The organism is Candidatus Hikarchaeum yamanae, from assembly GCF_009889665.1.
GTDB classification, from domain to species: Archaea; Halobacteriota; Halobacteria; order Halobacteriales; family Hikarchaeaceae; genus Hikarchaeum; species Hikarchaeum yamanae.
The window spans coordinates 57,672-114,065 of the sequence record NZ_WTZR01000003.1 but is presented as its reverse complement, the minus strand read 5'-3'; the positions used below and the strand labels follow the sequence as shown (position 1 = coordinate 114,065).

Sequence of the window (56,394 nt, the reverse complement as noted above, 5' to 3'; positions counted from 1 at the left end):
GTGGATAAAGGGGAACGAGTGTATTTCCACCTAGAGTGGAAATTCCCGCACCCCAAAGTCCAAGTAAAAACAGCCAGGTTGCGTTTGAGCCTGCAATGGGACCCAATATCTGAGCTGCTTTCACAGCAGTAAGGTCACTGGGATCAATGGTGGGAGAATGAAGAACACTAGCCGCAACAAGAAAAATTGCCACACTATAGATGCCAAATGCAACCAGCATAGATGCCCCGATATCGAATGAAGCTAGAGAGTAATCATTTTTAGTCCAGTTTCTAGCCATCATTACATAGGAATGAACAGTGATCAGGGAAACATGGACGGCACCGCCCAAGATTCCAGCGGCCACTAAAGCTCCGCCGACTCCGGTTGGGAAAGAGGGGATGATACCACTCACAGCATCCGATAGATTGATAGGTACGATGAAGAGGGAAAATATAAAAATTAGTACAATAGTACAAACGAGAATTTTCGCTACTAATTCTATGAAACGATACCCTTTTCCTGCGAGTCCAACCGCAAGTATAATTGCCCACATGATGCCCCATAACCGAGAGTCGACACCGGTGATTATTTCGCTTATATCAGCGACTCCTTTCATAATGATAATTTGTGCTATACCTGCGCAAAATACTACATCGATTACTAGAAGCCAGGCCCAATTCCCACCTAAATTTTTTTCAACCGTTTGGATGATGCCGGCCTCGGTTAATAATCCCAGCCGCATGGAAAGATATTGTGCTAGAGAACCTAGAACTGCAGATAGAATTACTATCCAAAGAAAAACATGACCGAATGTTGCTCCTGCAGTTATGACTGCAGCCATGGTCGCAGGTCCCGCGGCGATGGCCCCTACTATCCAGGAAGGTCCTATTTGAGAGAGGTGGGATTTCCAGGAATTGGCAAATGATAAATTTAGGGACATAGTTTTACGCGGAATTAGGCATATAGTCTATTTCTTTTTAGTAGTGGAGGGGTCGTGTAGGTCTTTAATCTCTGTGGTTAACCGTTCGAAATCAAAATCCTCATGTGAAAATATCTTTGGAGGGAGATAGTATTTCCCGTAAGAAAAGATGACGGTTAGAGAGGTCGAAATGAATGCTGCCCCGAAGAAAGCCAAGAGGAAATTAGGAGTGGGATGTATGGATCCATAATAAGGGATGGAACCAAGAAACGAAGAAATGGTTTGGTTTGGGAAGTAAATAATTCCAACCACCAAACCACTTATAGAAGAAATTAAAAATCCAGACCCTGTCGTCTTTTTTGAGTAAAGTCCATATAAAAATGGGCCTGCTACCGCGGCACAAAGTAAATCTGCTAGTAAGAATAATCCAAGAACGCTTCGTGCTTGAAGACTAATATAAATTGCGACGAAGGCTACTATAACAGTGAGAATTCGGGCGCTGAAGCGCAAGGAATTGTCCGAAGGTGTATTGAAATATTTAGGAAGGTCTGCCGTGATAAGGCTCGAAAGAGCGTTTAATAAAGAATCGGCAGATCCAATTGTCAATAGAATTGCTAAGATGAGAACGCCCACTAGTATGGGTTCTGGGGAAACGGTTTGGAATAGTAGAAAGAGGGAAGAACTAGCATTATACCCGGGGTTGGATGGGTCAGTTATGAGGTCCACATGACCTCGTGCTATGACTCCGAATAAACCCGCGAGTATGACGATGAACATATTGATCAATGCCGCTGCGATAAAAGAGGTTTGGAGATTCGAATCGTCTTGAGATGCATAGATTCTTTGCCACCAAGTTTGGTTCATCAATTCTGCAGACAATATTGCGATCGCCACCCAGAACCCGAAAAAGAGTCCGGTCTTAAATCCGGGATTGAGCAGATTGGGGTCGACAGAAAAGACGTTTGTATAGATAGTGGTAGTTCCACCTAGAGTGTAAACAATGAAAAGGGCAAATGCGATCATCAAAGGTAAAATTAAAAGTGTCTGGATTGTATCGGTGAAGATACTAGCTCGGATTCCACCGTACCCCGTATATAAGAGTACAAAAAAGATGATCATAAGAGCAGATTGCCATCGTGGTATTTCCATAATTAATTCTAGAACCCCGGTCATTCCGGTGAGTTCTGCGGAGAGGAAGAGGAGCATATAACAAATACTAACAACTAAGACTAGGAAGTACGCAGTTGGGCCATATCGAACGTATGCGTATTCGGTGAGGCTGTGTCCGTTTGGAATAAGTTTTCGAATTCTTGGGCCGAGTTTTGCATAAGTTAAGAGAGGCAATGCTTCACCTATACCATAACCAATTATTGCAGAAACGCCTCCAAAAACTGCTCCTGCTTCTGCAGGGATGAATAGGATCCACACACCCATAACAGAAGAGATGAGTGTTGCAGTAATTGCACCCCTACCAATAGAATTTCTTGCAGTTATCAGATCTTCAACTGATTTGACTCGCCCTCGAGAATGCCAAAATCCAAGTGCGGTAAAACTTGCTAGCAGTAAAAATAAAATTGAGAGGAAAACTACGGATTGCATGGTATCCCATCAAGAGTTAGTAGTACAAAAGTATATGGGATCGGGCAGAAAATTAATAGGTAAAGGAATTATGGATAAAAAGTCCAATAAAAGAAAAATTGCCCCTATTTATCCACCAGTAGTTTTGAGCATAGCAGGGAGTGATTCGGGTGGTGGTGCAGGTATTCAGGCGGATCTTAAAACTATGGAGTCATTAGGTGTGTTTGGAACTTGTGCCATTACTTCAATTACGGCACAAAATACAAGGAGAGTAGATTCCGTTATGGTAATACCGGTTGCAGAAGTGGGAGCTCAAATAGATTCTATTTTGTCTGATTTTGAAGTGAGTGCGGCGAAGACCGGTATGCTAGCTAACACTCAAAACATAGAGATGATTGCGAGACGTTCGAAAAGTTTTGAATTCCCACTTATAGTAGACCCTGTTATGGTGGCTACCTCCGGGGATGCATTGCTAGAAAGTGGGGCAGAAGAGGCGTACAAAGAGTTAATTAAAAATTCTCAAATTGTAACTCCAAATGCCGATGAAGCAGGAGTATTGGCAGCGATGGAGATAAGGAACATATCGGATGCTATTGATGCGGGTGAGAAGATACTCAAAATGGGTACCGAAAATGTGTTGGTAAAGGGCGGACATATCAAAGGAGATACGGTTGTAGATATTTTGGTGACAAAAGAGGGGAATATTCAGATAGAACATGAATGGATAGATTCGGACATAACGCATGGGTCGGGATGCACGTTGTCAAGTGCGATTACTGCGAATGTAGCGAAAGGAGAAACTATCGAAGATGCAGTCTGTGAAAGTATAGCGTTTGTCGAACGTGCGCTGCGATATCCTATAGATGTGGGAAGAGGACCAGGAACCATTCACCATCTCGTCGAGTTAAGGGAGAAGGGGGAGAGACAGGCGACGATAGAGACCATTAGGTCCATCGTGTCGGAATTGGTTCGACTGGAAATACGGCCACTAGTTCCTGAAGTCGGGATGAATATTGTGGGGTCTACCCCATATGCAGAAAGTATCGAAGAAATGGCAGGAGTGGAAGGGAGAATTACAAAAACATCTAGGGGGGTAAATATAGGAGATGGGGTTGTTTTTGGGGCGTCTAGTCATGTTGCGAGGTTTCTAAAGGAGGCTAGAGAATACCACCCTTATTTGAGGTTTGCCATGAATTGTAAATTTAATGAAAAAATTGAATTAGGAATTGAAAAAATTGGTTGGGAAACAAAAGAATATAATCGGATGGATCAAGAAAAATCTATCAGAGAAAATGAAGGCAACACTATGGAATGGGGTGCGAGAGAGGTGTTTAGTGATCAGGGGCCACTCGTAGCGAAGGTAATTGACAGAGGTGCAGATGGTAAAGAACCGATGTTGAAGTTGGTTTTTGTAGACTCAGAAACGCTTATATCAGATGTGAAAATGCTCCTAAAGGAAATTTAGATTTCCCGGATGGTCACCGGTTTTGATCCATGCTCAAGTGATGAGAGTTCCAATTCTATTAGTTCTTTTCGAGAGGCGTCAAGAGTGGCTATGTGGTTACCTGCCAATTCTCCTGCGGTACTTTTGAAACACGTTGGTCCACAAGATATCAGTATTTCTTTCACACTGCGAAATCCAGGATACAGCAATACATCCCCAATAGAGGGATAAACTGTATGATTTTCACGAGGTAAATTTGGAAGTTCTATATCGTCTATGTCAATCCAAACAGCAAATCCGCTCCACCTAACGTGGAAAAGTTTTGATTCCAGGGGGAGGAGAGAACGGAATGCTTTGGTAGACTCTGGAGCGTCTTTTTCAAGGAGTTGGGCTGTGAAAATATCTCCATCTATGTCGAATTCAATTGCCATATACTCGCAATACTAGACAGAAGTGATATATCAATTTCGGTGGGGAGTTTGAAGTAGAAAAGGTATTGGAAATTTAAGTAGGAGAGATGGAAAAAATCCAATGGTGGTATCCACCTATAAGATTCAAAATTTCAGTTTCTTGGGGAACGGCGCTATAAGAATTTAATAAACGTATAGCTTGTAGAGAACTTTCGCCTATTGCACAAACAACTACGATACTAGGTTCAAAAGTTATAGTAGAAATGTCTCTCGCAAAATGAGAAAGAGGCAGATTAATCGATCCAGGTATATGGCCAGATATATAATCCTGTTCGGGTCGAACATCGATTATTTGCACGTTTTCACCTGCTTCTATTTTGTCATTTAGCTCCATGGAGGTGATACTCCCAGTCTTTGACATAGTATTGAGTAACAGAGAGGGGGACTTAAAAGCATTTATCGAGGGTATAAAACTTAGATAAAATTAGCTGTGTATTTATCCCAAAAGCGGTCTAAGTAACTAGATGGATGGTCCAAACCTCGATCGAGAAAGGCTAGAGAGATATTCTAGGCAAATTATAATGGAAGAGATCGGACCAGAAGGGCAGGATGCCATATTAAGAAGTAAGATATTAGTCATAGGTGCAGGAGGACTGGGGGCACCTGTGATCCAATATCTGGCTGCTGCAGGTGTTGGAACCATGGGGATAGCAGATGGAGATTCCGTGGAAATTTCCAATCTCCATAGACAAATTATCTATGGGGTAAAGGACATAGGAAGGCCAAAGGTTGAATGTGCAAGTAGATTTGTAAATGGCATAAATCCAGATGTAAAGGTGAAAGTGCACCATACAGAAGTAAATCCCAACAACATTCTAGATTTGATTGAAGGGTATGATTTCATAGTCGATGGTACTGATAATTTTGAGAGTTGTTTTTTAATAAATGACGCTTGTACTTTATCCAAAAAACCATATAGTTATGGGGCAGTTCTCAGGTTTTCAGGGAGGGTAATGACATTCCCAGAAACGGACAGTTCTCCATGTTATAGATGTTTGTTTAAAACCGCCCCACCTCCGGGGACTGTTCTTGATTGTGCGACTGCAGGAGTTTTGGGTAGTGTTGCAGGGGTGATAGGGAGCATACAAGCGACAGAGGCCATAAAAAATGTTGCAAAAATAGGAGAATTGGTGCAAGGAAGAATCATAGAATACAATGCGTTGAATATGTCGTTTGAAGAGACGAACATCAGGAAGAATCCAAATTGTCCTATTTGTGGGAAGGAACCAATTATAAAAAATATTAAAGATGTGGAATACACGGGATCGTGTACGTTGAAATGAAAATGGGGTGCAAAAATTAGGTGCGTACGCTTACAACTAGTCCATCTCCAATGGGTATGACGAATGTTGTGAGGGAGGGATCTTTTTTCAGTTCAAGTAGGTAATTTGCAGTTCCCATGGTATTTTCATTGAGTGGCGGGTCGTCGGAATCCGGGTCGAAAAAGGAGATCAAACCTTCGAAACTCACTGTCAACCCCGACATAGCATTGTCGGCGATTATAACACCTCCAGGAAGAAGTTTATGCTTTACAGCATGGAAGTCTAGTAGATAGTCTTGGTTATAATGGTCAAATAAAATTAGATCGAATTGTTCAGAATAGTTATCAAAAATTTTGCGGGCTTCGCCTATTTCAAATATTGCTTTGTCGGAAAGGTTTGCCCGAGTGAGAAAATCGCGGGCTAGATCTAATTCGGCTTGGTCCCGGTCCGTTAATACAACAGATCCGTCAGAGGGGAGTCCGCGTGCGATCCAATATGCAGAGTAGCCGAATCCTGAACCAAATTCAAATGCTCTTGTTGCACCAGACATAGTAGTGATGAGCTCTATTGCCCTTCCAGCTTGGAGACCAACGGTGGGGAAATTCCTCTCTTGTGCTAGGAGTTCCATTTCTAGTAAAATTTCAGTGGGTTTGGGAGATATCAAATCTAAAAATTTAAGTGCGCTATCGGAGAGAATTGAATTCATTTTATTGTATGGACAGAAGAGGGAAAGGTATTAGTATATTTTCCTGGTTGTAAAAATTATAACAAACATCTGCATTTAAACGCAGTTCCAATGAGTGGGGGTTTAGTCAATCACATTGATTGTTAAGAGACCAGTGAGTGGGTGAGTCTCTATAGAAACATTTGTGTCAAATGCCTCCTGAATATTTCTACGAGTTAGAACAGATTTGGGAGCCCCCATGGATAAAATTTCACCTTCAGATAGTAAGAGGAGTTGGTCGCAAAAATTAGCTGCCAATTCCAAATCATGTAAAACTACGATGGCGGTTTTTTTAAAAGTATCAACCTGATCTTTAATGAGAGAAAGAATACGCGCAGTATGACGAAAATCAAGACTTGCTATTGGTTCATCAAGTAAGAGGATTGGAGTTTCTTGGGCGAGTGTTCTGGCTATGAAGACACGTGCTTTTTCGCCACCGCTTAATGAATTTATAGTTCGTTCAGAAAGTGTTGATAGGTCAGTTTGTTTGATTGCCCAAGTAACGATATCAGTGTGCGAATCGAATCCTCCGAAACGTGGACTATGAGGATAACGACCCATTTCTACAATTTCTCGTACAGTGAAATCAAAAGAAACCATCGTGTTTTGAGGAACTACAGCAATTTTTTTACTTATCTGATGTGCGGAAAGCTGGGTTATCGATTCAGACCCCACATAGACATTTCCTTGGGCAGGAGTAATATGTCCATTCAATACTCTCAAAAGTGTAGTTTTTCCAGACCCATTAGGACCCACGATCCCAATGAATTTGGATTCATCAAAGTTTGTACTTATATTTTTTAATATAGGCATATTGTCGATATGAACAGAAACATTTTCCACTTTTATAGAAGTCATCATACAGACCCCCCTCTATTGCGCAATAAATAAATAAAAAATGGAGCCCCTACTAGTGCTGTGACAACTCCAACTGGTACTTCTGCGACACCAGATCTAGCTACGGTATCGGCTATAACTAGAAATATAGCCCCAGATAGTGCGCTTGTGGGGAGTAGTATACGATGGTCTGGTCCAACTATAATACGCATTATATGAGGAATGATGAGTCCAACAAACCCGATTATTCCAGATACGGAAACCGCGACTGCAGTTAGGAGACTTGCCACTCCTAAGAGTAGTCTCTTCGTTTGTTCTACGTTTATACCTAAACTGTGCGCACTTTCTTCCCCAAGGTAAAGGGCATTCAAATCTCGGGTGAACAAAAATAAGAATGAAAATCCAAGTAAGACGAGGGGTAAAGTGAAAGAAATATCAATCCAATTTGCGGTGTGGAGATGTCCCATCAACCAAAAGATTGCTTGCCGAAGATTTTCTCCACTGAGAAGGAGTAAAAGGGATACTACAGCTCCGAGAAATGTTTGGACTGCAATTCCAGCAAGTAAAAGTGTTGCAACGGGTGTGTGTCCTTTTTCGGTGGAAACATAGAAAACAAAAAACGCAGCTACAAGTGCTCCAATGATAGCTGCAATTTCAATACCAAATGGAATAGAAAGTCCAAAGGCTATCACTGCTACTGCTCCAGTTGCAGCTCCTGCGGACACACCGATAATAGACGGGTCGGCCATGGGATTTCTAAAAAACCCTTGCATAACGGTTCCGGCTGCTGCTAGTGCGAATCCCACTATAGCAGCGAGAATTATACGGGGTAATCTCAGAGTTACCAAAATGGTCATATCAGTAGGAGTGAGAAGATTGGTTTCACCGAAGAAAATAGTGAGCATAACTTTGAGAAATAAATTAGAAGACAACTTGACGGGGCCAATTCCAGAACTAACTAAAGAGACTATAATCAATAGAGTGGAAAGAGTTAAGCACCAAGCAGTTACGCGGTGAATGTAACGCATTGATACACAATTAAATTTGGATTAAATAAATAAGTGTTGTATTAGCGGCTATAAAATTAAGATAGTTGAGAAAAGAAGAAGTATAAATTCAGAGGGAAACCAGATCAGAGTATGGTGGACAAGCTCATCTACCCAGCATATTTAGATTCTCAAAAAACTAGAGCGGGGGGTAGGCGTGTTCCAGAGAATCTTGCAGTTGAAAGTCCAACAGTAGAGGAGATAGAGCTGGCATTGAAAAAGATAGGATATTCTTCGGAAATCGAACAGGAGAAATCATATTCACGACAGCCATGGGTAATGACAGGTCGAGTAAGGGTAAAGAACTCAAGTGATTCGGCGAAGAATGATATAATTCAAGCTGTTGCGGCATACGTAAAGGCGATTAGAAATGAAGAGAATAGGTGAGGTCAAAACAATTACAGGTTCGATAGCAATAGTACAAGGAGAGGATCAAACACGTCCAAAAATAGGGACGAAAGTTATCGATGAAAAATTAGAGAATGTGGGACGTATTGTCGACGTGATTGGACCAGTTTCCAGACCATACATGGTTATTAAAATTAAAGAGGGTGCGAAGAGCATACTGAAAAAACGTTTGTATTCTCGTTGAAGGCATATCCAGAAATCGAGGGAAAATGAAAATAGAACACAAGAAAATAATTGCGGTGGGAGTAATACTAGCTTTTGTATTGATAGTTCAAATGGGGGCAATATCACTTATCAATCCATTTTTAGAAGAAGGTTATCAGTCAGTTGAGAATCCAGACGACCCTCTGAATGGAGTACTCTACTTGGCAGTGGTTCTTGTGGCTACTGGGATTTTGTTATACACAATGAGACAAGAGATGGATCTCCTGATTCGTCTTGTGATAATATCGATGTGTGGGTTTATATCGTGGTACGCCTTTGTGGTTGTGGCAGAGTGGATAGTGCCGAGAGGGCCCACAGAAATGATTGCTTTGATATTGGCAGGAGGCCTCTGCATTGCGTTGTTTGTATATCCAGAATGGTATGTTATCGATGGAGCAGGAATAATAGTAAGTGCCAGTGCGGCAGGTTTATTCGGAATTAGTTTTGGCCCATTGCCTGCGTTAATTTTATTGATATTTTTGATTATTTATGATGTCATAAGTGTGTACAAGACTAAGCATATGTTAACGTTAGCAGAGGAGATTAGCAGGTTGAAATTGCCATTAATATTGATAGTACCGTTTTCACTTGAGTATTCATTTTTCAAAGATGGTATGGAGGCAGATAGGAAAAAGGAAAGGGAGGCTTTTTACATAGGTCTGGGGGATTTGATACTGCCTACGATAATGGTAGCAAGCGCAGCGTGTTTTTCAGAAGCACCTTACATCTTTTTGAGGATACCAATAAGTATGCCAGTAGTGGGAAGCATGGTTGGGACGATAGGAGGGTTAATTATACTGCTATGGTTGGTGAACAAGGGAAGAGCTCACGCAGGACTTCCGTTTCTTAATGGCGGTGCAATCATAGGATACCTAGTAGGGTCGATCGTGGCTGGCATTTCGCTGACATCCGCAATAGGATTGTGAAATGGGAATTAATTCATTGCAGTGCTAGAAGGTTCAATTTTCAAGGTGGTCCCGATTCCCTCTTGTAAAGCTTTTTGATACAGCATATAAGCAGAAGAAATGGTTTCTATTGCAGTCCCTCCACTGTCAAAAATCGTGATTTCAGAATCAGTAGTTCTTCCGGGTGAAACTTCATTAAGGACTTCACTGAGTTCTGCATGTATGTGAGTTTCATCTACTAGACCCATGTTGAATGCGGCTAAAAAGGATCCAGCATCAGTGAAAACTCTGGAGCGTAAGTCAGGGACATAGAGAGATCTTTGTATAATATTTTCGTCTAATTCTCTCTTTCGAGGATGATATTGTCCAATTGCAGTTATGTGAGTCCCATCAGATACGTTGTGGCCATCAAAAACGGGAATACTAGAATTGGTTGCGGTTATGATGACATCTGCATTGGAGATAGCTAGTTTGCTTGAACTAACAGGTTTGATAGGGATATCAAGTTCTTCGGTGAGTTCTTTTGCAAACGATTCCCGGTGGTGTTTAGTAGAGGAATAGACATGTATGCTATCGAATTTTCGGACAGTTACTGCTGCTCTTAGTTGTCCTTTTGCTTGAGGTCCAGATCCGATAACTGCTAAATTGGATACACTTTTTCGAGCTAGTGTATCGATGCCTAATGCACCTACTGCTCCTGTTTTATAGGGATTGAAAGAAGCCCCATCTAGTATAGCTAGTGGTTCCCCAGTTTTTGCATCGAAAATTGTTGTGATAAACCAAGCATCTTGGGAAGTGAAACCTGCAGAATAGAGGTAGCCCCCCATTACACCGTCTTCAGGGAGGATAGCAGAATACCCGGTGAGTTTTCCAGGAGGGTCTTTACAGAATAGAGATGCCCTAGGAACAAGAGGCGCGCCGTCTCCATGTTGTTGATACCCTCTCTTCACTGCATCTACATATTCTTTGGGGGAAGCTAGATCGGAGATGTCTTCGCTAGTGAGCAATAGTGTAGCCACCATAGGTTATATTCAGGGGCGATTATGATAAAAATGATGGGGTTGAAATGGTGAAAGATTTTGGGTGAAAAAATTAAATTTAATACCCTGGGGGATGGGGAAGGGGGACCCCCGATATTTCTTGAGAGAGATAAATTTAGTTATGCAGGGAAATTCATTGGGAAGGATACAGGTAAAATTTTAGCGAAAAATGGAGAAAGGATAATTGCAGCTCTTTCATTTAGTGGAGATAGAAATGATAAAGATATTGTTTGGATCAGATACGTGGTGGTAGAAAAAAATCTTAGAGGTAAAGGAATTGGTCCAAAATTATTATCATATGCGGTGGAGAGTTTGATGGGGCGAGTGAAATTGGTCAAAATAGCAACGAATAATGTTTTTGCATATAGGGCTTTGTATAAATCTGGTTTTGAGTACACAGGAAAGAAAACGGGCATATTAGAATTGGTATTAGAGTGTCCAAGTGCCCAAACGCGGGAGAGATATCTAGAGGGAATAGAGGCATTTCGGTCGGTGAAATCTCTCACGGATGAAGAAGTTGAATTCGTGTCTAAAGAGGATATAAAAAATATGCCTACTAAGACTTTATTCAGTTTCTGATGATTCGGAATCGTCCGCTTCTATGCGTTTTACATTAGTTGCGCGGGGGCCCTTGGGGGCGGTCTCGATCTCAAACTCTACTACTTCTCCTTCGGTTAGATCGGGCCCTTCTACATCGTCCATGTGAACGAAAACGTCGGTAGAGGAGTCCTCTTGTTTTATGAATCCATAGCCTTTTCTCGAATGAAAGAATACAATTGTACCAGTCGGCATATTAACAGCTCAAAACAGATAAAGAGGGAAGGTAGAAATACCCACCGATGTGAGAATGAGAAGGTAGACTTCAAATTTAGAGAGGTTTAAGAGTAGATAATGGGAAACGCTGCACTACGTTCTTTGGCTGCTTTACAATCGGCAAAACCAGAGGACTTCATGGGTAGAACGGTGGCGATAGATGCTCATAATTGGCTTTATAAATATCTAACTACGACAGTTAGGTTTACAGAAAGGGGAGCATACACAACAGAGGATGGAGTGGAAGTTGCAAACTTAATAGGAATTGTGAGAGGGATATCAAAACTACTCCAATCACAAGTTCAACCTGTGATGGTTTTTGATGGAATTCCAACGGAATTGAAAAATGAGGTAATTGAAGAAAGGAGGAGAGGAAGAGAGATGAGAGAAATTCGACTTGAAGAGGCTATAAAATCAGAGGACAAGGCAGAGATTTCTCGATTGGAATCTCAAACCCAAAGATTGACTCCAACGATACACAAAACCACAAGGGAATTATTCGAATTATTAGATATTTCATACGTTGAAGCTCCTGCAGAAGGGGAGGGGCAATGTTCGTATATGGCTCGGCATGATGAAAGGGTAGATTGCGCGGGTAGCGATGATTATGATACTCTTTTGTTTGGATCCCCAGTAACTTTGAGGAGACTCACAGGGTCTGGAGACGTAGAGATAATGAAATTGCAAGAGACTCTGGATCGTAATAACATTACATGGGAACAATTGGTCGATGTTGGGATTCTTTCGGGGACAGATTTCAATGAGGGATTAATGGGTGTGGGACCCAAAACAGCCCTTAAAGAAATAATAAAATATGGAGATATATGGGAAGTGCTCAATGCGAGATCGGAATCCATAGAATACGTTGATCGAATTAGAGAAATATTCCTACAGCCTACAGTGACAGACAAATATGAATTGGATGTTTCTATGAATCCAGATATAGAAGGGGCAAGAAATTACATAGTAAAAGAATGGGGCATTCCGAAAGAAAAGGTGGATCGTGGTTTGAATCAAATAGGAGAATTAACCAAACAAACGGGATTGAATAGGTGGTTTTAGGTGGGGGACAGTTAGGTGCAGACCCAAGTATTTTAGGTCATTGCTCGCAAAGAATGAGTTGTAATGACAGATTATCGTATTGAAAAAGATAGTCTTGGGGAAGTAAAAGTTCCAAAAGATGTATACTGGGGGGCACAGACCCAGCGGGCGATTGAGAACTTTCCAATTAGTGGAGAGGTATTTGAGTCAGGATTCATAAGAGCTCTAGGGATTATTAAAAAGTCTGCAGCGAAAGCAAATGGAGAACTAGGATTTCTGGAACAAAAAGTGGTGGAAGCAATTGTTTTGGCTGCTGATGAGGTTATTTCAGGAGAACTTGTAGATCAATTTCAAGTAGATGTATTTCAGACAGGATCGGGGACGTCTTCGAATATGAATGCGAATGAAGTGATAGCGAACCGTGCTTGTGAGATTGTGGGGGAAGATATTGGATCAAAAGTGATACACCCCAATGATCATGTCAACTTTGGGCAATCATCTAATGATATAATTCCTACTGCGATGCATGTTTCTGCCCTAGAGTCAATTGACAAAGAAGTAGTACCAGCATTGGAGATATTGAAAAGCGCATTGGAGAAAAAAGAAAAGGAATTTTCAGGGGTTGTAAAGACAGGGAGGACTCACTTACAGGATGCAACTCCAATAACGTTGGGGCAAGAGTTTGGAGGATACAAAACACAAATAGAAAAGGGGATTAAAAGATTGGAAAATGTGAGAAGTAGTCTTGCCGAACTCCCAATTGGAGGAACTGCTGTTGGGACTGGACTGAACATGCATCCTGAATTTCCAAAGATAGCCAGTAAATACATATCTGAAGAAACAGGGATTTCATTTAGGGAAGCTATAGATCATTTTGAAGCTCAAGCTGCGCATGATGCCATGTCGGAAGCGCATGCGGCCCTACGAGTTGTGGCAGGGTCAATGAACAAAATAGCAAATGATTTGAGACTATTGGCGTCGGGGCCTAGAAATGGATTGGGCGAGATCAAGCAGCCAGAAAATCAACCGGGATCTTCAATAATGCCAGGGAAAATAAATCCAGTTATGGCAGAAGCAGTTAACCAAGTTCATAAACGAGTTATTGGGAACGACATGACAATAGCATATGGAGCGGCGGAGGGGCAGTTAGAATTAAACTTATACAAACCAATCCTAGCAAATGACTTCTTAAATTCAACAAAAATAATTTCTAATGTTGCAGTGGTCTTTGCAGAAAAATTCATCGACCTGTTGAATGCAAATAAAGAAAAGTGTGAAAATCAAGTTGAATGGAGTATGGCTCTTGCCACATCGCTAAGCCCCCATATAGGGTATGATAAAGCTGCTAAAATCGCAAAAGAAGCATATGTGAATGAAAAGACAGTTAGAGAAGTTGCGATTGAGATGGGGGAAATTTCTGAAGCGGATGCAGATGATATGTTGGATGCTAGGAGGATGACAAAACCAGGGATACTTGAATCGGAAGAGTAGTCGGCAAATAGGCATTATACGGATTTCTTTTTATCTGTTCAAGACCCATTCAGTTCAATGGAGGAACATGAGTATGCAGAATTGGGATTGGTGGCAGGTTTAGAAATACACCAGCAACTCAACACGAAACATAAACTATTTTGTAAATGCCCAACTGTATTTCGAGACCCAGAAGAGCATGTTAAATCATTTTCACGGAGTTTGCATGCCACCATGTCAGAGATGGGAGAAATAGATAGAGCCGCGTTGGAGGAAAGTCAGACGGGGAAAAAATTTAGATATCTTTCATTCGAGAGTACTTGTCTTGTTGAAGAAGATGAGGAACCACCAGGAAATCTTAATAAAGAGGCGTTAGAAATCGCGTTAGAAGTGGCACTGTTATTGGGAATGGAACCGGTAGATCAGATTCAAATAATGAGGAAACTAGTGATAGATGGGTCGAATACTTCTGGATTTCAGCGGACGGCTTTGATTGCAAGAGGTGGCCAGATTGAAACTGAAGAGGGTGTGGTTCGATTGGGAGAGTTAATGTTAGAAGAGGAAAGTGCAAAAAGAATAGAAGAACAGAAGGGAGAAGTAATCTATAGTTTAGATAGAATTGGAATTCCACTTGTTGAGATTAGTACGCTTCCGGATATCAAGACGCCTAAACAAGCACGAAACGTGGCTGCTAAAATTGGGATGTTACTTCGATCTACAGGAAAGGTGAAGCGAGGAATTGGAACGATACGACAAGATATCAATATCTCAATAAATTCGGGTGCTCGTGTCGAATTGAAAGGTGTTCAAAATTTAGATGATATTGAAAAAATCATACAGATTGAAATTGATCGTCAGAAGAATCTTATTGAGATTAAGGAAAGATTGGGTTCAAAGGAAGTAGAAATAAAACCCTCCATGGAAGTCACGGAAGTATTCAAAGAAACAGGTAGTGAAGTAATTCAGAAGGAAGTGGATCGAGGAGGGATTGTAGTCGCACTTCCTATGAAGGGGTTTCAGGGAGTATTGGGGGAAATGATAGCACCAGATAGGAGGCTTGGTACAGAACTATCGGACTATGCAAAAAAGTATGGAGCAGGGGGAATATTCCACACTGATGAATTGCCGAATTACGGGATTATGCAGGAAGAGGTCGACGAGATCAGAAGAAGAATAGGGATACAAAATGAATCGGCTTTTGTTATTGTTGCGGCAGAAAAAAAAGTGGCAAACGAAGCTATTGTTTCAGTTGCGGATAGGGCTGAGGGATGCTTAGAAAAAGTTCCAGAAGAGACTAGAGGGGTAAAAGAAGATGGTACCTCAAGATACTTGCGTCCGTTGCCAGGAGAAGCTAGAATGTATCCAGAGACGGATGTGTTTCCGGTTGAAGTTGAGACTGCAGGGATAAGAGTGGTAGAAACGTTAGAAAAAAGGGCTGAAAGGTATAACAAGGATTTGGGAATTGGAGAAGATCTTTCGAAACAAATGGCTTATTCAGAGAGAATGCCATTGTTTGAAAAGGCGATAGATACGGGAATTAAACCAACTTTAGCAATAGAGATTCTTGAAAATAAATATACAGAACTACGCAGAGAAGGGGTTCAAGTGGGAAATGTATCAGATGAAAATTTTGAGGAAATATTCCAACTCATAACAGAGAAGAAACTTATGAGAGAGGGGATAGCAGATGTGCTAAAGTTGATATCTGCAAAGAAATTTGCTACCGTCAATGAAGCGCTAGAAAAGATGGGATTGGTGGTTGTAAAAGAAGAGGGTGTGAGAAAAATAATTGAAAAGGTAGTGAAAGCTAATGAAGAAAAAATAAAAATGGAAGGAAAAGGGTCTTTTTCCGCGCTTATGGGGGAATGTATGGTAGAACTAAGGGGGAAAACAAAGGGATCTGTAGTGAGTTCCATACTACAACAAGAAATTGAAAAAAGGTTATAACTAGGGAGAATCCTTTTCTTCGGGGGGAGAGGCAGTATGACTTGCATTTCTAATTGTTCGTCGAAATACTCCACGGAGGGTGTTGAGTTCACGAGAAGTTGGATGGGTTCGCCCCAAAACGCGGCGAATTAATCTCAGAGTCTTTCCGTGTTTTTGAGAAGGATAGTCCAATGCCGAGAGTAAAGAAGAAAAATGGGCATAGAAATCTTCCAATTCAGAAGGAGTTGCTAGATCAGATTCAAGATCTGGGTGATGAAATTCAGAAAGAGATAACGGACTCAGCTCATATAACGCTACAGTTACAGCTTGCCCTAGATTAAGAGTTGGATAATCAGAGGATGCGGGTATAGAACATATTCGGTCTAATTTTGCTATTTCTACATTAGTAAGTCCAATTCTTTCTCGACCGAAAACTAAAGCAATAGATCCAGATAACTGAGAAGTTTCGTCCAGGATATCCCGGGTCGTAAGGAATGGGAATCGCATGTGTTTTGACCCACTTTGGTTTGTTATTGCCGTGAAAGCAATGGTATGGTAATTCTCCACTACATAATCAAAGGATACGATTTTGTGGTTGGGGAGAATATCATCCCGGGCACGTCCAGCAAATCCATAGGCATCACCATCTCGGGAAAGGTGAGGAGGGTCGACTAAAAGAAGTTTTGAAAATCCAAAATTTTTCATTGCCCTTGCGGCAGTACCTATATTTCCAGGGGTTTGTGCACCTACAAGGACGATAGAGATGTCAAGAACCATTGTGTTAAATTGGAAAGGTATCTCTAAAAGGGTATAGGAAAAATAATCTACATAGAAAGAAAGGAGATACTAGTAGAAAAATAAGGAATTTCACATGGAAAAAGATCAGAATAGTAGATTTCGAACGGTTGACGTGAAGGGATTGTCAATTGGTAAATTGCACCCACCACGAATCATGGGGATACTGAATTTGAGTCCAGAATCACCATATGAACCGAGCATATATGTTGATCCAGAAAAAGCAATAGAGAGAATTGAAAATATGACAGAGAGTGGGGCGGACATAATAGATGTGGGGTTATCATCTGCAAATCGTAAGATTGGTCCATTAACAGAAGAAGAGGAGATGGAAAGATTAGGACTGGCGATGGATATCAGAAATGGTGTTCGTAAGGAAGTTATTTTTTCAATTGAAACTCGGTATGCAAGTGTTGCGGAAAGGGCATTGAAAGGAGGGTGGGATATAGTGAATGATATTTGTGGGTTTGCAGACATAGAAATGCCAAAGATTTGTACAAAATATGATGCTGCGGTCGTGAAGATGGCAGGGCCTCAAGATTTGGGACGTCCGGGTGCGCTAGAAAATATAGAAGACATTTATGCAGAATTGAGTCGGAATTTGACAAATAAAACAATAATAGATCCCGCATTTGGTGGGTGGAGTGAGGGGAAAACATTAGAATTAGACAGGGAAACATTTCGTGGATTGAGGAGTTTTTGTGAATTGGGGCCCCCTGTTTTAATATCAGTGAATAGGAAAAATTTTATTAAGGAGATAGTTAACAAATCCACAGAAGATGCACTTTCAGCGAGTCTTGCTGCAACTGCTATGGCGGTTGGAATGGGAGTTAGGGTGATAAGAACGCATGATATTTCAGAAACTCGAGATGCTGCCATGGTTGGATACGCGTTTTCAGAGGAGAAATAGATGGAATTTGAAGCATGGGAGGGGATCTATGAAAAGATAAGAATGGAATTTGGTTTCCAGAAAGAAAATGATGAACATGCTAGAGATGTGTTGAACAATATTGAGCCAGAATATAGGATTGAAGAATTAACTAAGTTTGAAAGTGCGAAGGTGATGATTGCAGGTGGTTCGAAATGTATAGAACAGGAACTAGACTTGGTTGAAAAAGTAGATAGAGTTATTGCAGTTTCAACTGCAGCAGATGTGTTATTAGAAAAGGATATAAAAATTGATATGATGGTAACAGATTTGGATAAAAACCCAGGTACAGCAGTTAGATTAAGTAAAATGAAAATTCCGGTTGCTGTGGCGGCTCACGGAGATAATATAGGAGATTTAAAAGAGTGGGTACCAAGATGTGATTTAAACTATGTGATGGGAACCACCCAGGTGGAACCAATTGGAAATATTGTGAATTATGGAGGATTTACAGATGGTGATAGAGCGGCTTTTTTGGGAGATGCAATGGGGGCAAGTGAAATGATTTTTATAGGATGGGATTTTGATGATGAGTCAGTAGGAATTGAAAAAAGACATAAGTTAAAATGGGCAGAGTTTTTGTTACTATTGCTCGAGGGACAACGGGGACAAAAATTTAATGTGTTGGAGGGAAGAAGAGAGAAAATTAGAGAGATGATTTAATAAAAGGAACGTATAAAAGATAAGAAGATATACTAAATAAGGGTAGAACATAGAGGATAAACAATAATGAGAGTAAAATTATTAGAAGGAACCCCTAATCCGGAGGAACTTGTGTGTCGCTGTGCAAGGGGAGATTATTCTGATGAGTGGGTTGGCAAAAGTAGATCATTCGAAGAAATTATGGAGCGGGTAAAGGGGGAGACCATCGAAGAAAAGAAAAGAACTTTGCTTGACCACTTAATGAGATCTGGCCACTGGGGACCATTTGAACATCCTCAAGCGACCTTTGCTATACAAGGTATGAGTCGGGCTTGTATGGCACAATTGACTCGGCACCGACATGCTTCTTTTGATGTTATGTCCCTACGGTACGTAGATTTATCAGAAGGGATGGACTTGAAACAGAGATTTATTTATCCAGATACATTTGAGCAAGAAGAAGTGGTTTCACGGGAGGGGGTTGAAAATGTCGACATGCCAGTCCAAGAGCGTCAAAAATTAGTTGATGAAATCTATAAAAATTGCGCGGCTGCATATTGTAAATTGGTGGATGCAGGAATACCAAAAGAAGATGCAAGAATGCTACTTCCAATTGGGACAAAGGTAAATTTGACGTTTAGCATGAATGCGAGGTCGTTGATGCACCTTTTAGATATGCGTATGAAAGCAGATGCCCAATGGGAGATTCGGGAAATGTCCCGGATGTTGCTTGAAGAAGCGAAAGAGTGGATGCCTCAGACTTTTGCATATTATGAGGAAAAACATCCGTTTAGATTGACTCCGTAGAAAGGGAGTATTAAAACAGAACTGTTATACAAAAAAGAAATCAAATGGCCATAGGTCCATTGGTGTAGTCCGGCCAATCATTTTACCCTCTCACGGTAAAGACTCGGGTTCAAATCCCGGATGGACCATATCTGCGAAATTGTCGAGACCATCCTATTTCAACTTAATCATAATCAAAGTCGCTAATTAGATTCGTTGGGATGTCAAGCGCCCAGAAACATGGAGGCAAATGTACAATGATACGGAGAAAGAACATATTTGGCTCATAATAGGAGCTCAGGCTATTGAAAATGATGGAATTCATTAAACATCGTGGAAAATAGTTGCCCCCTTCCCCCAGTGGGGTGGACCATTATAGAAAATTGACCGACGTCGTTTTTACCAGAGGGGGTTTAGTAACAAGCATGGCAAGAATAGTTATAAAAGAAGCCCAAGCTTCACATAAACTTCAAGTAGTTGATGAGGAAGGAAACATCAGATTGAGGGGGATTTGCATGTGTGGGTTATCATCTAACCTCCCATTCTGCAATGGGTCGCACCGAAAGGCCGAAGATGAAGAAGAAGGGGTACTGTATACGTATAAGGAGAATGGAACTAGAGAGGAATGTTCGATTCAGATGGGACTATAGGAATAAATTGTTAAGTGGTTAGAAACCATAGGGTAGTCTGTAATGAGTAATGCTGAAGAAGAGTATCTGCGTAAAACGGATACAAGTGCACGTTTTGACTTCAAAAAAGAAGAAAAATCTGCATTTAAAGCGGAAAAAGGACTTACAGAAGATACCATCAGGGTAATTTCAGAAGACAAGGGAGAGCCAGAATGGATGCTGAACCGCAGATTGCGGGCATTGAAGTTTTGGAACTCGTTTCCAATGCCAACTGACTGGCCGGGGCAACCTGATTTATCAGAGGTAGATGTTAATGAGATAATCCCATACATTAGACCAGATGTAGAGGTTAGAGGGGGTGTCAAAGATTGGAACGATTTACCTGATGAGATAAAAGATACATTTGATAAATTAGGCATTCCAGAAGCTGAACGAACATCTCTTGCAGGTGTTGGTGCACAATATGAATCTGAAATTGTATATCAAAACATGAGTACAGAATGGGAAGAGAAAGGAGTCATATTCATGGATATGGACAGGGCAGTTCGAGAACATCCTGACATAGTGCAAGAATACTTTATGACCAAATGTGTTCCTCCAAGCGATAATAAATTTGCAGCATTGCATGGGGCGATTTGGTCAGGAGGTTCATTCGTATATGTCCCAGAAGGCGTCCAAGTCCAGATGCCAGTTCAAGCTTACTTCCGAATGAACTCTGCAGGTATGGGTCAATTTGAACATACTTTGATAATAGCAGAAGAAGGTTCAGAGGTACACTACATAGAGGGATGTTCTGCTCCAAGGTATTCGGCTTTTAATCTGCACTCCGGTTGTGTAGAAGTCTTTGTTAAAGATCGTGCCCATGTTCAATATTCAACTGTACAAAACTGGTCGAAGAACACATACAATTTGAATACCAAACGTGCAATAGTAGAAACGGAAGGTCGTATGGAGTGGATTTCGGGATCAATGGGATCGAAAGCCACTATGCTGTACCCATGTACGGTTCTTAAAGGAAGAGGGGCAACAGACACACATATGACGATAGCTTTTGCTAGCTCTGGTCAAAATATCGATACTGGTGCGAAGGTGTACCATAATGCACCAGATACTAAATCCAGTATAGAGTCCAAATCTATCTCTAAAGATGGGGGAAGGACAAATTACAGGGGACTAGTTCATATTGCAAAAGGGGCAATAGGATCTTCTTCTACTGTGGAATGTGATGCATTGATGTTTGACAATGGTTCTACGTCAGATACAATGCCTCATGTAGAAATTCACGAGAATAATGTAGACGTTGCTCACGAAGCCACAGTAGGTAAAATTGGAGATGAGGATATATTCTACTTGCAATCCAGAGGTCTTTCAGAGACAGATGCAAAGAAGATGATTGTTGCAGGGTTTATTGAGCCAATAACGGAATCACTGCCTATAGAATATGCTGTGGAACTTAATCGATTGGTAGAATTAGAAATGGAAGGAAGTCTCGGATAATAATTTCTCTATTTATTAAATATTTTTTTAGTGTAAGATTACACGTGTTCAAAGGGATCGTCTTCCATATCCCCAGGGCCCTTGGCTAGATTTCCAGCTGCAATAATATCGTCAATCCGAAGGACCAGATCTGTTGCTTCTTGGGCACTAGAAATTGCTTGGGTTTTGACACGGAGAGGTTCTACAACACCTTCTGCCAGCATATCCGCAACTCCGCCTTCAATAACAGATAGCCCAGCATAGGTACTACCAGCGGTGTGTTGTGCTCGTAAATCAACTATAGAATCTATGGGATCCAATCCACTATTGATGGCTAGAGTTCGAGGAATGACTTCAACTGCGTCTGCAAAGGCTTCAATTGCGAGTTGTTCCCTACCACCAACGGAATCTGCATAGCTCCTTAACGATAAAGAAACTTCAACTTCGGGAGAGCCACCCCCCGCAAGAACTTTCCCATCTTGAATGGTTACTCTAACGACTTCGAGTGCGTCATTGAGGGCCCGTTCTACTTCTTCTACAACGTGTTCAGTCCCCCCGCGCAAGACGAGAGATACGCTTTTTGGATTGTCACATTCAACAACAAATATCATTTCATCTTCCCCAATTTTTCTTTGTTCTACCAACCCAACAGATCCCAAATCCTCTTTGGAGATATCAGTGATTTTAGAGACTACTTTTGCTCCGGTCGCCCTAGATAATTTTGTTAAATCACTTTTCTTAGTTCGTCGGACTGCAAGGACTCCTGCTTTAGCGAGATAATGTTGTGCGAGATCGTCGATGCCTTTCTGAACGAATACAACGTTTGCCCCTGCATCTACAACTGCATTAACTAGATCCCTCATATGCTGTTCTTCTGCGTCTAAGAACTGCTGTAATTGGCTGGGATCGGAAACACTTATTTCTGCATCAGTTTCAGTCTCAGCGATTTCAATTGCAGTCCCTAGCAAGGCTATTTTCGCTTTTTTGACCTTAGTTGGCATGTTTTCATGGACAGGCTCTTTGTCTATCAAAACGCCTTCGATCAATTCAGATTCTTCGATAGATCCAGTGGAAACCGTCTCTATTTTGACATTGTCTAGATCAATTCTACCATCTTCTTCGATTGCCTGTATTGTTCGGACGGCAAGATCGGCCAAATGGTCGTGCGAATCACCAACTCCTTTTCCAGTCATAGAAGTTTTTGCTATTTTTAGCAGAGTTTCTGTTTCGGTGGGTGCGGCATCGATAGCAAGTTTATCGAGAACTCCGCGGGCATGTCTGGCAGCAAGTCGGTACCCGGATACAATTATGGTGGGGTGTACATCCTCATCTAACAGACCTTCTGCTTTAAGAAGTAATTCCCCTGTCAAAACAACTGCAGAGGTAGTACCATCTCCAGTTTCTTCTTCTTGAGAATCTGCAACTTCAACTATCATTTGTGCGGTAGGGTGTTCGATATCCATTTCAGAAAGAATTGTGGCGCCGTCGTTTGTTATCACGACATCTCCGAGAGAATCTACAAGCATTTTGTCCATTCCTTTGGGGCCCAATGTAGACCTCACAGCTTCAGCAACTGCTTTCCCTGCAGCAATGTTCATTCTCTGTGCATCTCGACCGCTTGTTTGTTGACTGCCCTCACTCAGGACAATTATAGGTTGATAAGCCATTTTATTTAACTCCGAAAATCTTCAATATATTCACTATTTATGGAGTTAAGGTTCTAAATAAAACTTTCGTTAGAGAAAATAACCATTTAAGACCCAGTGCATCGAATACTGAATCGATATGAAAGAGTTTAAATGGGGTGATAATCCAGCACTTTTGGTTATCGATGTGACCCGGGCATTGGCAGACGAGGAGGTGAAAAATTCATACCCTCCATGCATTGAAGCTGCAGTTTCCATACAAAAATTGCTAGCAAAAGCAAGGATAGCAGGCATACCAATAATATTTACAAAGGGTGGAAAACTTTCCCACACGAGTGGCGGAATACCCATGACAGATACTGAGAGAGGTGGTTGGGCGAAGAAAAATGGCATTCGAGTCGAGAGTGAAGAAGAAGCGATACCATATATGGAAATTTTATCAGAGATAGCCCCAATGGAGAATGAAATAGTTTTGGAAAAAAGTAGATCTAGTGCCTTCTTTAAAACTATGTTAGATACATACCTTTCCTCGATGAAAATTGATACGGTGATTGTAACGGGAATGATGACGTCTGGTTGCATTCGCGCCACCGTGACAGATGCATTTTCAAATGACCTCAATATAATACTTCCCAAAGAATGTGTGGCAGATAAGCGAGTTGAAGCTCATGAATACCACATGGAAGAAATGGGTTTAAAATACGGTAGGGTAGAAAAAATGCAAGATGTAATGGACTACATCAATCGGAAATATTAATTTAACTCGTTTTCGATTAACTTCTCAATCCGATCTAATCCTAGTTTGAGTTGATCCATACTGGTTGCAGTACTGAGTCTGAGGAAAGACCCTTCTGCCCCAAACCCACTTCCGGGGACGGTGACTACACCATAATCCATAAGCAGTCGTTTTGCGATATCAGAATCAGACCCATCCAAGGGGCTCACGTCAAGAAAAGCGTATATAGCCCCACCTGGTTTTGGGCAAGAAACTGATCGCATTTCTTTGATCCGGTCCACCACATAATCTCGACGAGACTGGAATTCTTTTTTCATTGAATCGATGGGGCCTTGATCCCCGGTTATGGCTTCCAATGCTGCCATTTGAGATACACTTGAAGCGGAAGAAGTAGTGCTTTGGTGGAGTTTTGTTGCAGCCTCAATGATATCCTTATTCCCAGCTAACCAACCTAGCCTCCATCCAGTCATGGCGTATTTTTTAGAACAGGAATTTACGACTAAAATATTTTCTGGATGATCAACATAGGAGACTATACTATCCGCATTTCCTTCGTAGATCAGTCCTTCGTAGACATCATCCGCGATGACATATGCATTATTATCTGCAGCGGCAGTTACTACTTCGTTGATGGCTTTTCGATCGTAAACAACACCTGTAGGATTGTTGGGAGAGTTCAACACAATTGCTGCCGTATCCTTAGTTATTGATTTGATTAGCAAATCGGGGTCTAATTGAAAACCATTTGATTGGGGAAGTTTGACGAGAATTGACTTTCCTTCCGCTAGTTTGACCTGGGAGAAATAATTTGGCCAGCACGGAGTGGGGAATATAACTTCAGATCCGGGGTTGACTATTGCGAGTAATGCGAAACAAAGAGCTTGCATTGCTCCGTTGGTCACGACTATCTCAGAAGTGGGATCAAAATCGGCTTTGTTTTCAGATCGCATTTTTTCAGAGATTGCTTCTCTTAACTCGAGAATTCCAGCATTTTGAGTATAGTGTGTTGACCCATTTTTAGCTGCTTTCGCAGCAGCTTCGATTATATGGGAAGGTGTAGTAAAGTCGGGTTCGCCGATTGCCAGACTCACCAGATCGTCTCCCTCATACTGAGAGGCTAGATTGGCCATTTCTCGAATGGGAGATGCTTCGGCAGATAATGCACGTCTGGAGAGAGGAAAGTTGTTAGAGGAATTCATAGTATAGATTGTTATTTTTCATTGCAACTAAAAAGGGTTTCCTAGGTCAGAAGCAAAAAAAATTTATGGAATAAGAATGGAGAGAGTTATTCTTTAACGGTTTCTTTTTCTTTCGATTCGACGCCAGTAATTACTTCACGCCATTTGTCGATTATTTCCTCAGTATATTCGCGAGGGGCCTCTGCAACTTTGGGGAAGTTGTGCATACGTTCGTAAGGAATGGTTGCGTCAATCAAAGCACGAGAGTTGAAAGTCAGATTCTTTAAACCGGGTTCAGTGCCATGGAATTCAACGAGAGGGTCCAGAGGAGTACTCCAGGTTCTTCGTTGGATATCAATATCGGTTGCTGGATCGCACCTCGTACTCATGGCCCATGCAACTTCATTCCAGCTTGTTGGGTCGATATCGTCGTCGACGACGACGGTGAACCTGTTTGCATAGCCACCTTCACGTACGTGTTGGGCTATAAATCCAGCTTGGCGTGCGTGGCCAGGGTACCTTTGTTCTATGCAAATAATATTGAATAGTCTCGACCCACCAGCTTCAGTTCTCCATACACCTTTGATACCAGGGACACCTGCAGTATCTAGGTAATCCCAAGTGGTTGCAGATCTTGCTAGTGCTTTGTGGTAAGAGTAATCATAGGGAGGTCTGGCTGGGACCGCGCATGTCATGATGGGATCATTCCGGTGATAAACAGCTTCGACTTTTATCAAAGGTTCTTCATCTGCATCTCTTCCATAATACCCTTGCCATTCTCCGAATGGACCTTCTAAGTGGGTAGAATGTGGCTCGATGAATCCTTCCATTACAATTTCTGCGTGGGCAGGAAGTGGGAGTCCAGTTACAGGACCTTCGACAACGGGGAATGGGTGCCCTTTAAGTCCTCCTGTGTGGGCGTATTCACCGTATGGGTGGGTGTGCTCAATTCCGACAGATGTGTAGTAAAATAGAATGGGGTCTTGACCGAAAGATGCGGCCACCGGGACCCTCTCATCACGTTGCCAATAATCATCTATATCGAGTGCACCGTGTTTTCCAGGAGAAATGTAAACTCCCGCTTCGTTTGCACTATGTACCTGAACACGGTATGCACCAAGATTGGCTTTTCTTCCCATTCCAGGGTTGTCAGTTATAAAACTAGTTGCAGTTCCAATATATCGGCCCCCATCGTATTCGTGGTGTTTGGGTACAGGGAATTTCAAAAGATCAACATCTTTACCGCGATCCACATTTTCCATTACGGGTGCGTCGGATTTCTCGACGAATACAGGATCTATGGCATCTACGTCTGCCATTTCTTTGGCTTTTTCACGATAGTCTTGTAAGAACTTCATCTCGTGGTGATAATTGGGCTCCATTCCAAGGGCGATTGCCAGACGGTTCATGGAATTGGTCATTGCATACATGGTTCGGAAACCAGGTTTGTAATCAGGTATGTTATCAAAGATAGGAGCTGGTACGGGTCGAGGGTGATGTCGACAGAGCTCATGAGATATTGTACTCATTTCACGATCCCAATGTGCGTTGTCTATGTGAACGATCTCACCGGGGACTTGTTCTGCTCTGCTAATGAATTCTCTCAAACCTATCCAATCAATAGTATTTCTACTCATTATATGACTCGAAATTGGAATAGTGGAGATTTATAACTTATTAAATGAAATTAGAATGTCAATCACTATCACGCATCACTTCCAAGACGCGTTCTGGCGTTATGGGAATTACATCTAAATCAATCCCGATTGCGTCGTAGATAGCATTTCCTATTGCAGGGAATGCTGCCATTACTTCCATCTCTCCTATTCTTTTTCCCCATAGGGACCAGAGTGATTTTCCCACATAGTGGATTTTTTTAGGGGAACGTTCCGCATGTTTGAGACTATAGCTCAGTGGTTTTCCTCTAAGGTGGCCAGATAGAAGGATATATCTATAAATGAAAGTTTTTGTATGCTATGGCGACAGGAGATTCAGAAAAACTTAAAGGGGATGTTGCGGTGATAACGGGTGCGGGCAGAAACATTGGGCGCAAGACTGCGGAATTATTTGCTAGAGAAGGTGCCAAAGTTGCAGTGGTGGATGTTGATGAAGAGCGTGCATCTGGTACGGTAGAATTAATAAAAAAGGAGGGTGGTGAAGCTATATCGGTGATAACGGATGTTACGGATGAAAACCAAGTAAAGCAGATGGTTGAATCAGTTGAAAATGAATGGGGTCCAATAAGCATTCTTGTAAATAACGTTGCTATTAGTGATCATGATGGTCTCTTTGATCTCTCGGTGGAAACATTTGATCGTATTTTTGCTGTGAATGTCAGAGGGGCATTTTTATGCACAAGAGAGGTGGCTAAGTCAATGAAAAAAGGGGAAGGTGGGAGAATAGTAAATGTTTCTTCAACCTCTGCCCATCGTAGTAGGACAGATGCCCCAGCATATGCTGCTTCAAAGGCGGCGATAGTTAATTTTTCTCGGTCTATGGCAAAAATACTTGCTCCAGAAATACGCGTTAATACACTATCGCCAACTAGAACCGGTTCTCCAGTGGGAGAAGAAGAAGAAAGATCGGGGAAAGTCGTAGATGCTATATTAGTAGGTAGGTGGGGTAAACCAGAAGATCAGGCTAACGCAGCATTGTTCCTAGTGGATCCAGAAAATGGATTCATTACGGGTTCTGAGCTTGCAGTTGATGGTGGAAGTTTAGTATAGTTACAGTACACAATCTGATTTGATCGAATTATAAGCGGATTGCAATTCTATTTTTTCCTCTTTGGAAAGGTCCCATTCTACTATTTTCGTGACGGTTCTATTGGAGAATAAAACAGGGACTATTAAACAAACGTCGTTGAAACCATATTCACCTTCGAGAGGTACAGATAGAGGTATAGGGGAAGAAATGTTATCAGACAATAGAGCCAAAGCTAACAGAGAAACGCCCCTTCCAGTTACCCATCTTGAAGAATCTTCAGTTCCTCTTAGACGTATTACTTCGTACGCCGCATCTCGAACTTGTTCAGTGAGATTTTGGCGTTCCTGTGGAGAGAATTCTATAGGCATATTTTGAACTTTTGCTCTAGAAAATATAGGAACGACATAATCCCCGTGTTCCCCGAGTACGGGGCAATATACATCGGAGGGGGCCACTTGCTTAAGTTGGGAAATATAATATGCCATTCTAGCTTGTTCAGACAGAGAATATCCAACGAAAAATTTTCTTGGCCAATTGGAACTTTTCCAAAGGTGATAGGTTATCCTATCAAGAGGGTTTGTTACAACGATAACAGGGATGGGCGTCATTGATTCCAAATACGTTCCTATCGATGTGATTAATGGTTTGTTTAATTTTAGAAATTCAAGCCTCCAGCCTTTGGTTGAAGATTTAGAGGATGAATTTACAGGACGGGGAAGACTTGCGGTTATGATCAAAAGATCAGGATTTAGATCGTGTAGAGATGGGAGAGGCAATGTTTTAATGACATTTGAATCGACGAGAGGGGTTGACGTGCCTACAGGATTGCACAAATGTGAAGAAGAATAAGATAAATCTAACGCATGGCCTTCCGCAGAGTCCTGGTCGATATCAACTAAAAAAATCTCGAGTTCTGGATCCATTATAGATAGAGAATATGCTACAGTTGAGCCGATAGTTCCTGCACCGCCAATGATCGCTATTTGCATGAGGTTGTTTGTTTTATTGAAAGCAAGGGTAATAATCTTATGGGAGTATAGAAATATATTGATGTGAAAACAAACTTGGTAAAATACAACAAAATCACCATCAAATAGGGAAATTATGTCAGAGATAAATGCCATTTTGTTTGCTGTTTTGGCTGCGTTGATTGTTGCGATGACATCGGTAGCAGTCCGGATAGGAACGGAAAAGAGCAGATCTTCCGACATTTTGGCAGTTGTTGTTATTGTGAATTTAATTGTGTTCATTCCACTGGCATTTTTGATTCACCATCCCAATTATGGGTTGACATCTCGGTCAGTGGGGGCATTCATTGCTGCGGGTATTGCGGGAACGGTGTTTGCAAGATCACTATATTATGAGGGAATTAGACATATTGGTGCTAGTAGAGCGGAACCAATAAAAGCATCAAATCCAGTGCTTGCTGCCATTGCTGCAGTTATATTGCTAGGTGAAACGTTGTCCATAGAAATTATCATAGGTATATTGATGATAGTCGCAGGTGTCGCGTTGGTCTCGGTGGAAATTGCGACGCACAAGGAAAGGTTGAAAGGGTCATGGAGGGGTGTGTTAATTACATTGTTTGCTTCCTTTTTTTACGCCCTTGATCCGGTATTTAATAAGATGGGATTGGAAGAAGGCACACCGATATTAGTTGGGTTGGCACTCAAGGCTACGGCGGGAGGGATTGTTTTCTTTGCTTATCTTTGGTGGAGCGGGAAATTACCAAAACTAGGCGGGGTGGATGGTTCACAGTGGAAATGGATATTGATTGCTGCAATATGTAACACGGGATTTTTGGTAGCATATTTTGTTGCGATATCTTCAGGACCTGTGACGATTGTTTTTCCAATAATGCAAACCAGCCCATTGTTGGTTGCAGGGATATCATTTTTGTTCTTGCAGAAGTTGGAAAAGGTTACTTTTAGGTTGGTGATGGGGGCGGTTGTTGTAGTTATGGGGGCAGTGTTGTTGACACTGTTATCTTTTGCTTGAAGAAAACCAACATAAGGAAAATTAATCTTAAGAGGAAGTTGACTGATTTTTCCAGAGAGAGGCATATAGAGGGCTATTTTTCAATAAATCTTCATGAGAACCATTTGCAATTATTCTCCCATCGTCTAACATTATGATTTTAGTCGATTTATAAACGGAAGCGAGACGGTGGGAAATTATAATAGTGATTCGATTGGAAGAAGAAGTGGATAGGCTTTCTCGAATATCAGATTCAGTTTCTGTGTCAAGATACCGTGTTGCCTCGTCAATTACAAAAATTGGAGATTGTTTTATCAATGCCCGGGCTAACGCCACTCTTTGTCTTTGTCCACCGGATAGAGTTACTCCACGTTCTCCTATTATAGTGTCATACCCATCTGGCAAGGTGGAAATAAATTCATGGATTCGTGCGGTTTTTGTTGCTTCAATTATCTGTTGTTCAGTGACATTTTGTTGCCCGTATTCTATATTTTCACGGAGAGTTCCAGAGAATAGGTAGCTATCTTGGCTAACATATGCGATAGATTTTCGGAGACTATAGAGAGTTATTTCTTGAATATTTTTATCTTCTATACATATTGATCCTTCATTGACATCGTATAGACGTGCGAGGAGCTTTACAAGAGTAGTTTTTCCGCTTCCAGACGGCCCAACAACACCTAATGTTTCTCCTTTTTCTAATCGGAAAGAGATGTCTTTTAGCACATAGTTTTCAAGAGATGGATATCGGAAAGAAACCTGATTGAAGTTTAGATTCACATTCAGTGGTGAGAAATCAATTGCTTCGGGCGAGTCTACGATAGAAGGAGATTGTTTTAACAAACCAAATATACGAGAATTCGATGCTTTGGCACGCTGGTAAGTATTAACTATTTGTCCAAATTGGGCAATTGGCCAAACAAATTGTTGGACATAAATGACGAAAGTTACAAAAGTTCCAGGAGTGAGGGGGCGACTGAAACCTAGAGGGGGACCAGAAAGGACCCAGAGTCCACCAACAGTGAAAGTTAACACAAATCCAATTCCTGTAATGATGGTCACCATAGGAAAGAATTTTATCCGGGTTGAGATTGCCTCCCAATTGGTATTGTAATACTCAGAAGAAGAATCAGAAACCCTACCTTTCTCATATGGTTTGGTAGATTCTGTGTTGATTACTTCAATCCCACTAAGATTGTCTTCTAGTCTCGATGACAATCCCCCAACACTAGACCTCATTGCGACGTATTTTGGATGAATATTCCTAACAAATAAATAGGCCAAAATTGCAATTATAGGAACTGGGAACATTGCAATAATAGTGAGTTCGGGGTTAAGTAAAAAAAGAATTAAACCTACTCCAATGACCATTACTACAAGTCGGAGTGCATCGCTGAAACTAGTACTAAGGAAATCTTCTAATTGATTTACATCATTGTTGATTATACTCAATAGCTCCCCAGTTCTAGAATCCTCGAAAAAATTCATTGATAAAGCCTGCAAAGCGTCGTATGCATCTGTTCGAAGTTCGTGTTGAATTTCTTGGGCGAACGCATTCCAACCCCGATCTCCAAGCCACATGGAAACTGCTCCGAGAAAAAATGACAGTGTAATTATTACAGAAAAAAGTATGAGAATTGAAGAAGAGGAAAATGATTCAAGTTGGGATGAAAATACATAGGAGGGGGGGAGACTCTGGTCGAAGAAGATTAGATCGATTGCTAGACCTAAGAAAAATGCAGGGAGTAGACCAGAAAAGCGTCCGAGAAGGGTTCCGAGTACCCCACAAAAAATATGGAAACGATGATTCCTACCATAATGAGTGTATAAATCCAACATAGAATTGGAAGAATTAGCAGGTATTTTTTTAGGAGGAATGTTCATGTTAAGGAGACATCAGAGGGGTTGATAATCTGATTCAGCTATTTGCACATAACGCCCATTCCGAAGTGTGAACTTTTCTTTTTTGTAAGCACTTAGAAGTTTGAAACCCCCAAAACCCGCTCTCCTGAGTGCAGATAGGATAGAGCTAGTGTCATCACCAGCTAGAACCCTGTTAGTAATTTGGAATACATTGTCCCAATCACTTGGACTGAATCCGCGAACGAGATTGGCAAACGCAACGTTTCTTCGGATTTCAGTTCCGATTGCACTTTTCCATTGAGTATTATATTGTTCCAATTGGCCACGGGCTGCAAGGGTTCCAGCGATTTTCCCAGTTCGAATAGCAACATGAGCACCGCCTTCATGGAAGGCGGATGTGGCCCCCATCGCACCGCCGGTGATGGCTATATTGGCGTGGCCGGGGGAGTCTATTGGGCGAGTGGAAGAAATAGGATATGTTTCAGTTCCTTTTCGTTTTCCTTTCTGCGATACAAGGGGAAAATCAGATAAATCCAAATCGGGATAAACAAATGAAAGAAGACGTTCGATATAATCACTGCATCGTGGTATTTGAGTATCTTCGGGGCGAAGTAACAGGTAAGAATCTCGATTTTTGAAAGAATCGATATCCATCCCAATTGGCATGGTGATGCCGATTCTAGCTGTGTTACCTTCATTTGGGAATATCCAAGGGTACGCTGTGTGGCCGGGTATGTGCCCCCACCAAAATTTAATCTTATTTGGTTCGAATAAATCTGAGGGAAGTTCTCGATACTCTTGATAAGCAATATGATTTGCAGTCGTAGTTCCAAGTGCTTTTGTCGCCACTCCAGGGGGGAGAAGCTGATCCAATACGCCTAGAGTGATGCTTCGTTGCGGTCCATCGGCCAAAATAAGATTGGATGCTAAGAGGGACTCTCCACTTCTTAAGATTAATTCATGGGGGCCTGTTTTTGAAACTACTACTTCGTGGACAGTATCCCCAATTCGGCAATCTGCCCCTGCGGAAATGGCATTTTCGAGCATCCAATCATCAAACATCGCTCGATTATAAGTATATCCAAAATGGGGATATGAAGATTTAATTCCAGTTTTGTACAAACAAACACTTTCTGAGGGTGAGATGAATTCGGCACAATCGAGATGCCGAAGAAGGATGCCTTCGGGAAATGTCGACGGGTCAAGTTGCATTAAATCGACCCAATAATCTAGAATTCCAGCTGCATCGGTAGAATCGGGGCCAATATTTTTTCTATCCTCACGAGGGACGCCTTTTTCAAATAAAATCGTCTTGGCGCCATTTGATGCTGCTGATTTTGCTGCGATTGCTCCAGCAGGTCCACCTCCAATGACAGCTACATCTACACGCTCCATAATCGAACGCCGATGTCTGTACTATTAAATCCACCTTCCTGGAACTGTGAATAAATAACTATGCTATTTTTGTCCAAAGTGCGAGGAGAGGGGGAAGAACAATGATAGAGGACAGATATGCATAAAAGACACTTAGTGCGGTGAGAAGTCCGAAAGAACCAATAGCAGGAAAGACTGCGAGATAGAGTGCACCAATACCGAATACTGTTGTAAGCATACTTCCAGTGAGGGCACCTCCAGTTCCTTGCAAGGTCCGATTGAGAGACTCAAAAAGAGCTTTGCTTGTGCCATATTCATCCACGAACCTGTGTACTATATGTACGGAATAATCAACTCCAAGTCCAACAGTTAAAGCCAAAACTGTTGCTGTAAAAGCATCGAATGAGAGTCCCGCCAAGCGCATGCTTCCACCTACTAAGGCCACGGTGACTATAATGGGAAATACATTGATCAAACCTAGCAAGGGGCGCCGATCTATCAGCCAATATAGGAAAACCAAGAAAACTGCAGTGAGAGATAACGCAACTAAAAGACTTTTTATAGCGGACTGAAGCAGCAACTCTACAACATCTTCTAGAACCACAGTTTCGCCGGTAGAAATTGCAGAATATCTTTGTTCTTCTGCCAGTATTTTACCGTCTGAAGCGGCGTCTCCAGTGTTGGCGCCAGCCTTTAGCGAATATATGATTAGAGTGCTGCGGCGATCCTCAGATAAATATTTAAGTGCATCTCCACGTGCAGAGGAGGAGAATAAAGCATCATATATGTCATCGAGGTTTTTGTCAGGTACTCCATTTCCATTTCTATCGTTTTTAGAGACTAGTGTAGCGAATTCGGGGGAATTTGCTGCAGTGTCTTGGATGACTGTCAAAATACTGTTGGAGACAGCAATCCTATTTTCAGTCGCAAAAGTATCAGGAGGGTTCTGACTAAGTTTGTAGATGGATTCTAAAGCACTATCATCACGCATGGGTGCCTCCACAAACAACGTTACAGAACCTCCTTGGGATGTTCCGAAATTGTCGGTTAGGTAATTAAGAGTGCCAATTGAAGAGTATTCACTTGGTTTGAAAGGTTCAGGAAGGACCATCAAATAAGAAGCAGATTTTTCAGGGGGTAAGAAATTTTCAACTGTAAACGTGGTATCAATTCCAGTGGCGTAGTTGAGCGAGAATCCAGAGAGAATGATAACGAAAATTAAAAAGATAACAGGGATTTTTTTAGCGATCCATACTCCTATTTTTAAGGAGTGACCTAAAAACGACCCCTCCACTCCAAGGGGTTTTTTAGGGCGTTGTTTTTGGCCTCGGAATTGATCTAGGTGTATTTTTGCCGCAGGTAGGAATATCCCAAAAATTAAAAATGTAAATACTATACCAATACTAGCAACTACTCCGAAATCCTTGATCGGGGCGAGGGCACTAGTCAGATTTGATAAAAATCCAATTATGGTGGTTGCGGTGACTATGAAAAATGCGATGAGGATTTGCCGAAGCATACGTGATGCTGCTTCTTTTACACTAGTTTCATCATTTTTTTCTTCGCGGTAACGATTGATAGCATGGATACCAAAATCGACACCCAGAGCGAGGAGAATAGGAGGAACTGCAATGAGCATTTGACTGAATGGTATATTTGCAATTCCCATGAATCCAAACGTCCAGATAATTGCCATAAATAAGGACAAAACTCCCAGTAGTAGATCAACTAAATCTCGATATGCATATATCAAAAATAGAATTATAAACAGAATTGCTGCAGGAGTTACGATGATCATTGTATCGCCAATAACGTTTCCAAATTCACTTGAGAATATACCAGATCCAAACACCTTTACATCGCCGCCAATGGAAGCAACTTCTTGTATGCTAACTTGCATGTCCGTTAAAGGATCAGTGCCACTAGTTCCAGAACTCTGTTGAGCAGACTGTGCAGAAGAAGGCAAGGAATGGACTACGACACCTATCGTGGAACTAGCAGTCATAGACCCTTCATTGTAGTCGTTGCTGAGAAGGCCAGATAGGGGGAAGTTCTCATTGATAGATCGGAGCGTGGATTTGATTTTCGAGGGGGGAGTTTGTTCGATTACATAGATTTGTTTTCTGAGTGTTTGTGCGGATGGGTCGATGGATGTGGCAACTATTTGGGCTACGCTAGAGGTGCTAACTACGCGGAGATCGTCGTTTTGGTCCAATTCATAGAGAAGTTCTAACATCCGCAAGAGCGATTGTTTGGACAAGACATTCGTACTTACTTGAATTAGTTGAGTACTTCCAGTATTAGTCGTTTTATCAACAGTGAAGCGCGGGGTGAATTCTTGGTTTATTTCTTGCAGAGCTTTTTCAGAGGGCAAATCGGTTGTGAATTGTTCTGTTCCCGATTCTGTGGAAATATTTCCCAAACCTGCCGTGAAAATTACAGATAGGACCAAAAATAAAACGATTATTGTCTTCGTACGAGACGTGATTAGATCGACTATGGGTTCTACATATGGTTGGAGATCCATTTTAGGTCACTTATTTTTCTACTTGTGAATTCTGACGTCTTCGATAGAAATAGACCCCTCCAGCTACTATAACTATGAGAATCCCCACAGGAAGTAAGAAGGTGGATATAGCGCTTTGGCCACCATTCGTAGCGGAATCGACTTCGACGGGTACTTGATAAGTGTCAGATAGTAGAGTTTCTCCAGAGTTTGTGTCATATTGGAAATCCAAATCTAGTGGATAGATTTTATCTAAAGCCGCGGGTGAGAGGGAGATATCAAATACTATTTCAGTGCTTTCTCCAGCAGATAGTTTTGGTATAAATGCAGTATCGTCTCCTGCAGTTATGGGACTCTCGGGGAAGACCTTTGCAGAGATATCAGTGAGGGTTTCATCATCGACGTTGGTGACTTGCAATACCAATAATCCATTTCCTCCAGGGGAGAAAGTTGAACTGACGGGTGAGACTTCGAATACATCTAATTCAGGAGATACAGTGAGGATAACATCGATTGGGTCGGAAACATGAGATTTTCCATCAGAATCCCTATAACGTATCGAAAGTGAGATTTGTCTTTGACCTTCGTCTGCAGATTCACTTACATCTAATGAAAATTTAAAAGACTTAGAATCCCCAGTAGAAAGACTTCCAACAGCATATTCTTCTTCGAGAGAAGAAATGGTCTGAAGATCAGATGTGAAAACAATCACAGCATTTTCAACGGATTGTGGACCGTCATTGACTAAGGTTGCGCTTAGATCGCCTTCGCTTCCAACAGATAGCTTGGTGGAAACATCAGTGATTGAGAAAGATTGCTCTCCAAGGGGCGTTACTCCAACGGTTACCGGGTAAGAGGTCCTATCAGAATTGTTGCTGGATTTATAGATGACCTCAACAATAACCGGGTATGGTCGTACATTAGAATCTTCTGCAAGGCTACTTTTGAAAGAAACTATTTTAGAGGCAGAAGAGGGCCAATTTCCAACCACATATTCGGCAGTGTGAGAGCCACCAAATGAGAGTTTTGGATCTGTTGATTGTATGAACACTCTTGCGTCAAATATGGCATCTTCACCGTCGTTGTTTATGGTAAAAGAGATATCAGCAGCTTGGTCCAAGGATAGATTGGTGGGATTAGATATTACAGAAAATCTTCCAGAATCGGACACAGGGGAGACTCCTGATTTAATCGATTTTGATTGTTGAGTTTCCCCAAACTCATCCGTATAAGATATGGAGAGGGAGACAGGGTGCACTATACCCATTGATCCTTTGGCTAATTGGGCCTCGAATTGGATGGACTGAGAACCTCCAGAAGGTATATCTCCAACAAAGGCACTTACACTTTGAGAACCATGGGCACCACTGAAGGTGAGTTGAGATGATTCAGAGGTCAGAGTTATAGTTGCAGCTGTAGCAGTCTCACTGCCATCATTGCTTAGAACAATATCGAGGGGGCCATATCCATCGAGGACGGGGCCCAGAGTGATTTGATCTATTTCGAAAGAGGGTTGAGGTTCAACTATCAAATTGACATTCTGAGTTACAGTTTTTGTTCTCTGGTAATGTCCAGGGCTGTCCACATCCCCCGTTGCGATTATGAAAGTATAGACATATTCTATTTCTACAGGGAGTGAATAAGTCCCGGGGGCGGCATTCTCATTAACAGAAATTTTGACAGGAACGGGATCGCTTTCACCTTCTGCCACGTTTCCAATAGGTACAGTTCCGGTTAGAACTTGAATGGGTGCTTCCCCAGGGAACAAGGTCAGTTTTACGTCTCTGGCGGTTGTGACTCGGGCTTCGGCGCTTGCACCACCACCAACGCTTATTTCACCAGCGTTAAGGATAGAAAAAGAAAGGGTTGTTTCATCCCCAGGTGAAACTCGATCTTCGGGCAAGAATACACTTATGCTGGGGTTCCCTTGCGCAGATGCGAGTACAGGAGCAGGGATGATTAACATTATAGTTATTAAGAGGATTAAAGATGTACGAATCCAATTATTAGGTCTCATATTATAGATAGGTACGCGGTCCATTTGTTAAAAAGGTAATCAAATATGAAATAGAGCATATTTGTTTCGATAAATATAACCTGTCACAAAAGGAATTTATTGTGTATATGCAAGCAGATCTTGTAATTAAGAATTGTACGATAGTAACTCCAGATGGATTGATGGAGAATGCGGGAGTAGCTGCAAAAGACGGAAAAATAGTAGCGGTAGGTTCGTCTGATGCACTGCCAAGTGGCAGTAGAGAAATTGATGCTACGGGGAAATACCTGACCTCGGGGATCATAGACTGTCACATTCACAATCGCGAACCTGGACTCGAATATAAAGAAGATTGGGGAACCGCGACCCAAGCTGCAGCAGCAGGGGGCGTGACCACAGTCATAGGAATGCCCAACTGCATACCGGTTATCGATGCACCGGAGCATCTTAAACTTAAATTTGAAAAGGGAGAAGAGAAGGCGTATGTCGATTTCCAATCCTATGTTGTAATAACATCAGATAATGCTACAGAAGAAAGTGTAAATGCTCTAAATGAAGCAGGGTGTGTTGGATACAAAGTGTTTTTAGGAACCACCATTGGTGCGATTCCACCTCCAAATGATGGGGAACTACTTGATGCGATGCATGCAATTGCAAAGACTGGAAAGAGACTAGGATTCCATGAAGAAGATGATGAGATTCTGAAACATTATGAGGCTCAGTTCATTGAACAAGGGTTGAATGATCCTATCTACCACTCGTGGTCGAGACCTCCTGTTTGTGAAAGGGAAGCAGTAGGAAGAACCATATTGTTCTCAGAACATACGGGATGTCCAATTCACGAGTTCCACTTGGCCTCGGGGTCTGGTGCTCAGATGGTTCTTGATGCTAAAAAGAAAGGAATAAATGTAACTGCAGAAACTATGCCTCACTACTTGTGGTTCAACGAAGAAGTGATGCGTGATAAGGGCAATGTTGCTCGAATTCAACCGCCAATTAGAGATCAGATTGAGCAAGATATGCTTTGGGATATCGGAATTCATGGTGGTGGGATTGATTGTATAGCGACTGATCACTCACCTCACACAGATGAAGAGAAAGGAATGGACGATCCGTTCCAGAATACATGGAATGTCATCTCGGGATTTGTCGGATTAGAATCAGAAGTTGCAGCAATGCTTACTTTTGTAAATGATGGAAAACTCACATTGGAAAAGTGGGTTGACATGCACAGTAAAAGACCCGCAGAGATTTGGGGAATGTACCCAGAGAAAGGATCTCTTCGAATTGGAACTGATGCAGATTTCACCGTTTTTGATCTAAACGAAACTTGGACTATGGACAGGAAGAATCTCCATTCTAAAAATACAGCGACACCATTCCATGGGGAAACATTCAAAGGTAGGGCTACGATGACGGTTGTTCGAGGAAAAGTGGTATACGAAGATGGAAAGGTAGTTGGAGAAAGAGGGTTTGGAACATTAGTAGATGTGGACAAAATGCCTTGGAACTCTCCTAGGAAATTAACAGAACCGCGCGCAGAATATAAACAGTATACATAAACGGAATAATATTTTAAAATGTCAGATGGTATGAATCGGAGAGAAGCTGTAAAGAAAGGAGAAAAAAGGGGAGAAATGCTCAAATGGGCCATTGGGCAAAATCTGAAGAATTTCTGGGTTTCTGCAAGAGACAGAGAGATTTACAGAGAAGATATATATGCCGCGGTTCGGGAAAATTCCCACAGGTTGCCAGACCTAACCAAGATGGAAATTAAAAGTATGGCAAGGTCAGCTTCAGTTCCGTATATGGATCTGTTGGCATTCAACTTGTTTGAGGAGAACATCACTCCAGATGGATGTACTGTTGCTATTGCTGCAGGAAACGCCTCGGCGACTGGAGAAACCATTTTCTTTAAGCAATCTGATAAAAAGGGTTCCAGTGAGTTTACTGGAGAAAACTGCTATGAGAATCAGCAAGTGAATGTGATCAGAGTAGAAGAACACGAAGAGGGAAATAATGTGTTGATGGTTGCTGCTGCAGGTTCGACTGCTGTAAAAATGGGAATAAATGACAAAGGTGTTGCAATCGGATCAAACATATCACGCACCATTACATTTGACGAAGAGGGGAAAAGTGCGAAAGAGTGGGCGGCTGCATCGAGGGGTGAATTTATGAGACAGGGATTGATTCAAGGAAGTACGGCAATAGAGGCGGCACAAGTTATTACCCCATTGCTATTTTCAGACCCTATGTCTTCCCCAGGTAGTATTGATATTGCTGATGCGAAGAGAGCAGTCATACTTGAAGGTGAGTTTACGCATCTTGCTGCAGAATGGATTGAAAATGGAGTAACAGGTCGAGCAAATAAATTTGAAATTTTAAGTCACTTGGCACGTCCTAGATCGGAAATACCTTCGAGCTATTGCAGGTATGAGAGAGTTATGGAAATGCTGGAGAAAAATGAGGGCAACGTCACGGTGGAAACTATGAGGGATTTGTCAATAGATCATAAAAATGGTCCGGGATTGAATTCTATCTGCAGGTACCAAGAGAACGATTATAATGATGAAACTACACTGTCGGCGGCCATATTCCAACTTAGAGAATCCAAACCAGAGAAAAGTGAAGTATACATAGCTCTTGGGAAAACTTCGTATTCATGGAGATCAGAGGAGGGTGAAGGTTGGGTAAAGATAAGCGCGGATTCTCTAGAAGAAGATATTCCAGAGAACTTCCTTAATGGAGAAGCTTGGTTGAAATATTACACAGAAGAGCATTACCAGGGAGATAAAAATCCAACTCCTTTGATCTAATTAAGTGAAAGAAGTTTATTGTTTGTGAGAAATTAGACGATTTATATTATAGATTTAGAAGTACCAAAAAATATATGTTTAGATAGGTCTAATAAATATAAGTAATGCGGGAAGAAGCTAGCGAATCGATGCAAGATTATTTAAAAAGTATTTATCTAATTAATCGGGAAAGTGGAGAATCTGTATCGACTTCGGAGGTTGCCGAGAAAATGAGAGTGAGTGCACCAACTGTAACAAGTATGCTGGTCAAACTGGGGGAAAAGAAATTTATAAAATATGAAAAATATAAAGGTGCAACTCTTACCAAGAAAGGGGAAGCGATTGCACTAGAAATATTACGCCACCATAGACTGATAGAAACATACCTTGTGGAGTTTCTAGGTTATGATTGGTCAGAGGTGCATGAAGAAGCAGATGTATTGGAACATCACATCTCGGAGGAATTGGAGCGCAGGATTGCGAATGCGCTTGGGAATCCAAAATACGGCCTTTATGGTGCGCCAATACCAAGTGCAGATCTGGCATCAATTGCCAAAGATGAGACTACAAAATTGGGAGAACACATTTCTGGAGACCTGGTAATGATAGAGAGGGTGAAGGAGAACTACATCGGATCTGAGAATTCTCCACGCACTAGAGATAGTGAAGAATTGCAATATCTAGCAGAGATAGGGATAAAACCAGGAGAAAAAGTGAAAGTTGAATCAGTGGCCCCGTTTGGAATGATTACGGTGAGCAATGAGAAAGGGAGCCATAGCTTACCAAAAGAGGTATCAATGTCCATACACGTTAAAAAAATTTGAAGAAGGTGGGAGAGGATGATAGGGGGAATAATAGTAGGAATATTATTTGGATTAGTTCTAGCTGCGCCCCCGGGTCCAATGAACGCAATAATTGCTGATGAAAGTATAAACAAAGGGTGGAATGCAGGAGTTCAGACTGGTTTTGGCGCAATGGTGTCAGATATGGTTCTACTTTTGTTGGCTTACATGGGGGTGATTACAATTATAACTTCGAGAGAGTGGTTGCAAGGAGCACTGATAGGGATCGGAGGAGTGGTTATGCTAGTTTTTGCATATAGGCTATTTCGAGATGGTAGGAATAAAATCGAATGGGAAGTGAAGACGAATGATAGAAATGGGTTTTTAAAGGCACTAGGATTGGGAATAACAAATCCATGGCAAGTGGCTTTCTGGGCAGGAATGTCTGCGGCATTATTCCAGAATGAAGGGATAGAAACAGTGGCAGGAATGGTCGTGGGAATTACAGGGTGGGAGATCCAATTACAGAGTATAGAGGTAATTATAGGAATATTTGTTGGCATATCCATATGGATTTTGGTGTTTCCAACTGTATTGATAATAGCCGGGGAGAAAAATGAACAGATTTTCCGAGTGATTTCGTTGGCTAGCTCAGGGATACTAGCCGTGTTTGGCGGAGTATTTTTAGCGAAATCGATGTCAATGTTATTTATTGGATAGCTCAAATGCCCCAGGGGTTTCTTCATCGATCCATTCTTTTAACCATGTCGCCCGTTGGACTCGTTGGTATGCGATGGAGTATGCAGTGTCACTTGTGATTTTAGATAATGTATCTTTTCCGCGGGTGATGACTTTTTGTAGTGTATCGGAAGTATGAGAAGAGGGGCGAGAATCATAACCCATTCTTAGGATTAGAAGTGCAGATCCATTAGCACCAATTTTATCAATCATATCGGCTTCGATCAAGCATCTTTCTTCGAGGGATAGAGTGGATAAGTCGCCTTCGTAAATGTGATTGGAAATTATTTTGTGAATGTCATCGAGAAAAAAATCAGGATAATCAAAATTATTTTGTAGATAATCTCTGGCGAGATCTGCACCATCTTGGGCATGAGTCTTTTGAGGCGAAGAGAATTTTGCAATATCGTGGAACAGAGCAGAAATCCGAACACGATCTATGTTTGCACCTTCTTTTTGTGCTATTTTTGTAGAGATTGAAACGACATTTAGAGTATGGATGAAACGATAATCTGCAGAGTGCCAAGGATACCACCTCATTCTATTTCCATCGGCATCGTGTTCGGTACTGGAGATTAACTGTTTATAAACGAACTCCTTCATTTGTTCAAAATCGTGTGAAGAAACCTCTATTTGTTCAAACTTAACGCTCATGTGCCCTCCTGAGATCAATAGGTTCGTTGGTCATATGTCAGTACGATGGGATGTTTGGATCTTTAGACTTCCGGAGATCGAATCTATAAATAAAAAGGAACGTCCCAAAATATGTTCAATAAGAATTGAAGATTCGTTGTAGTTCCTGAGGGTCATTAGTTTTCATCAATGCTAATGCCAATAGTATACGTGCTTTTTGAGGCCGGAGAGTTCCACCATTTAAGAAGGGTTCTTTTACTGGTTTAAAACCAGAAGTTCCACGATTGCATAGTACAACTGGTATATCTTTTTTTGTAGCTTCGATTAGGGCATCTCCTTGAGTAGGGTGGTTGTCAGGCCAGGCAGGGCTGCAAGTGGGAAATGCAGCACAAACAATGCCTTTTGCTCCTGAATCTACTGCTGCTCGAACCATCGTTCCATCGTCCGAAAAGGATGAATAAACTATCTGGACATCCAACAAAGGGAAATCTGACGTAGTGTAATCGGAAATATCGAATTCGGTTTTTACTGTGGAGGCTCGAGTGGAGGTGCGATAGAAACGAACTTCGTCGAAAATATCACCTAGACGGCCGAAATTGGGAGATCTCCATGCATCGGGCCGGCTGGCTGCAAGTTTTGTCACATCCCGGGCATGGTGAATTTCCTCATTTGCAACGAAAAGAACTCCTTTTCCTACTGAATCTGGAGAAGAAGCTACACGGATGGAATCGTATAAATTTTTGAATCCCTCAGACCCTAGCTTCCCTATATTTCGCTGAGCTGCAGTGACAATAACAGGAATTTCGGTTTTCAAAACTAGATTTAAAAAGTAAGCTGTTTCTTCAGAGGTATTAGACCCATGTGTGATCACGAAACCATCGGGAGGATTGTTCGAAGAGGATCTTTGCATAATTTCATCGTGGAGATCGAACCAAACTTCAGGGGTCAGTGCGCCACTGTTAAGGTGGGTTATTTCTGCCAAAGACAATTCGCCATGTGAAGTTACTTCGTCGGGTGCTAAATCGAGAAGGGCATCTATAGGGACAAAGTCTGCCGATGATATGTAATTTCCAGTGATATTGGCAATAGTACCCCCAGTTCCGAGGATGTGTATTTTGGGTTTAGTACTCATGAGAGAGTTAGGGAGACAGAGCGTATCACGATTGCCATTTGAGAAATGGAATTGTTCGACAGATTTTAACCGTAACCACGTGAAAAATAAGTATGTCACTTGAAAATTCATACATTCCGGACATTATTCCAGAAGGTGATTTAGAATATTTTAGAAAAGCGGGATATGGGAACAGAGTTGGGTGGGGTAAATCGGCTGCAATATTAATCGTGGATATGACAGACGAATTTACTACTGGAGATTATGGAGTTGGTAGAGAGGATACAGGTTCTGCCGCTGTTGATGCGAATAAGAAATTAATTGAGGCAGCCAGAGGTGCCAATGTCCCAGTGTATTATGTAAAACCATCTAGAAACTTTCCCGAAGGATATCCGGGTGCTACAAAACGCCCGGGTGCGAGGAGTTCAGTTGAAAAGAAAGAGTCAAAAGGGCAAAATATTAACGAAAAATTGACCCCATTGAAAGAGGAAATTGTACTAGACAAACCGAGAGCAAGTGCATTTTTTGATACACACTTGGCGATGCTTTTACACAATAGAGGAATTGACACAGTGATTGTGACGGGGATGACGACATCGGGGTGCGTGAGGGCCACAGTGGTAGATGGGCACTCTAGTAATTTTAGAATTATAATCCCGATTGAATGTGTGGCGGATAGGTCCACATTTGCTAATGAGGCTTCTTTATTTGATATGGACATGAAATATGCAGACGTGACTCCACTGAAAGATGTTGTGAACCAATTGAAAGAAATTGGGCAAAAATAGCATTAAAACTAAAAAATAGATAAGGGCAATACTATATCCAAGCGGGTTCTATAGGAGACATGAATAATCTTGGAGATTGGGGAGGGAATTATGGAGAATAAGGTATACTACCTGCATTCTACTCTAGAAATTCCTTTGTCGGAAGTAGAAGATCATATAAAAAATTTGAATCCCCCGGATGGGTTGGATAGTGCAGATATAAAAAGAAGGAGTAACACTTTGATCATATCTGCAGTAGTGGAAGATTCAGATCTTGGGAAATACACACCCACTGCAGTCATAAAGGGAACAGTAACTGAATTGAAGTTGCTAAAAGAGCTAACAGAAGAAGAGATAGAAGCTCTTGAACCTGATCAAGAGCGCCCCATGGACATTATAGAAATAGCCACATTTAAAGGAGAATTGGATGCCATATTGCAGAATACTGCTTTTCAGTACCAAATGTTTCAGGTTTTGTGTGAGATTGCAGAGAGAGGGAGTAAAGGATCACTTGAGGCGATATTTATTGAAGATGGCCAATTAAAAGTTGTGAAGATTACAGAAGGTGAGGTGAAACCGGCGGTAATAAAAATTACTGAAGAGAGAAAAGACGTAGATATAGAAAACGGTGTCAATTGGAGAGACAACAAGTACATAAATTGAGGTGAGATACAAAAGGGATTTGTGTTCGTTGAGACAAATATATGCGTTAGAGAATGGTTGTTGAGTTTCCAAACTACGTTAAAGTTGATTATACGGATGGAAAGGGCCAGTCTGCAAAGGATTACCAGGGTCTTGAACATAAACTAGAAAAATCCATCCAAGTAGTGAGCGACGGCCTAGAGCAATATGAATCTCCAGCAATTATGTGGACAGGGGGAAAAGATTCCACCCTACTACTTTATGTGATAAGAGAAGTTGCTCGTGAGAAGGGAGAAGAAGTGCCTCCGGTAGTGTTTCTTGATCATTTTGCACACTTTTCAGAGATTATAAAATTTGTAGACAGGTGGGCAAGAATATGGAATTTAGATTTAATTAAAGCTCAAAATGAAGATATTGCCAGGCTTAGGAAAAGAGGGAGTAAAGAGATAAAAATTGAAGATCTCAATGACGCGAATCGGAAGGAAATACAAAAGTTGGGGTATAAAGAAAAGAGCGTAATCGTAGATCCAGATTCATTTGTGGGAAATCACTTGTTAAAAACCGCAGTTCTCAACGAAACGATTATACAAAATGGATTTGATGGGATTTTCTCAGGAGTCAGATGGGATGAACAAGAGGCTAGATCGGATGAGACTTTTTTTAGCCCGCGTCACGATTTGGAGAAATACCCACCTCATGACAGAATCCACCCTATTTTACAATTTGATGAAAGGAATTTGTGGGATGCTATTTGGAAATATGTTGTCCCAGATTCGGTGGAAAAATATCCTGTTGGCCATATTCCGGCGGATTATAATGATTTTCCGGATGGGATTTCTATAGAAGATGTTCCGGTCGGTCCAAAATATTTTGAAGGATTTAGATCATTGGGTACAGAAAAGGGATCTATGAAATCAGAAAATAAACCCGCATGGTTGCAAGATCTAGAAGAAACACCAGAAAGGCAAGGGCGGGCACAAGATAAGGAGGGCATCATGCAGCGCCTTAGGGATTTAGGATATATGTAGTGAATAAATGGGGAAAATTAGAGGTTCCAAGGGGCGAATTCTGGGTCTACCTGACGTTCTTCATGAGTAATGGAATCAATCACGTTGATATCTTCTATAGAGAGTGTTATGGGGAATGATTCTATATTTTTTTTGATATGGTTTTCTGAGGAGGCTTTAGGTATAGGGATCGCGCCTTTTTCTTGAATCCAAGATAGACTTACTTCTGCCTCAGTGACCCCATGTTTTTTAGATATTGCTTCCAGTTCAGGGGAGTCAAAAATTGCTCCTCTGGCAATTGGAGAATATGCCACGACAAGGATGTCATTTGACTCGCAATGGGCACGCAGCGAGTCCTGATGTAGAAAGGGATGCATTTCAATTTGGTTTGCGAATATCGGGGCGTCACATTCCTTCAAGGCTATGTCTAACTGTTGTTGTTCGAAATTGCTGACTCCGACGTGGGAGATAACACCGTCGTCTCGAAGATCTGCAAATCCAGCTAGAGTGTCCTCGGGGTCATAGGTTCCAGAGGGCCAATGTATATAGAGAAGATCCAAGTATTCTGTTTGTAATCTATCCACACTATACTCTGCTGCATTCATAACGCCCTTATATGAGAGATTATCAGTGTGAAGTTTTGTTGCGATGAATAACTCATCTCGAACTATTTCGGCCTCAGAGATACCATTACCAACATCTATTTCGTTGCCATAAGTCTGGGCAGTATCGATATGACGGTACCCTATTTCGAGGGCGAACTTGATAGTTTCCGAGCAAGATGGGCCAGACATCTTCCAAGTGCCTAGTCCCAACACAGGTAGGCCTTTTTTTCGAGGAAGGATAATTGTTGGATCGGATGTGTCCATGTCTTTGTGATGCTAAGACGGAGAAAAGGCCCTTAATACTTTGGTTCGGCATTGCAAATAGAATAGACAGAATCCATAATTAGATCTCTTTCACGTTTCCATGAATCGAACCCATTAGGCGATGAAGGATAGACATCGTAGTGTTCCTTGAGTCGTCCTGCTTCTCTATTTATTCTATAAAGTTCGAACAAGAGACCCCAGTGCCGGAAGGATTTTGTTAATGTTTTGAATTTAACCCAGAGGCCCATGGTTGTGCTTCCATGTTTGCTCATGATATCGACGAGTTGTTGTCCAGGGATACAAGAAATGACATCTGTTAGTTCAGAAACCTCATGTGCACCGCCCCAAATATTATATAAATCCATTGCGGCGTATCGCTTGCCAAAAGATTCCATCACTTTAACATTGTAGTCCCAAAGAGAGGATTCACTTACATCATCGGACTCAATGGCATTCATTGCAGTTTGTGCAGCGAAGTGTCCAGAGGTTGCTGCTGCTCCGATGCCACCACCAGTGGTTGGATTTACATGGCCAGCAGAATCTCCTGCGGCTATGAAACCAGGAGCAACTGCGGAATCGAATGGCCTTCGGGTGGGAAGTGCAGCTCCTAACTTGTCAACTACAGTGCAATCTTTGAAATCGGGATGTGCTCGGATGTCATCCTGAACTGCTTTAACAAGCTCCATAGGAGGTTTATTCATTTGGAATCCCACACCCACATTAATCACAGTTGGTGTCCGTGGGAAATACCAAAGATATCCTAACTCAGTGGTGGGTTTGAAGATGATAGCATCGTGCCAGTCTACTGGATTGGGTAATTCGATGACTTCCCGGTAGGCAGAGCAAAATTGTCTATATGAAACATTCGTATCAAAAGTGGTTCCAGAAAAATCCGTTTTATCTTGAAGAAGAGACATGGAACCACCAGTGTCAATCGTGATAGGTGCCTGGTAAGAAACGGGTTTTCCCTTACAGATTCCAGTGACCCCTGTGACTTGCCCATTTTGGACAACGTCTTGAATCACAGTATCATAGTGAATTTCTGCCCCTGATAATTTTACTTCATCTAGCAATACCTGACCGTATGCATATCTATCAAGGATTGTCCCTTTTGTTTCGCCGAAAGGGATATTAATTGATTGCCCGGATGCTGGATTTTCAAAAACTGCTCGCTGAATATTCTTGTTGGTAAAAGATTCCTTTGCGAGTCGCTCTAGATTGATTACATCAGGAAAAGTACTCTTGCCTTTGACTGCATCCCCACAGGCTATATTCCCAGCTTCTTTGACTGTTTTTCGTTCCAGCACAGCAACTGAATATCCTTCTCTAGCAGCTGTAGCAGCTGCAAAAGAACCAGCAGTGCCCCCTCCAACTACAATAATATCATACGATTGAACGCCCATGGAAAAGTGTTGTTAGGAGAAGTTAAAAATGCATGGGATCTGCACGAGAGGGAAAGTTACACATATAAGAAGAAAATTGGGTGAAAAAAGTAGTATACTGAAAGGACTATAGTTAGTAGAATTCGCGGAGTAAATTCAGGATATCTTCGGGTGGATTTTCGGAGATATCCCACAGTGGAGAATCTAGACCGTGGGATTCTTCATAAGAAACTGAGTTTGGATTCTGATATAGTATCCCTTGGTATTCTGTTTCACTATCAAGAATTAGTTTTTTCGCGGCCTCATAGTCAGTAGGATCATGACCAATGTCATTAACATCGACAAGTGCTTCTCGGAAATATTGATAAGTATCCACCTTATTGTAAGTAACACACGGACTGAAAACGTTGACAAATGCAAATCCATTGTGATTTATCGCTGCTTCTACGATTTCGACGAGTCGCTTTAAATCAGAAGAAAATGCCTGTGCTATGAATGTTCCTTGAGAGGACAATGCCAAAGCGAGAGGATCCAGGGGCGGCATATGAGTCCCACTCGGACTTGTCTTTGTTTTAAGATCGGTCCCACTTGTAGGCGAATATTGTCCCTTTGTCAATCCATAGATACGGTTATCCATCACAACATAAGTCATGTTTACGTTCCTACGTACGGCATGAATAAAATGGGCAGCTCCAATCGAAAAGCCGTCGCCGTCGCCTCCTGCTACCATGACTTCTAGATTTGGATTAGCTATTTTTGCCCCACAACCAACTGGGAGGGCCCTGCCATGCACACCATGAATTGAATAAGTTCGGACGTAAGTTCCAATTTTTCCGGAACATCCTATTCCTGCAACAAAAAATGTATTTTCAGGGGAAGCTCCGGTGTTCGAGAGGGCTTTTAGTATTCCATTCATAGTTCCGAAATCACCACATCCAGGACACCAAGTCGGTTTTTTATCGGATTTGAAATCTGCGAAATTTGCACCAGTACTCATTTTAACACGACCTCCTCGGGAAGTAAATAAGAATTAAGCTCCTTTGCAATTTCGTCTGCAGAGAAGCGTATCCCATCATATTTTAGTATTCTTGTAACACGAGAGAGGGAATCGTGCTCCAGAAGAGTTGCAAATTGACCACTTGCATTGCATTCTATAACAAACACCATGGAAGCATTTTGGATCGCTTCAGATATGTCAGGCCGCGGGAACACATAAGGAAAAGAAAGGAATCTAATTTTTTGTTCTAGCTGACCTATTGCTTCCAATATTGCCCCTTCGTTCGAACCCCAAGAAATGACCAAAATGTCGGAATCGGGAGAACCAAACTCGCGGTAGTCGAAATTCTCTTGTTTGATTGCAGTTTCTACTTTTCGTCTTCTTTTTTGGACTTGTTTTTCCCGAGTAGGTGGGTGCTCAGTTCTGCGTCCTAGTTCGTCGTGTTCGAGTCCAGTTACCATATGGATTCCACCTTCAAGTCCAGGTAATGTTCGGGGACTCACACCGTCTTCAGTATCGGCATGGGGTTTGAATTGTCCCTGTGGGTTGCACCAAGGCTCTAGTTCGGAGGTTTCGGTGAGAAATAAGCCACGTTCGCGTTTGGTAGACGTGATGTCAAATTCGTCCGGAGAATAAGTTTGGTCGGTTATTGCGAGGGATAGATCTCCTGCCAAATATACAGGGGTATTGTATTTCTCAGCTAGGTTGAATGCTTCGACTGTTTTATGAAAACATTCTGCAACAGTAGTGGGGGCAAGGATGAATCGCTCGCATTCACTATGGCCACCATACAACATGGTGTTTAAATCCCCTTGTTCTTGTTTAGTGGGCATTCCAGTAGAAGGTCCGGCCCGCATAACGTTGCAAATAACAAGAGGGGTTTCGGTCATAGATACCAAGCCAAAGGTTTCGGTCATGAGATCAATTCCGGGGCCAGATGTTGCAGTCATTGCCCGTGCACCAGTTCTAGCAGCACCCAAAGCAATGTTAATTGCAGATAGTTCGTCTTCTGCCTGGATTACATGACCACCAAAGTGTTCGATTCTACCTTTTATATAGTTCATTACTGCAGTGGCAGGAGTAATGGGATAACCCGCATACAAACGGCACCCTGCAGCTATTGCACCCATCCCTATAGCTTCATCTCCATTGAGTAGAACGTATGTTGAATCGGTGCACTCTAATATGTATCCAAAATCACTAGGATTGTAATTTTCAAGGATATAGTTATGACCTAGTAATGCAGCTTTCTTATTATTCTCAACGAGATCAGATCCTTTTCGGGAAAACTGTTTTTCTAGAGACTCATCCAGATTGGAGATTGGAAAATTAGTTGCGGCGCAAGTGGCTCCAAGAGCGACTATATTCCTCATAATTGCACCCCCAGCTTCTTCTGCCAATCTCTGAAGTGGTACGTTTAGGCTGGTTATATTTCCAGGTGGTTCGAAATCTTTCATCATGGTCCGTTCTCCATCGTAAATGATTAGAGATTTGTCGTGTAATTGGCTCAAATTTTCTTCGACTGTTCGTTTGGTGAGTGCAACTAGAACATCCATGCGATCAACAACACTTTGGACAGGTACCAGCGCAGTTCTTATTTTATAAGAAGTATAGCCACCTCGTATACGAGATGCAAAAACTTTTGATGTAAAAACGTGACGCCCGGCTCTAGAAAGTGCTTGTGCGAAAATTTTCCCAGTGGAATCGATCCCGTGGCCGGCCTCGCCCCCGATGGCCCAGTTTAGATCGTCGATCATTGACGGAAATGTGCATGGGTAAAACAAAAAGCTTCTGTAACGTTTCGACAAAATAAGTGAAACTTTACACCCCAAATTCAGACATCGATGGAGTTTGACATAATTTTCAAAAATTTCTGCAAACGTCTTGTTTTAGAGACGGAGGATGGAAGGGATTTCGGGCGATTGAATTTTTATTTCCTAGTAGAATATTTATAACTAGTTTTTTCAGGGTTTATTCCAAAATCTTCGGGGGTTAATTTAGGAGTGGGAGGGACATTGGATTTGGGAGAATCAAAAGTTGCCTGGATATGAGGAGGTATTTTGAATGATTCAAATTTAAGCAAAAGGGGTACGGCTTTTGGGGAGATTGTATCCCGTTTTTCAGACAGTCTATGTTGGATGGGCGGAGAGAGCTCAAGTTCTTCGACGGTGTCAAATCCTAGTTGGGATAGATATCCGGTCGGTTTTGTGAAGAAATAGGATTCGTCGAAACCCTCTTTCTGAGCGTTTTTGGTTAATCTCTCAAAAATTTGGGCGAGTATAGATTCTTTTTGGGAATCATCCAAGATACAGATACTAGTTATTTCACAGAAATCTTCTTCATCGTGCTCTTTGTGAATGCGATTGCGTCCGAATCCTAATCGAGAATTTTTGTCGGAATCTATTGAGATTACGTAATCTCTAGAACGAAAAGCGACATCGTCCGCAGAGAGGGACTCTATCTGATCAAGAAGCCAAAGTTCATCACGATTCTTAGCTGCTCGGACGTACATGAAATATCATTGTAGTCCGAATGCAAAAAGTATTTGTAGCGAGAGTTGATCGGAAAGATAATCAGAGTTGGGCCCAAAAAGAGTTGGAGGAGTAATATGTTAAGTGACCCAGCTCTTGTTATTGTTGATTTTCAACTAGATTTTTGCAAAAAGTATTCAGATGAAGAGGAGAGGTTTGTAGAAGATCCAATTCACCAACCTGCAATAGATGCGACTGTGAAGTTTCTTAAAAAATATAGAGAATCGGGTAGGACGCCGATATTTGTAGGGGCCATACATAGCGAAAAAACTGTGTCTAGGCCTTTATTTGAAAAATATGAAAGGATTGGGAAGTGGTTCTGTAGGCCAGGAACGGAAGGGGCGGAGTTTGCACCAGAATTAGAAGTTGGAGAAGAGGACATAGTGGTTATCAAACATCGATATAGTGGATTTCATAATACAGATCTAGATGATTATTTGAGGAGTAATGGCATCACAGATACTTTGTTTGCAGGTTGTGCAACTAATGTTTGTGTTGCCACCACATTATATGATGCTTATGATAATGGGTATGATGTGACATTACTTTCAGACTGTTCAAGTACAGATTTGCCAGAGTTACAAAAATTGACTGAGAAAAATGTGGAAGCTAAATTTGGAACGGTCTGTAAAAGTACGGATATAGAACTATAGTTCTTTGAATTTATCAAAAATTCCAGCTTTTGTGCTAGTCTCGGTGGATTTTTCGAAGGATTTGAGTGCTTTTTTCTGTTCGCTGGTGAGGGAGGAAGGATGAGGAGTTGGTATTTGTACTTTGACTATTTGATCGCCGAAAGATTTTTTCCTACCTTGTTGGGGCATTCCGCTACCACTTAATGTAAAAATGTCTCCGCTTTGAGTTCCGGGTGGGATAGTTAATTCAGAAGATCCGCCTATAGTTGGTACGTTTACCTTAGTTCCAAAAACTGCACTTTGGAAGGGTATTTCACAAGAGTAATAGATATGAGAACCTTCACGTTTAAACTCGGGGTGTGGTTTGATGGAAATTGTTACTTTAAGATCTCCATTGGTACCATTTTTTAATGCGGCACCTTCCCCTTCATAGAGGAAAGTGGTCCCATCCAAAACTCCGGGGGGGACTTGAAATGGAATTTCCGTCTTATTTATTGAAGTTCCCGATCCAGAACATGAATTGCATTTTTTGGAATAAGACACGCAATCTCCGTTGCAAGTGGGGCAAGTGGTTACCTGTTGGATCTGACCGAACAGAGTAGAGCTTGTACGAGTGACAGTTCCGGCGCCATTGCAAGTAGAACAGTTAGTAGTTTTTGCATCAGAGGGGTGACCAGTTCCATTGCACTTTGTGCAAGATTCAGGACGAGTGAAACGTATGGTTTTGGTTACTCCAGAATACGCATCTTCTAAATCTACTTCAAGAGATGTTGTGAGAGTTTTTCCACGCCGAGGGGTAGATCGAGATGTTCCTCCAAAAAAAGTTTCGAAGAGGTTTCCAAATCCAGAAGTAGAAAAATTGGAATTGGTAAAGAAATCACTAGGATCTCCGCTAAAATGGGTATTTGAGAAACCCCCTTGTTTTTGGGCTTGTTCAAATTGAGAATGGCCGATTTGGTCATAGGTTTTTCGAAGAGATGGATCGGTTAGAACGTCCTTTGCTCTCTTTATGTTTTTGAATTTTTCTTCCGCATTTGGATCGTTAGAAACATCAGGGTGGTGCTGGGCGGCTTTTTTACGATAGGCTTGTTTGATTTCGGGAGTAGTAGCATTTCGATCGATATCGAGAATATCGTAAAAACTCTCACTCATAAACAAAACTGAATAGGAGGAGGAATTATTTAACTACCAGGAAAGTTATTCTTCTAAATCTTCAAATTCTGCATCAATGGATTCCTCTACAGGATCTTCAGGAGGGGTGGAATTGGAATTATTTTCCTCATATATTCGTTTTCCAATTTCTTGAAGTTTGGTTGATAAGTTCTCGAGTGAGGTTGTTATTTCGTCTGCCGAAGACCCTTCGTTTTGTAAAGTGGATTCTAAGTCAGACATTGCAGATTCTATTTCATTTTTGAGGGCTTCATCTACATGTTCTTTGTGTTCCTCGAGTAAATTTTTGGCTTGGTTTAGAGCCGATTCTGCATTATTTCTAGATTCCACGAGGGCACGTCGTTGTTGATCTTCTTCGGCGTGTTCTTCTGCTTCTTTCTTCATTCGTTCTATTTCATCTTCGGAAAGTCCAGATCCTCCGGCAATGGTGATAGATTCTTTAGTACCAGACCCTTTGTCTTCGGCAGACACATGGGTAATTCCATTTGCATCTAATTTGAAGGTAACTTCAATTTGAGGAATTCCAGCAGGAGCAGGAGGAATTCCAGAAAGTTCAAAATCGCCTAAAAGTTCATTTTTTTCTGCGAGTTCTCGTTCGCCTTGGGAAACTTTAATGTGAACAGATGGCTGGTTATTTGCTGCTGTTGTGAATACTTTTGATTCTTCAGTGGGAATGGTAGTATTACGCATGATTAGCCGTTCGAAGAGGCCGCCTTTGACTTCAATGCCAAGAGACAAAGGAGTGACATCGAGTAGGACGATATCCTGAATGTCACCGGAAAGGACCCCACCTTGAATTGCAGCGCCTAATGCAATAGATTCATCTGGATTGATATTTTTTCGGGGTTCCTTCCCAAGTATAGAAATCACCTTTTCCTGCACATTGGGAATCCTAGTTGATCCACCAACTAGAATTACTTCGTCGATGTCGGAGGCAGAGCAATTTGCATCTTTCAATGCCGTTTGTATTGGTATAGAAGTTTTTTCAAGGAGATCTTTGGTTAGTGATTCAAAAGTAGATCTTGTTATTTTTTGTTCGAGGTGAAGAGGACCGGAATCGGTTGCTGTCACATAGGGCAAATTAATTGTTGTTTCTATAGCACTCGAAAGTTCTATTTTAGCATTTTCCGCAGCCTCCTTTAGGCGCTGGAGTGCCTGAAGGTCCTTCGTTAGATCGACCCCATGTGAGTTTTGGAATTCATTTGCCATATGAGATATCAAAACTTCATCCCAATCATCACCGCCTAGATTGGAATCGCCATTGGTCGCCAAAACCTCATAGACTCCACCTCCTAGTTCGAGAATGGAGACATCGAAAGTCCCACCCCCTAAATCGAAGACTAGGATTGTTTTGTCTTCGGAGTCTCCGATCCCATAAGACATCGCAGCGGCAGTAGGTTCGTTGATTATCCTCTCAACTGTAAAGCCAGCTATTTCTCCGGCGTTCTTCGTTGCTTGGCGTTGTGCATCGTTAAAATAAGCAGGTACAGTTATCACTGCCCGAGTCACAGGTTCGCCTAGATAGTCCTCTGCATCACGTTTTATTTTTTGCAAGATTATCGCAGAAATTTGTTCTGGTGAATAATCTTTCTTATCGATAGAAACGGTGTAATTTTCCTCACCCATGTGGCGTTTTATCGAGCGGATAGTTCGTTCGGGGTTTTGGATTGCTTGGTTTTTTGCAGGTCTCCCAACAAGTCTTTCCGTTTTTGAAGTAAAAGAGACAATAGAAGGCGTAGTTCGGTCTCCTTCTGCATTTACTATGATTTCAGGATCTCCAGATTCCATTACCGCGAACGCAGAATTAGTGGTTCCTAAATCAATGCCAATGATTTTACTACTAGTCATGTGGGAGAGAATAATATTGTTAACCCATTAAAGGTTACTAATTTACTGAACTTCAGAAGAATCGGAGCTAATAGAAACTTGAGCGGGTCTCAGAATTTTTGAACCAGAAGAATATCCAATCCGATGGATAAATTCAATAGTTCCAGGAGGTTGAGATCCCTCAACACTAGAGAAAACTTCGTGGATGTGAGGATCCACTTTATCTCCAGGAGAGGGGAGTATAGGAGAGACATTAGAAGAGGATATGGTGGAATCTAAATGTGCCAATATTGCTTCAATGCTTGAGCTGGAATTTTCACTTTGACATTGTTCAGAGAGGAGAGCCAAACTTTCGCGTAAATCAAATAGTCTAAACAAAATTCCTTCGATGGATCTGAGTTTCTCAGATTCGTATTGACTTTGTTTTCTTTTTTTATAATTTTGATGATCGGCATGGGCACGTTTGAGCATAGATTCGAGTTCAATCATGCGATCCTGCTGTTGTGTTAATTCAACCACAATCAGATCTAGTTTTGCGTTATTTGATGAGGGGAAATCAAGATCTTCCAAGTCGTATTTAAAATTATTTTGCAATATTGTATTGAGTGAAGATGATAAAATGCTTATCTCAGATTCTGTACTTGATTCTTGAGTATTGTCTAAGTTTCCTCCATCCATTTTGGAATCATTTTTTGAGTCTTGTTCGGAAGGATTTGACATATGGAATAAGAGGTGTTGTGGAATTATAAAGATATTGTGACAGAAATTCCTTAAGGTTAATTTTACTGGGGAGCATTGAGGTGGTAGAAATGAAAAGACGATTGTTTCTCTCGAAAGTGTTGATTTCCCCAATAGTACTAGTGGGTTGTATGGAATCGCAAGATGGGGATGAGATCAGGAGTGCACCTACCTCAGATCGTCGAGTGAAGGAATTAGTCAGAGTTCAGGATTTCGGGATAAACGCCACGTCTGAAGGAAAACTCAGGGTGGATACAGTAGTAGTAAATGAGGGGAGGGCCCCCAGGGTTGGTAAGTTGGTTATAGTAGTAGAGGTAGAGGGAGCCAAGGAGCAAAAATCAGAGGTGATAGAAATTGGACCAAATGAAAAGGTGGAGAATAATATCGTTTTTGAGATTTCTTTCGAGGATTTTGAAAAGGGAGGAGATCTGAAAATGTTCATAGAATAGACTGAAAAATTAGGAGA

56 protein-coding genes and 1 tRNA gene (2 of these 57 running past the window's edge) are annotated in these 56,394 nt (G+C 41.6%); 27 read left to right on the top strand and 30 right to left on the bottom strand.

What is annotated here, in order from left to right; genetic code table 11:
• Positions 1-922, bottom strand: the 5' portion of a protein-coding gene (locus ACM9H2_RS02560; protein WP_415487878.1) for an NRAMP family divalent metal transporter. 506 nt of this gene lie to the left of the window's left edge; only the first 922 of its 1,428 coding nucleotides appear in the window; it begins with the start codon at positions 920-922; the stop codon falls past the left edge of the window.
• Positions 923-949: 27 nt separating this feature from the next.
• Positions 950-2,500 (bottom strand): sodium:solute symporter family transporter, encoded by a 1,551-nt coding sequence (locus tag ACM9H2_RS02555; protein WP_415487876.1) that lies wholly within the window; start codon positions 2,498-2,500, stop codon positions 950-952.
• On the opposite strand from ACM9H2_RS02555, the gene thiD reads away from it, so the two are divergent.
• Positions 2,499-3,944: a bifunctional hydroxymethylpyrimidine kinase/phosphomethylpyrimidine kinase gene (gene thiD / locus ACM9H2_RS02550; RefSeq protein WP_415487874.1), complete on the top strand. Its 1,446-nt coding sequence runs from the start codon at positions 2,499-2,501 to the stop codon at positions 3,942-3,944. The genes ACM9H2_RS02555 and thiD overlap by 2 nt on opposite strands.
• Here thiD and ACM9H2_RS02545 read toward each other — a convergent pair.
• Together ACM9H2_RS02545 and ACM9H2_RS02540 are read right to left on the bottom strand one after the other, a co-directional pair.
• Positions 3,941-4,354, bottom strand: a complete 414-nt coding sequence (locus ACM9H2_RS02545; RefSeq protein WP_415487872.1) for a DUF3830 family protein — start codon at positions 4,352-4,354, stop codon at positions 3,941-3,943. The genes thiD and ACM9H2_RS02545 overlap by 4 nt on opposite strands.
• A 73-nt stretch (positions 4,355-4,427) precedes the next feature.
• A complete protein-coding gene (locus ACM9H2_RS02540; RefSeq protein WP_415487870.1) occupies positions 4,428-4,727 on the bottom strand; it encodes a rhodanese-like domain-containing protein in 300 nt (99 codons plus the stop codon).
• Between the two features lie 130 nt (positions 4,728-4,857).
• On the opposite strand from ACM9H2_RS02540, the gene ACM9H2_RS02535 reads away from it, so the two are divergent.
• Positions 4,858-5,676, top strand: coding sequence for a HesA/MoeB/ThiF family protein (locus tag ACM9H2_RS02535; protein WP_415487868.1), 819 nt, complete (start codon positions 4,858-4,860; stop codon positions 5,674-5,676).
• Positions 5,677-5,692: 16 nt separating this feature from the next.
• Here ACM9H2_RS02535 and ACM9H2_RS02530 read toward each other — a convergent pair whose 3' ends face one another.
• From ACM9H2_RS02530 to ACM9H2_RS02520, 3 genes are all read right to left on the bottom strand, one after another.
• Positions 5,693-6,361, bottom strand: coding sequence for an O-methyltransferase (locus ACM9H2_RS02530; RefSeq protein ID WP_415487866.1), 669 nt, complete (start codon positions 6,359-6,361; stop codon positions 5,693-5,695).
• 102 nt (positions 6,362-6,463) lie between these two features.
• Positions 6,464-7,240 carry an ABC transporter ATP-binding protein gene (locus ACM9H2_RS02525; RefSeq protein ID WP_415487864.1) on the bottom strand — a complete coding sequence of 259 codons (777 nt, stop codon included), beginning with the start codon at positions 7,238-7,240 and terminating at the stop codon, positions 6,464-6,466.
• A complete protein-coding gene (locus ACM9H2_RS02520; protein WP_415487862.1) occupies positions 7,237-8,244 on the bottom strand; it encodes an iron chelate uptake ABC transporter family permease subunit in 1,008 nt (335 codons plus the stop codon). The genes ACM9H2_RS02525 and ACM9H2_RS02520 overlap by 4 nt, the downstream gene beginning before the upstream one ends.
• 111 nt (positions 8,245-8,355) lie before the next feature.
• On the opposite strand from ACM9H2_RS02520, the gene ACM9H2_RS02515 reads away from it, so the two are divergent.
• From ACM9H2_RS02515 to ACM9H2_RS02505, 3 genes are read left to right on the top strand one after another with little or no spacing between them, the layout of a single operon-like run.
• Positions 8,356-8,649 carry a signal recognition particle subunit SRP19/SEC65 family protein gene (locus ACM9H2_RS02515; RefSeq protein ID WP_415487860.1) on the top strand — a complete coding sequence of 98 codons (294 nt, stop codon included), beginning with the start codon at positions 8,356-8,358 and terminating at the stop codon, positions 8,647-8,649.
• The gene (locus tag ACM9H2_RS02510; protein WP_415487858.1) at positions 8,633-8,854 is read left to right on the top strand and encodes an H/ACA ribonucleoprotein complex subunit GAR1; all 222 of its coding nucleotides are present in this window, start codon (positions 8,633-8,635) and stop codon (positions 8,852-8,854) included. Before ACM9H2_RS02515 ends, ACM9H2_RS02510 begins: the two co-directional genes overlap by 17 nt.
• A 25-nt stretch (positions 8,855-8,879) precedes the next feature.
• Positions 8,880-9,800, top strand: a complete 921-nt coding sequence (locus tag ACM9H2_RS02505; protein WP_415487856.1) for a presenilin family intramembrane aspartyl protease PSH — start codon at positions 8,880-8,882, stop codon at positions 9,798-9,800.
• 8 nt (positions 9,801-9,808) lie between these two features.
• On the opposite strand, the gene ACM9H2_RS02500 is transcribed toward ACM9H2_RS02505, so the two are convergent.
• Positions 9,809-10,801 (bottom strand): ornithine cyclodeaminase family protein, encoded by a 993-nt coding sequence (locus tag ACM9H2_RS02500; RefSeq protein WP_415487854.1) that lies wholly within the window; start codon positions 10,799-10,801, stop codon positions 9,809-9,811.
• Positions 10,802-10,858: 57 nt separating this feature from the next.
• On the opposite strand from ACM9H2_RS02500, the gene ACM9H2_RS02495 reads away from it, so the two are divergent.
• A complete protein-coding gene (locus ACM9H2_RS02495; protein ID WP_415487852.1) occupies positions 10,859-11,398 on the top strand; it encodes a GNAT family N-acetyltransferase in 540 nt (179 codons plus the stop codon).
• Here the strand turns inward: ACM9H2_RS02495 and ACM9H2_RS02490 are convergent.
• Entirely contained in the window at positions 11,384-11,611 is a 228-nt protein-coding gene (locus ACM9H2_RS02490) for a cold-shock protein (protein WP_415487850.1), read from the bottom strand. The two genes, ACM9H2_RS02495 and ACM9H2_RS02490, sit on opposite strands and share 15 nt — an antisense overlap.
• Positions 11,612-11,710: 99 nt before the next feature.
• Between ACM9H2_RS02490 and fen the strand changes: the two genes are divergently transcribed.
• The 3 genes from fen (at position 11,711) to gatE (ending at position 16,090) form a co-directional block, all read left to right on the top strand.
• Positions 11,711-12,694: a flap endonuclease-1 gene (gene fen, locus ACM9H2_RS02485; RefSeq protein WP_415487848.1), complete on the top strand. Its 984-nt coding sequence runs from the start codon at positions 11,711-11,713 to the stop codon at positions 12,692-12,694.
• Positions 12,695-12,757: 63 nt separating this feature from the next.
• Complete coding sequence (locus ACM9H2_RS02480) at positions 12,758-14,164, top strand: class II fumarate hydratase (RefSeq protein ID WP_415487846.1); 1,407 nt, start codon at positions 12,758-12,760, stop codon at positions 14,162-14,164.
• 57 nt (positions 14,165-14,221) lie between these two features.
• Entirely contained in the window at positions 14,222-16,090 is a 1,869-nt protein-coding gene (gene gatE, locus ACM9H2_RS02475) for a Glu-tRNA(Gln) amidotransferase subunit GatE (protein WP_415487844.1), read from the top strand.
• Here gatE and ACM9H2_RS02470 read toward each other — a convergent pair whose 3' ends face one another.
• Entirely contained in the window at positions 16,091-16,846 is a 756-nt protein-coding gene (locus ACM9H2_RS02470) for an RNA methyltransferase (RefSeq protein WP_415487842.1), read from the bottom strand.
• A 94-nt stretch (positions 16,847-16,940) separates the two neighbouring features.
• Here ACM9H2_RS02470 and ACM9H2_RS02465 point away from each other — a divergent pair, with 94 nt between their 5' ends.
• From ACM9H2_RS02465 to sufB, 6 genes are all read left to right on the top strand, one after another.
• A complete protein-coding gene (locus ACM9H2_RS02465) occupies positions 16,941-17,774 on the top strand; it encodes a dihydropteroate synthase (RefSeq protein WP_415487840.1) in 834 nt (277 codons plus the stop codon).
• Positions 17,775-18,455 carry a 6-hydroxymethylpterin diphosphokinase MptE-like protein gene (locus ACM9H2_RS02460; protein WP_415487838.1) on the top strand — a complete coding sequence of 227 codons (681 nt, stop codon included), beginning with the start codon at positions 17,775-17,777 and terminating at the stop codon, positions 18,453-18,455. It abuts the gene before it with no gap.
• Between the two features lie 66 nt (positions 18,456-18,521).
• Positions 18,522-19,241 (top strand): FAD-dependent thymidylate synthase, encoded by a 720-nt coding sequence (gene thyX / locus ACM9H2_RS02455; RefSeq protein ID WP_415487836.1) that lies wholly within the window; start codon positions 18,522-18,524, stop codon positions 19,239-19,241.
• A 53-nt stretch (positions 19,242-19,294) separates the two neighbouring features.
• Positions 19,295-19,369: transfer RNA gene (locus ACM9H2_RS02450), tRNA-Glu, on the top strand.
• A 276-nt stretch (positions 19,370-19,645) separates the two neighbouring features.
• Positions 19,646-19,870, top strand: a complete 225-nt coding sequence (locus ACM9H2_RS02445; RefSeq protein WP_415487834.1) for a CDGSH iron-sulfur domain-containing protein — start codon at positions 19,646-19,648, stop codon at positions 19,868-19,870.
• Between the two features lie 42 nt (positions 19,871-19,912).
• On the top strand, positions 19,913-21,346 hold the full coding sequence (gene sufB / locus ACM9H2_RS02440) for a Fe-S cluster assembly protein SufB (protein ID WP_415487832.1): 1,434 nt from the start codon (positions 19,913-19,915) through the stop codon (positions 21,344-21,346).
• A 38-nt stretch (positions 21,347-21,384) separates the two neighbouring features.
• Here the strand turns inward: sufB and thsA are convergent, their stop codons facing one another.
• Complete coding sequence (gene thsA, locus ACM9H2_RS02435; protein WP_415487830.1) at positions 21,385-22,992, bottom strand: thermosome subunit alpha; 1,608 nt, start codon at positions 22,990-22,992, stop codon at positions 21,385-21,387.
• 118 nt (positions 22,993-23,110) lie between these two features.
• Here thsA and ACM9H2_RS02430 point away from each other — a divergent pair, with 118 nt between their 5' ends.
• A complete protein-coding gene (locus ACM9H2_RS02430; protein WP_415487828.1) occupies positions 23,111-23,728 on the top strand; it encodes an isochorismatase family protein in 618 nt (205 codons plus the stop codon).
• Here ACM9H2_RS02430 and ACM9H2_RS02425 read toward each other — a convergent pair.
• From ACM9H2_RS02425 to ACM9H2_RS02415, 3 genes are all read right to left on the bottom strand, one after another.
• A complete protein-coding gene (locus ACM9H2_RS02425; RefSeq protein ID WP_415487826.1) occupies positions 23,725-24,906 on the bottom strand; it encodes a pyridoxal phosphate-dependent aminotransferase in 1,182 nt (393 codons plus the stop codon). The two genes, ACM9H2_RS02430 and ACM9H2_RS02425, sit on opposite strands and share 4 nt — an antisense overlap.
• A gap of 86 nt (positions 24,907-24,992) precedes the next feature.
• Entirely contained in the window at positions 24,993-26,522 is a 1,530-nt protein-coding gene (locus tag ACM9H2_RS02420; protein WP_415487824.1) for a UbiD family decarboxylase, read from the bottom strand.
• 58 nt (positions 26,523-26,580) lie between these two features.
• Positions 26,581-26,748, bottom strand: coding sequence for a hypothetical protein (locus ACM9H2_RS02415; protein WP_415487822.1), 168 nt, complete (start codon positions 26,746-26,748; stop codon positions 26,581-26,583).
• A 113-nt stretch (positions 26,749-26,861) separates the two neighbouring features.
• Between ACM9H2_RS02415 and ACM9H2_RS02410 the strand changes: the two genes are divergently transcribed.
• Complete coding sequence (locus ACM9H2_RS02410) at positions 26,862-27,611, top strand: SDR family NAD(P)-dependent oxidoreductase (RefSeq protein ID WP_415487820.1); 750 nt, start codon at positions 26,862-26,864, stop codon at positions 27,609-27,611.
• Here ACM9H2_RS02410 and ACM9H2_RS02405 read toward each other — a convergent pair whose 3' ends face one another.
• On the bottom strand, positions 27,612-28,580 hold the full coding sequence (locus tag ACM9H2_RS02405) for a malate dehydrogenase (protein ID WP_415487818.1): 969 nt from the start codon (positions 28,578-28,580) through the stop codon (positions 27,612-27,614).
• Positions 28,581-28,695: 115 nt separating this feature from the next.
• On the opposite strand from ACM9H2_RS02405, the gene ACM9H2_RS02400 reads away from it, so the two are divergent.
• On the top strand, positions 28,696-29,589 hold the full coding sequence (locus ACM9H2_RS02400) for a DMT family transporter (protein ID WP_415487816.1): 894 nt from the start codon (positions 28,696-28,698) through the stop codon (positions 29,587-29,589).
• A 27-nt stretch (positions 29,590-29,616) separates the two neighbouring features.
• On the opposite strand, the gene ACM9H2_RS02395 is transcribed toward ACM9H2_RS02400, so the two are convergent.
• From ACM9H2_RS02395 to ACM9H2_RS02380, 4 genes are read right to left on the bottom strand one after another with little or no spacing between them, the layout of a single operon-like run.
• Entirely contained in the window at positions 29,617-31,452 is a 1,836-nt protein-coding gene (locus ACM9H2_RS02395) for an ABC transporter ATP-binding protein (RefSeq protein ID WP_415487814.1), read from the bottom strand.
• Between the two features lie 12 nt (positions 31,453-31,464).
• Positions 31,465-32,826, bottom strand: coding sequence for an NAD(P)/FAD-dependent oxidoreductase (locus ACM9H2_RS02390; protein WP_415487812.1), 1,362 nt, complete (start codon positions 32,824-32,826; stop codon positions 31,465-31,467).
• A 58-nt stretch (positions 32,827-32,884) separates the two neighbouring features.
• A complete protein-coding gene (locus ACM9H2_RS02385) occupies positions 32,885-35,332 on the bottom strand; it encodes an efflux RND transporter permease subunit (protein ID WP_415487810.1) in 2,448 nt (815 codons plus the stop codon).
• A 10-nt stretch (positions 35,333-35,342) separates the two neighbouring features.
• On the bottom strand, positions 35,343-37,277 hold the full coding sequence (locus ACM9H2_RS02380; RefSeq protein ID WP_415487808.1) for a COG1361 S-layer family protein: 1,935 nt from the start codon (positions 37,275-37,277) through the stop codon (positions 35,343-35,345).
• A gap of 158 nt (positions 37,278-37,435) precedes the next feature.
• Between ACM9H2_RS02380 and ACM9H2_RS02375 the strand changes: the two genes are divergently transcribed.
• The 4 genes from ACM9H2_RS02375 (at position 37,436) to ACM9H2_RS02360 (ending at position 41,604) form a co-directional block, all read left to right on the top strand.
• Positions 37,436-38,869 (top strand): dihydroorotase, encoded by a 1,434-nt coding sequence (locus ACM9H2_RS02375; RefSeq protein ID WP_415487806.1) that lies wholly within the window; start codon positions 37,436-37,438, stop codon positions 38,867-38,869.
• Between the two features lie 30 nt (positions 38,870-38,899).
• Positions 38,900-40,123 (top strand): C45 family autoproteolytic acyltransferase/hydolase, encoded by a 1,224-nt coding sequence (locus ACM9H2_RS02370; protein ID WP_415487804.1) that lies wholly within the window; start codon positions 38,900-38,902, stop codon positions 40,121-40,123.
• A gap of 104 nt (positions 40,124-40,227) precedes the next feature.
• Entirely contained in the window at positions 40,228-40,926 is a 699-nt protein-coding gene (locus tag ACM9H2_RS02365) for a metal-dependent transcriptional regulator (RefSeq protein WP_415487802.1), read from the top strand.
• Positions 40,927-40,941: 15 nt separating this feature from the next.
• Entirely contained in the window at positions 40,942-41,604 is a 663-nt protein-coding gene (locus tag ACM9H2_RS02360; RefSeq protein ID WP_415487800.1) for a LysE family translocator, read from the top strand.
• Here ACM9H2_RS02360 and ACM9H2_RS02355 read toward each other — a convergent pair.
• Complete coding sequence (locus tag ACM9H2_RS02355; protein WP_415487798.1) at positions 41,590-42,276, bottom strand: HD domain-containing protein; 687 nt, start codon at positions 42,274-42,276, stop codon at positions 41,590-41,592. The two genes, ACM9H2_RS02360 and ACM9H2_RS02355, sit on opposite strands and share 15 nt — an antisense overlap.
• Before the next feature lie 115 nt (positions 42,277-42,391).
• A complete protein-coding gene (locus ACM9H2_RS02350; protein ID WP_415487796.1) occupies positions 42,392-43,387 on the bottom strand; it encodes an asparaginase in 996 nt (331 codons plus the stop codon).
• 92 nt (positions 43,388-43,479) lie between these two features.
• Between ACM9H2_RS02350 and ACM9H2_RS02345 the strand changes: the two genes are divergently transcribed.
• The 3 genes from ACM9H2_RS02345 to ACM9H2_RS02335 all read left to right on the top strand — a co-directional run bounded on the left by ACM9H2_RS02345 (position 43,480) and on the right by ACM9H2_RS02335 (position 45,803).
• Positions 43,480-44,154, top strand: coding sequence for an isochorismatase family protein (locus tag ACM9H2_RS02345; protein WP_415487794.1), 675 nt, complete (start codon positions 43,480-43,482; stop codon positions 44,152-44,154).
• 90 nt (positions 44,155-44,244) lie between these two features.
• Positions 44,245-44,796: a hypothetical protein gene (locus ACM9H2_RS02340; RefSeq protein ID WP_415487792.1), complete on the top strand. Its 552-nt coding sequence runs from the start codon at positions 44,245-44,247 to the stop codon at positions 44,794-44,796.
• 53 nt (positions 44,797-44,849) lie between these two features.
• Complete coding sequence (locus tag ACM9H2_RS02335) at positions 44,850-45,803, top strand: phosphoadenosine phosphosulfate reductase family protein (RefSeq protein WP_415487790.1); 954 nt, start codon at positions 44,850-44,852, stop codon at positions 45,801-45,803.
• A 17-nt stretch (positions 45,804-45,820) separates the two neighbouring features.
• Here the strand turns inward: ACM9H2_RS02335 and ACM9H2_RS02330 are convergent, their stop codons facing one another.
• The 5 genes from ACM9H2_RS02330 to ACM9H2_RS02310 all read right to left on the bottom strand — a co-directional run bounded on the left by ACM9H2_RS02330 (position 45,821) and on the right by ACM9H2_RS02310 (position 51,542).
• On the bottom strand, positions 45,821-46,651 hold the full coding sequence (locus tag ACM9H2_RS02330; RefSeq protein ID WP_415487788.1) for an aldo/keto reductase: 831 nt from the start codon (positions 46,649-46,651) through the stop codon (positions 45,821-45,823).
• A 32-nt stretch (positions 46,652-46,683) separates the two neighbouring features.
• Positions 46,684-48,054, bottom strand: coding sequence for a geranylgeranyl reductase family protein (locus tag ACM9H2_RS02325; protein WP_415487786.1), 1,371 nt, complete (start codon positions 48,052-48,054; stop codon positions 46,684-46,686).
• A gap of 112 nt (positions 48,055-48,166) precedes the next feature.
• Positions 48,167-49,030 carry a 2-oxoacid:ferredoxin oxidoreductase subunit beta gene (locus ACM9H2_RS02320; RefSeq protein ID WP_415487784.1) on the bottom strand — a complete coding sequence of 288 codons (864 nt, stop codon included), beginning with the start codon at positions 49,028-49,030 and terminating at the stop codon, positions 48,167-48,169.
• Positions 49,027-50,787 carry a 2-oxoacid:acceptor oxidoreductase subunit alpha gene (locus ACM9H2_RS02315; RefSeq protein WP_415487782.1) on the bottom strand — a complete coding sequence of 587 codons (1,761 nt, stop codon included), beginning with the start codon at positions 50,785-50,787 and terminating at the stop codon, positions 49,027-49,029. Before ACM9H2_RS02315 ends, ACM9H2_RS02320 begins: the two co-directional genes overlap by 4 nt.
• Positions 50,788-50,960: 173 nt before the next feature.
• A complete protein-coding gene (locus ACM9H2_RS02310; protein ID WP_415487780.1) occupies positions 50,961-51,542 on the bottom strand; it encodes a GNAT family N-acetyltransferase in 582 nt (193 codons plus the stop codon).
• A gap of 96 nt (positions 51,543-51,638) precedes the next feature.
• Here ACM9H2_RS02310 and ACM9H2_RS02305 point away from each other — a divergent pair, with 96 nt between their 5' ends.
• Positions 51,639-52,214 (top strand): cysteine hydrolase family protein, encoded by a 576-nt coding sequence (locus ACM9H2_RS02305; RefSeq protein ID WP_415487778.1) that lies wholly within the window; start codon positions 51,639-51,641, stop codon positions 52,212-52,214.
• Here the strand turns inward: ACM9H2_RS02305 and ACM9H2_RS02300 are convergent.
• From ACM9H2_RS02300 to ACM9H2_RS02290, 3 genes are read right to left on the bottom strand one after another with little or no spacing between them, the layout of a single operon-like run.
• The gene (locus ACM9H2_RS02300; RefSeq protein WP_415487776.1) at positions 52,209-53,345 is read right to left on the bottom strand and encodes a DnaJ C-terminal domain-containing protein; all 1,137 of its coding nucleotides are present in this window, start codon (positions 53,343-53,345) and stop codon (positions 52,209-52,211) included. The two genes, ACM9H2_RS02305 and ACM9H2_RS02300, sit on opposite strands and share 6 nt — an antisense overlap.
• 45 nt (positions 53,346-53,390) lie before the next feature.
• Positions 53,391-55,211, bottom strand: a complete 1,821-nt coding sequence (dnaK, locus tag ACM9H2_RS02295) for a molecular chaperone DnaK (RefSeq protein ID WP_415487774.1) — start codon at positions 55,209-55,211, stop codon at positions 53,391-53,393.
• A gap of 42 nt (positions 55,212-55,253) precedes the next feature.
• The gene (locus ACM9H2_RS02290) at positions 55,254-55,910 is read right to left on the bottom strand and encodes a nucleotide exchange factor GrpE (RefSeq protein ID WP_415487772.1); all 657 of its coding nucleotides are present in this window, start codon (positions 55,908-55,910) and stop codon (positions 55,254-55,256) included.
• A 149-nt stretch (positions 55,911-56,059) separates the two neighbouring features.
• On the opposite strand from ACM9H2_RS02290, the gene ACM9H2_RS02285 reads away from it, so the two are divergent.
• Positions 56,060-56,377 carry a hypothetical protein gene (locus ACM9H2_RS02285; RefSeq protein ID WP_415487770.1) on the top strand — a complete coding sequence of 106 codons (318 nt, stop codon included), beginning with the start codon at positions 56,060-56,062 and terminating at the stop codon, positions 56,375-56,377.
• 9 nt (positions 56,378-56,386) lie between these two features.
• Here ACM9H2_RS02285 and ACM9H2_RS02280 read toward each other — a convergent pair whose 3' ends face one another.
• A protein-coding gene (locus ACM9H2_RS02280; RefSeq protein WP_415487768.1) for a hypothetical protein crosses the window boundary here: on the bottom strand, positions 56,387-56,394 show its 3' end. The gene runs 496 nt beyond the window's last position; 8 of the gene's 504 nt are visible here — the last part of the coding sequence; its start codon lies off the right edge, out of view; its stop codon occupies positions 56,387-56,389.

What these genes read in the sequence shown, in the direction of transcription:
- fen (WP_415487848.1), top strand. Translation starts at nt 11,711, where the DNA reads ATGGGAAACGCTGCACTACGTTCTTTGGCTGCTTTACAATCGGCAAAA.
- thsA (WP_415487830.1), bottom strand. Translation starts at nt 22,992, where the DNA reads ATGGCTTATCAACCTATAATTGTCCTGAGTGAGGGCAGTCAACAAACA.
- ACM9H2_RS02400 (WP_415487816.1), top strand. Translation starts at nt 28,696, where the DNA reads ATGTCAGAGATAAATGCCATTTTGTTTGCTGTTTTGGCTGCGTTGATT.
- ACM9H2_RS02540 (WP_415487870.1), bottom strand. Translation starts at nt 4,727, where the DNA reads ATGGAGCTAAATGACAAAATAGAAGCAGGTGAAAACGTGCAAATAATC.
- thiD (WP_415487874.1), top strand. Translation starts at nt 2,499, where the DNA reads ATGGTATCCCATCAAGAGTTAGTAGTACAAAAGTATATGGGATCGGGC.
- ACM9H2_RS02290 (WP_415487772.1), bottom strand. Translation starts at nt 55,910, where the DNA reads ATGTCAAATCCTTCCGAACAAGACTCAAAAAATGATTCCAAAATGGAT.
- ACM9H2_RS02545 (WP_415487872.1), bottom strand. Translation starts at nt 4,354, where the DNA reads ATGGCAATTGAATTCGACATAGATGGAGATATTTTCACAGCCCAACTC.
- ACM9H2_RS02340 (WP_415487792.1), top strand. Translation starts at nt 44,245, where the DNA reads ATGGAGAATAAGGTATACTACCTGCATTCTACTCTAGAAATTCCTTTG.
- ACM9H2_RS02315 (WP_415487782.1), bottom strand. Translation starts at nt 50,787, where the DNA reads ATGATCGACGATCTAAACTGGGCCATCGGGGGCGAGGCCGGCCACGGG.
- ACM9H2_RS02355 (WP_415487798.1), bottom strand. Translation starts at nt 42,276, where the DNA reads ATGAGCGTTAAGTTTGAACAAATAGAGGTTTCTTCACACGATTTTGAA.
- ACM9H2_RS02535 (WP_415487868.1), top strand. Translation starts at nt 4,858, where the DNA reads ATGGATGGTCCAAACCTCGATCGAGAAAGGCTAGAGAGATATTCTAGG.
- ACM9H2_RS02510 (WP_415487858.1), top strand. Translation starts at nt 8,633, where the DNA reads ATGAAGAGAATAGGTGAGGTCAAAACAATTACAGGTTCGATAGCAATA.
- ACM9H2_RS02520 (WP_415487862.1), bottom strand. Translation starts at nt 8,244, where the DNA reads ATGCGTTACATTCACCGCGTAACTGCTTGGTGCTTAACTCTTTCCACT.
- thyX (WP_415487836.1), top strand. Translation starts at nt 18,522, where the DNA reads ATGAGAGTAAAATTATTAGAAGGAACCCCTAATCCGGAGGAACTTGTG.
- ACM9H2_RS02515 (WP_415487860.1), top strand. Translation starts at nt 8,356, where the DNA reads ATGGTGGACAAGCTCATCTACCCAGCATATTTAGATTCTCAAAAAACT.
- ACM9H2_RS02445 (WP_415487834.1), top strand. Translation starts at nt 19,646, where the DNA reads ATGGCAAGAATAGTTATAAAAGAAGCCCAAGCTTCACATAAACTTCAA.
- ACM9H2_RS02320 (WP_415487784.1), bottom strand. Translation starts at nt 49,030, where the DNA reads ATGAGTACTGGTGCAAATTTCGCAGATTTCAAATCCGATAAAAAACCG.
- sufB (WP_415487832.1), top strand. Translation starts at nt 19,913, where the DNA reads ATGAGTAATGCTGAAGAAGAGTATCTGCGTAAAACGGATACAAGTGCA.
- ACM9H2_RS02430 (WP_415487828.1), top strand. Translation starts at nt 23,111, where the DNA reads ATGAAAGAGTTTAAATGGGGTGATAATCCAGCACTTTTGGTTATCGAT.
- ACM9H2_RS02405 (WP_415487818.1), bottom strand. Translation starts at nt 28,580, where the DNA reads ATGCAAATAGCGATCATTGGCGGTGCAGGAACTATCGGCTCAACTGTA.
- ACM9H2_RS02385 (WP_415487810.1), bottom strand. Translation starts at nt 35,332, where the DNA reads ATGGATCTCCAACCATATGTAGAACCCATAGTCGATCTAATCACGTCT.
- ACM9H2_RS02330 (WP_415487788.1), bottom strand. Translation starts at nt 46,651, where the DNA reads ATGGACACATCCGATCCAACAATTATCCTTCCTCGAAAAAAAGGCCTA.
- ACM9H2_RS02325 (WP_415487786.1), bottom strand. Translation starts at nt 48,054, where the DNA reads ATGGGCGTTCAATCGTATGATATTATTGTAGTTGGAGGGGGCACTGCT.
- dnaK (WP_415487774.1), bottom strand. Translation starts at nt 55,211, where the DNA reads ATGACTAGTAGTAAAATCATTGGCATTGATTTAGGAACCACTAATTCT.
- ACM9H2_RS02480 (WP_415487846.1), top strand. Translation starts at nt 12,758, where the DNA reads ATGACAGATTATCGTATTGAAAAAGATAGTCTTGGGGAAGTAAAAGTT.
- ACM9H2_RS02285 (WP_415487770.1), top strand. Translation starts at nt 56,060, where the DNA reads ATGGAATCGCAAGATGGGGATGAGATCAGGAGTGCACCTACCTCAGAT.
- ACM9H2_RS02490 (WP_415487850.1), bottom strand. Translation starts at nt 11,611, where the DNA reads ATGCCGACTGGTACAATTGTATTCTTTCATTCGAGAAAAGGCTATGGA.
- ACM9H2_RS02465 (WP_415487840.1), top strand. Translation starts at nt 16,941, where the DNA reads ATGGAAAAAGATCAGAATAGTAGATTTCGAACGGTTGACGTGAAGGGA.
- ACM9H2_RS02305 (WP_415487778.1), top strand. Translation starts at nt 51,639, where the DNA reads ATGTTAAGTGACCCAGCTCTTGTTATTGTTGATTTTCAACTAGATTTT.
- ACM9H2_RS02350 (WP_415487796.1), bottom strand. Translation starts at nt 43,387, where the DNA reads ATGAGTACTAAACCCAAAATACACATCCTCGGAACTGGGGGTACTATT.
- ACM9H2_RS02505 (WP_415487856.1), top strand. Translation starts at nt 8,880, where the DNA reads ATGAAAATAGAACACAAGAAAATAATTGCGGTGGGAGTAATACTAGCT.
- ACM9H2_RS02530 (WP_415487866.1), bottom strand. Translation starts at nt 6,361, where the DNA reads ATGAATTCAATTCTCTCCGATAGCGCACTTAAATTTTTAGATTTGATA.
- ACM9H2_RS02390 (WP_415487812.1), bottom strand. Translation starts at nt 32,826, where the DNA reads ATGGAGCGTGTAGATGTAGCTGTCATTGGAGGTGGACCTGCTGGAGCA.
- ACM9H2_RS02345 (WP_415487794.1), top strand. Translation starts at nt 43,480, where the DNA reads ATGTCACTTGAAAATTCATACATTCCGGACATTATTCCAGAAGGTGAT.
- ACM9H2_RS02500 (WP_415487854.1), bottom strand. Translation starts at nt 10,801, where the DNA reads ATGGTGGCTACACTATTGCTCACTAGCGAAGACATCTCCGATCTAGCT.
- ACM9H2_RS02460 (WP_415487838.1), top strand. Translation starts at nt 17,775, where the DNA reads ATGGAATTTGAAGCATGGGAGGGGATCTATGAAAAGATAAGAATGGAA.
- ACM9H2_RS02395 (WP_415487814.1), bottom strand. Translation starts at nt 31,452, where the DNA reads ATGAACATTCCTCCTAAAAAAATACCTGCTAATTCTTCCAATTCTATG.
- ACM9H2_RS02375 (WP_415487806.1), top strand. Translation starts at nt 37,436, where the DNA reads ATGCAAGCAGATCTTGTAATTAAGAATTGTACGATAGTAACTCCAGAT.
- ACM9H2_RS02380 (WP_415487808.1), bottom strand. Translation starts at nt 37,277, where the DNA reads ATGTTAATCATCCCTGCTCCTGTACTCGCATCTGCGCAAGGGAACCCC.
- ACM9H2_RS02420 (WP_415487824.1), bottom strand. Translation starts at nt 26,522, where the DNA reads ATGAGTAGAAATACTATTGATTGGATAGGTTTGAGAGAATTCATTAGC.
- ACM9H2_RS02425 (WP_415487826.1), bottom strand. Translation starts at nt 24,906, where the DNA reads ATGAATTCCTCTAACAACTTTCCTCTCTCCAGACGTGCATTATCTGCC.
- ACM9H2_RS02410 (WP_415487820.1), top strand. Translation starts at nt 26,862, where the DNA reads ATGGCGACAGGAGATTCAGAAAAACTTAAAGGGGATGTTGCGGTGATA.
- ACM9H2_RS02365 (WP_415487802.1), top strand. Translation starts at nt 40,228, where the DNA reads ATGCGGGAAGAAGCTAGCGAATCGATGCAAGATTATTTAAAAAGTATT.
- ACM9H2_RS02525 (WP_415487864.1), bottom strand. Translation starts at nt 7,240, where the DNA reads ATGATGACTTCTATAAAAGTGGAAAATGTTTCTGTTCATATCGACAAT.
- ACM9H2_RS02370 (WP_415487804.1), top strand. Translation starts at nt 38,900, where the DNA reads ATGAATCGGAGAGAAGCTGTAAAGAAAGGAGAAAAAAGGGGAGAAATG.
- ACM9H2_RS02310 (WP_415487780.1), bottom strand. Translation starts at nt 51,542, where the DNA reads ATGTACGTCCGAGCAGCTAAGAATCGTGATGAACTTTGGCTTCTTGAT.
- ACM9H2_RS02555 (WP_415487876.1), bottom strand. Translation starts at nt 2,500, where the DNA reads ATGCAATCCGTAGTTTTCCTCTCAATTTTATTTTTACTGCTAGCAAGT.
- ACM9H2_RS02300 (WP_415487776.1), bottom strand. Translation starts at nt 53,345, where the DNA reads ATGAGTGAGAGTTTTTACGATATTCTCGATATCGATCGAAATGCTACT.
- ACM9H2_RS02360 (WP_415487800.1), top strand. Translation starts at nt 40,942, where the DNA reads ATGATAGGGGGAATAATAGTAGGAATATTATTTGGATTAGTTCTAGCT.
- ACM9H2_RS02470 (WP_415487842.1), bottom strand. Translation starts at nt 16,846, where the DNA reads ATGGTTCTTGACATCTCTATCGTCCTTGTAGGTGCACAAACCCCTGGA.
- ACM9H2_RS02335 (WP_415487790.1), top strand. Translation starts at nt 44,850, where the DNA reads ATGGTTGTTGAGTTTCCAAACTACGTTAAAGTTGATTATACGGATGGA.
- gatE (WP_415487844.1), top strand. Translation starts at nt 14,222, where the DNA reads ATGGAGGAACATGAGTATGCAGAATTGGGATTGGTGGCAGGTTTAGAA.